Origin of the sequence: Micromonospora deserti (genome assembly GCF_003236335.1) — a bacterium.
Classification (GTDB): Bacteria; Actinomycetota; Actinomycetes; order Mycobacteriales; family Micromonosporaceae; genus Micromonospora; species Micromonospora deserti.
Genome location: NZ_POUB01000012.1, coordinates 1 through 56,615, shown reverse-complemented (window position 1 = coordinate 56,615; position 56,615 = coordinate 1). Strand labels below are relative to the sequence as shown.

The 56,615-nt window shown below is 68.9% G+C and carries 50 protein-coding genes and 8 pseudogenes; 22 read left to right on the top strand and 36 right to left on the bottom strand.

The features are described 5' to 3' along the window. Positions 1-179 precede the first annotated feature (179 nt). A complete protein-coding gene (locus C1I99_RS03770; protein ID WP_111132745.1) occupies positions 180-2,015 on the top strand; it encodes a sialidase family protein in 1,836 nt (611 codons plus the stop codon). 446 nt (positions 2,016-2,461) lie between these two features. Here C1I99_RS03770 and C1I99_RS03765 read toward each other — a convergent pair whose 3' ends face one another. After that, entirely contained in the window at positions 2,462-3,604 is a 1,143-nt protein-coding gene (locus C1I99_RS03765; RefSeq protein WP_146603879.1) for a hypothetical protein, read from the bottom strand. 306 nt (positions 3,605-3,910) lie between these two features. Here C1I99_RS03765 and C1I99_RS03760 point away from each other — a divergent pair, with 306 nt between their 5' ends. The 4 genes from C1I99_RS03760 to C1I99_RS03740 all read left to right on the top strand — a co-directional run bounded on the left by C1I99_RS03760 (position 3,911) and on the right by C1I99_RS03740 (position 6,421). After that, on the top strand, positions 3,911-4,621 hold the full coding sequence (locus tag C1I99_RS03760) for a hypothetical protein (RefSeq protein WP_111132743.1): 711 nt from the start codon (positions 3,911-3,913) through the stop codon (positions 4,619-4,621). Between the two features lie 30 nt (positions 4,622-4,651). Next, positions 4,652-5,161, top strand: coding sequence for a hypothetical protein (locus tag C1I99_RS03755; protein WP_111132742.1), 510 nt, complete (start codon positions 4,652-4,654; stop codon positions 5,159-5,161). Position 5,162: 1 nt separating this feature from the next. After that, positions 5,163-5,666, top strand: coding sequence for a hypothetical protein (locus tag C1I99_RS03750; RefSeq protein WP_111132741.1), 504 nt, complete (start codon positions 5,163-5,165; stop codon positions 5,664-5,666). 365 nt (positions 5,667-6,031) lie between these two features. After that, on the top strand, positions 6,032-6,421 hold the full coding sequence (locus C1I99_RS03740; RefSeq protein ID WP_233512309.1) for a hypothetical protein: 390 nt from the start codon (positions 6,032-6,034) through the stop codon (positions 6,419-6,421). Positions 6,422-6,521: 100 nt separating this feature from the next. On the opposite strand, the gene C1I99_RS03735 is transcribed toward C1I99_RS03740, so the two are convergent. The 3 genes from C1I99_RS03735 to C1I99_RS03730 all read right to left on the bottom strand — a co-directional run bounded on the left by C1I99_RS03735 (position 6,522) and on the right by C1I99_RS03730 (position 7,394). Beyond that, positions 6,522-6,935: a hypothetical protein gene (locus C1I99_RS03735; RefSeq protein WP_199561926.1), complete on the bottom strand. Its 414-nt coding sequence runs from the start codon at positions 6,933-6,935 to the stop codon at positions 6,522-6,524. A gap of 163 nt (positions 6,936-7,098) precedes the next feature. Beyond that, a complete protein-coding gene (locus C1I99_RS34940; RefSeq protein WP_369122437.1) occupies positions 7,099-7,209 on the bottom strand; it encodes a SelB domain-containing protein in 111 nt (36 codons plus the stop codon). Then, positions 7,185-7,394: a hypothetical protein gene (locus C1I99_RS03730; RefSeq protein WP_111132738.1), complete on the bottom strand. Its 210-nt coding sequence runs from the start codon at positions 7,392-7,394 to the stop codon at positions 7,185-7,187. The genes C1I99_RS34940 and C1I99_RS03730 overlap by 25 nt, the downstream gene beginning before the upstream one ends. Positions 7,395-8,168: 774 nt before the next feature. Here C1I99_RS03730 and C1I99_RS33700 point away from each other — a divergent pair. Continuing rightward, positions 8,169-8,285 (top strand): annotated as a pseudogene (locus C1I99_RS33700) (selenide, water dikinase SelD); the annotation flags it as partial. On the opposite strand, the gene C1I99_RS03720 reads toward C1I99_RS33700, so the two are convergent. The 3 genes from C1I99_RS03720 to C1I99_RS33695 form a co-directional block, all read right to left on the bottom strand. Beyond that, positions 8,272-8,808 (bottom strand): MauE/DoxX family redox-associated membrane protein, encoded by a 537-nt coding sequence (locus tag C1I99_RS03720; RefSeq protein WP_111132737.1) that lies wholly within the window; start codon positions 8,806-8,808, stop codon positions 8,272-8,274. The pseudogene C1I99_RS33700 and the gene C1I99_RS03720 overlap by 14 nt on opposite strands. Positions 8,809-8,865: 57 nt before the next feature. Next, positions 8,866-9,282: a spore-associated protein gene (locus C1I99_RS03715; protein ID WP_199561924.1), complete on the bottom strand. Its 417-nt coding sequence runs from the start codon at positions 9,280-9,282 to the stop codon at positions 8,866-8,868. Between the two features lie 658 nt (positions 9,283-9,940). Next, entirely contained in the window at positions 9,941-10,237 is a 297-nt protein-coding gene (locus C1I99_RS33695; RefSeq protein ID WP_233512308.1) for a DEAD/DEAH box helicase family protein, read from the bottom strand. Positions 10,238-10,509: 272 nt separating this feature from the next. Between C1I99_RS33695 and C1I99_RS34935 the strand changes: the two genes are divergently transcribed. Further along, entirely contained in the window at positions 10,510-10,821 is a 312-nt protein-coding gene (locus tag C1I99_RS34935) for a hypothetical protein (RefSeq protein WP_369122436.1), read from the top strand. Here the strand turns inward: C1I99_RS34935 and C1I99_RS03700 are convergent. Continuing rightward, on the bottom strand, positions 10,793-11,437 hold the full coding sequence (locus tag C1I99_RS03700) for a dihydrofolate reductase family protein (protein ID WP_111132734.1): 645 nt from the start codon (positions 11,435-11,437) through the stop codon (positions 10,793-10,795). The genes C1I99_RS34935 and C1I99_RS03700 overlap by 29 nt on opposite strands. A 74-nt stretch (positions 11,438-11,511) precedes the next feature. On the opposite strand from C1I99_RS03700, the gene C1I99_RS03695 reads away from it, so the two are divergent. The 3 genes and pseudogenes from C1I99_RS03695 (at position 11,512) to C1I99_RS03685 (ending at position 13,417) form a co-directional block, all read left to right on the top strand. Then, positions 11,512-12,033, top strand: a complete 522-nt coding sequence (locus C1I99_RS03695) for a winged helix-turn-helix transcriptional regulator (RefSeq protein ID WP_111132733.1) — start codon at positions 11,512-11,514, stop codon at positions 12,031-12,033. 88 nt (positions 12,034-12,121) lie between these two features. After that, positions 12,122-12,244 (top strand): annotated as a pseudogene (locus C1I99_RS33690) (metallophosphoesterase); the annotation flags it as partial. Between the two features lie 366 nt (positions 12,245-12,610). Continuing rightward, complete coding sequence (locus C1I99_RS03685) at positions 12,611-13,417, top strand: GH12 family glycosyl hydrolase domain-containing protein (protein ID WP_158553948.1); 807 nt, start codon at positions 12,611-12,613, stop codon at positions 13,415-13,417. A 23-nt stretch (positions 13,418-13,440) separates the two neighbouring features. Here C1I99_RS03685 and C1I99_RS33120 read toward each other — a convergent pair whose 3' ends face one another. Next, on the bottom strand, positions 13,441-13,635 hold the full coding sequence (locus tag C1I99_RS33120; protein ID WP_111132731.1) for a hypothetical protein: 195 nt from the start codon (positions 13,633-13,635) through the stop codon (positions 13,441-13,443). 232 nt (positions 13,636-13,867) lie between these two features. Next, positions 13,868-14,449, bottom strand: a complete 582-nt coding sequence (locus C1I99_RS03670) for a transposase (RefSeq protein WP_233512307.1) — start codon at positions 14,447-14,449, stop codon at positions 13,868-13,870. Between the two features lie 183 nt (positions 14,450-14,632). Here C1I99_RS03670 and C1I99_RS03665 point away from each other — a divergent pair, with 183 nt between their 5' ends. Next, the gene (locus C1I99_RS03665; RefSeq protein WP_111132730.1) at positions 14,633-17,641 is read left to right on the top strand and encodes a glycosyl hydrolase; all 3,009 of its coding nucleotides are present in this window, start codon (positions 14,633-14,635) and stop codon (positions 17,639-17,641) included. A 168-nt stretch (positions 17,642-17,809) separates the two neighbouring features. On the opposite strand, the pseudogene C1I99_RS33685 reads toward C1I99_RS03665, so the two are convergent. The 6 genes and pseudogenes from C1I99_RS33685 to C1I99_RS03635 form a co-directional block, all read right to left on the bottom strand. Next, positions 17,810-17,884 (bottom strand): annotated as a pseudogene (locus C1I99_RS33685) (lactate utilization protein C); the annotation flags it as partial. 172 nt (positions 17,885-18,056) lie between these two features. After that, positions 18,057-18,472: pseudogene (locus C1I99_RS03655) on the bottom strand (LUD domain-containing protein); the annotation flags it as partial. 698 nt (positions 18,473-19,170) lie between these two features. Next, positions 19,171-21,642, bottom strand: coding sequence for an ATP-binding protein (locus C1I99_RS03650; RefSeq protein WP_199561923.1), 2,472 nt, complete (start codon positions 21,640-21,642; stop codon positions 19,171-19,173). Between the two features lie 222 nt (positions 21,643-21,864). Continuing rightward, positions 21,865-22,776, bottom strand: a complete 912-nt coding sequence (locus C1I99_RS03645; RefSeq protein WP_111132729.1) for an AfsR/SARP family transcriptional regulator — start codon at positions 22,774-22,776, stop codon at positions 21,865-21,867. A 190-nt stretch (positions 22,777-22,966) separates the two neighbouring features. Then, positions 22,967-23,278 carry a hypothetical protein gene (locus tag C1I99_RS03640; RefSeq protein ID WP_146603878.1) on the bottom strand — a complete coding sequence of 104 codons (312 nt, stop codon included), beginning with the start codon at positions 23,276-23,278 and terminating at the stop codon, positions 22,967-22,969. A 62-nt stretch (positions 23,279-23,340) separates the two neighbouring features. Further along, a complete protein-coding gene (locus C1I99_RS03635; RefSeq protein WP_111132727.1) occupies positions 23,341-23,859 on the bottom strand; it encodes a tetratricopeptide repeat protein in 519 nt (172 codons plus the stop codon). Between the two features lie 2 nt (positions 23,860-23,861). On the opposite strand from C1I99_RS03635, the pseudogene C1I99_RS33680 reads away from it, so the two are divergent. Beyond that, positions 23,862-24,084, top strand: a pseudogene (locus C1I99_RS33680) (D-alanyl-D-alanine carboxypeptidase); the annotation flags it as partial. 438 nt (positions 24,085-24,522) lie between these two features. On the opposite strand, the gene C1I99_RS03625 reads toward C1I99_RS33680, so the two are convergent. Next, complete coding sequence (locus tag C1I99_RS03625) at positions 24,523-24,990, bottom strand: MarR family winged helix-turn-helix transcriptional regulator (protein WP_111132725.1); 468 nt, start codon at positions 24,988-24,990, stop codon at positions 24,523-24,525. A 75-nt stretch (positions 24,991-25,065) separates the two neighbouring features. On the opposite strand from C1I99_RS03625, the gene C1I99_RS03620 reads away from it, so the two are divergent. Genes C1I99_RS03620 through C1I99_RS03610 form a run of 3 tightly spaced genes read left to right on the top strand, consistent with a single transcriptional unit; the run spans position 25,066 to position 27,524 of the window. Continuing rightward, positions 25,066-26,088, top strand: coding sequence for an NmrA/HSCARG family protein (locus C1I99_RS03620; protein ID WP_233512306.1), 1,023 nt, complete (start codon positions 25,066-25,068; stop codon positions 26,086-26,088). A 51-nt stretch (positions 26,089-26,139) separates the two neighbouring features. Next, positions 26,140-26,520 carry a DoxX family protein gene (locus tag C1I99_RS03615; protein ID WP_111132724.1) on the top strand — a complete coding sequence of 127 codons (381 nt, stop codon included), beginning with the start codon at positions 26,140-26,142 and terminating at the stop codon, positions 26,518-26,520. A 32-nt stretch (positions 26,521-26,552) separates the two neighbouring features. After that, positions 26,553-27,524, top strand: a complete 972-nt coding sequence (locus C1I99_RS03610; RefSeq protein ID WP_111132723.1) for a pirin family protein — start codon at positions 26,553-26,555, stop codon at positions 27,522-27,524. Between the two features lie 325 nt (positions 27,525-27,849). On the opposite strand, the pseudogene C1I99_RS03605 reads toward C1I99_RS03610, so the two are convergent. Together C1I99_RS03605 and C1I99_RS03600 are read right to left on the bottom strand one after the other, a co-directional pair. Continuing rightward, positions 27,850-28,122: pseudogene (locus tag C1I99_RS03605) on the bottom strand (transposase); the annotation flags it as partial. A 127-nt stretch (positions 28,123-28,249) separates the two neighbouring features. Continuing rightward, positions 28,250-28,990 carry an SDR family oxidoreductase gene (locus C1I99_RS03600; protein ID WP_111132721.1) on the bottom strand — a complete coding sequence of 247 codons (741 nt, stop codon included), beginning with the start codon at positions 28,988-28,990 and terminating at the stop codon, positions 28,250-28,252. A 133-nt stretch (positions 28,991-29,123) separates the two neighbouring features. Between C1I99_RS03600 and C1I99_RS03595 the strand changes: the two genes are divergently transcribed. The 3 genes from C1I99_RS03595 to C1I99_RS03585 all read left to right on the top strand — a co-directional run bounded on the left by C1I99_RS03595 (position 29,124) and on the right by C1I99_RS03585 (position 34,200). Next, positions 29,124-29,633, top strand: a complete 510-nt coding sequence (locus C1I99_RS03595; RefSeq protein WP_111132720.1) for an RrF2 family transcriptional regulator — start codon at positions 29,124-29,126, stop codon at positions 29,631-29,633. 420 nt (positions 29,634-30,053) lie between these two features. Next, entirely contained in the window at positions 30,054-32,318 is a 2,265-nt protein-coding gene (locus tag C1I99_RS03590; RefSeq protein WP_111132719.1) for a hypothetical protein, read from the top strand. 340 nt (positions 32,319-32,658) lie between these two features. Further along, on the top strand, positions 32,659-34,200 hold the full coding sequence (locus C1I99_RS03585) for a hypothetical protein (protein ID WP_111132718.1): 1,542 nt from the start codon (positions 32,659-32,661) through the stop codon (positions 34,198-34,200). 24 nt (positions 34,201-34,224) lie between these two features. On the opposite strand, the gene C1I99_RS03580 is transcribed toward C1I99_RS03585, so the two are convergent. The 14 genes from C1I99_RS03580 to C1I99_RS03515 all read right to left on the bottom strand — a co-directional run bounded on the left by C1I99_RS03580 (position 34,225) and on the right by C1I99_RS03515 (position 48,312). Further along, on the bottom strand, positions 34,225-34,401 hold the full coding sequence (locus C1I99_RS03580) for a hypothetical protein (RefSeq protein WP_111132717.1): 177 nt from the start codon (positions 34,399-34,401) through the stop codon (positions 34,225-34,227). Positions 34,402-34,483: 82 nt separating this feature from the next. Further along, on the bottom strand, positions 34,484-34,789 hold the full coding sequence (locus tag C1I99_RS32560) for a transposase (protein WP_267897465.1): 306 nt from the start codon (positions 34,787-34,789) through the stop codon (positions 34,484-34,486). 323 nt (positions 34,790-35,112) lie between these two features. Beyond that, positions 35,113-36,615 (bottom strand): CoA-acylating methylmalonate-semialdehyde dehydrogenase, encoded by a 1,503-nt coding sequence (locus C1I99_RS03570; protein WP_111132715.1) that lies wholly within the window; start codon positions 36,613-36,615, stop codon positions 35,113-35,115. 48 nt (positions 36,616-36,663) lie between these two features. Beyond that, positions 36,664-37,548, bottom strand: coding sequence for a sugar phosphate isomerase/epimerase family protein (locus C1I99_RS03565; protein ID WP_111132714.1), 885 nt, complete (start codon positions 37,546-37,548; stop codon positions 36,664-36,666). Next, complete coding sequence (locus C1I99_RS03560) at positions 37,545-38,567, bottom strand: Gfo/Idh/MocA family protein (protein WP_111132713.1); 1,023 nt, start codon at positions 38,565-38,567, stop codon at positions 37,545-37,547. Before C1I99_RS03560 ends, C1I99_RS03565 begins: the two co-directional genes overlap by 4 nt. Before the next feature lie 2 nt (positions 38,568-38,569). Next, positions 38,570-39,445 carry an ATP-binding cassette domain-containing protein gene (locus tag C1I99_RS03555; RefSeq protein ID WP_111132712.1) on the bottom strand — a complete coding sequence of 292 codons (876 nt, stop codon included), beginning with the start codon at positions 39,443-39,445 and terminating at the stop codon, positions 38,570-38,572. Then, entirely contained in the window at positions 39,442-40,497 is a 1,056-nt protein-coding gene (locus C1I99_RS03550; RefSeq protein WP_233512305.1) for an ABC transporter permease, read from the bottom strand. The genes C1I99_RS03555 and C1I99_RS03550 overlap by 4 nt, the downstream gene beginning before the upstream one ends. Positions 40,498-40,502: 5 nt before the next feature. Next, on the bottom strand, positions 40,503-41,495 hold the full coding sequence (locus C1I99_RS03545) for a sugar ABC transporter substrate-binding protein (protein WP_111132710.1): 993 nt from the start codon (positions 41,493-41,495) through the stop codon (positions 40,503-40,505). A 121-nt stretch (positions 41,496-41,616) separates the two neighbouring features. Then, positions 41,617-42,513 (bottom strand): TIM barrel protein, encoded by an 897-nt coding sequence (locus C1I99_RS03540; protein ID WP_111132709.1) that lies wholly within the window; start codon positions 42,511-42,513, stop codon positions 41,617-41,619. Next, entirely contained in the window at positions 42,510-44,456 is a 1,947-nt protein-coding gene (iolD, locus tag C1I99_RS03535; protein ID WP_111132708.1) for a 3D-(3,5/4)-trihydroxycyclohexane-1,2-dione acylhydrolase (decyclizing), read from the bottom strand. The genes C1I99_RS03540 and iolD overlap by 4 nt, the downstream gene beginning before the upstream one ends. After that, entirely contained in the window at positions 44,453-45,379 is a 927-nt protein-coding gene (gene iolB, locus C1I99_RS03530) for a 5-deoxy-glucuronate isomerase (RefSeq protein WP_111132707.1), read from the bottom strand. The genes iolD and iolB overlap by 4 nt, the downstream gene beginning before the upstream one ends. Beyond that, a complete protein-coding gene (locus C1I99_RS03525; protein WP_233512304.1) occupies positions 45,376-46,275 on the bottom strand; it encodes a Cgl0159 family (beta/alpha)8-fold protein in 900 nt (299 codons plus the stop codon). Before C1I99_RS03525 ends, iolB begins: the two co-directional genes overlap by 4 nt. Then, positions 46,272-47,252: a 5-dehydro-2-deoxygluconokinase gene (iolC, locus tag C1I99_RS03520; RefSeq protein ID WP_111132705.1), complete on the bottom strand. Its 981-nt coding sequence runs from the start codon at positions 47,250-47,252 to the stop codon at positions 46,272-46,274. Before iolC ends, C1I99_RS03525 begins: the two co-directional genes overlap by 4 nt. A 55-nt stretch (positions 47,253-47,307) precedes the next feature. Beyond that, entirely contained in the window at positions 47,308-48,312 is a 1,005-nt protein-coding gene (locus C1I99_RS03515) for a Gfo/Idh/MocA family protein (RefSeq protein WP_111132704.1), read from the bottom strand. A 163-nt stretch (positions 48,313-48,475) separates the two neighbouring features. Here C1I99_RS03515 and C1I99_RS03510 point away from each other — a divergent pair, with 163 nt between their 5' ends. Further along, a complete protein-coding gene (locus C1I99_RS03510; RefSeq protein WP_111132703.1) occupies positions 48,476-49,213 on the top strand; it encodes a GntR family transcriptional regulator in 738 nt (245 codons plus the stop codon). A 142-nt stretch (positions 49,214-49,355) separates the two neighbouring features. After that, positions 49,356-49,595: pseudogene (locus C1I99_RS03505) on the top strand (DoxX family protein); the annotation flags it as partial. Positions 49,596-50,020: 425 nt separating this feature from the next. Here C1I99_RS03505 and C1I99_RS03495 read toward each other — a convergent pair. Beyond that, positions 50,021-51,352, bottom strand: coding sequence for a cytochrome P450 (locus C1I99_RS03495; RefSeq protein WP_158553945.1), 1,332 nt, complete (start codon positions 51,350-51,352; stop codon positions 50,021-50,023). A 356-nt stretch (positions 51,353-51,708) separates the two neighbouring features. On the opposite strand from C1I99_RS03495, the gene C1I99_RS03490 reads away from it, so the two are divergent. After that, positions 51,709-51,939, top strand: a complete 231-nt coding sequence (locus C1I99_RS03490; protein ID WP_111132700.1) for a hypothetical protein — start codon at positions 51,709-51,711, stop codon at positions 51,937-51,939. 216 nt (positions 51,940-52,155) lie between these two features. On the opposite strand, the gene C1I99_RS03480 is transcribed toward C1I99_RS03490, so the two are convergent. Beyond that, entirely contained in the window at positions 52,156-53,598 is a 1,443-nt protein-coding gene (locus C1I99_RS03480) for a glycoside hydrolase family 43 protein (protein WP_111132698.1), read from the bottom strand. Positions 53,599-54,367: 769 nt separating this feature from the next. Between C1I99_RS03480 and C1I99_RS03475 the strand changes: the two genes are divergently transcribed. Then, on the top strand, positions 54,368-55,690 hold the full coding sequence (locus C1I99_RS03475) for an RICIN domain-containing protein (protein ID WP_233512303.1): 1,323 nt from the start codon (positions 54,368-54,370) through the stop codon (positions 55,688-55,690). Between the two features lie 808 nt (positions 55,691-56,498). On the opposite strand, the pseudogene C1I99_RS03465 reads toward C1I99_RS03475, so the two are convergent. Then, positions 56,499-56,615: pseudogene (locus tag C1I99_RS03465) on the bottom strand (IS5/IS1182 family transposase); the annotation flags it as partial.

Sequence of the window (56,615 nt, the reverse complement as noted above, 5' to 3'; positions counted from 1 at the left end):
ACGGGCAGAGCTGCGGACGATCCGCGAGCGCAACAGGTGCGACAAGCGCAGCTCGGGCTACGCCTGCCGTTCGCCACGAGCCGCCCCAGCGGTGACCAGTGGAGGTATCGCTTTCCATGACGAGACAAAAGCACAGCCAAAGATTCCGTCGACTGTTGTGCACTGTGGTGATCGCGGCTATGGCTGCCGCTCCGCTCACCAGCGGCACCGCCCACGCCGCCGAGCCGTATCACGAGGAACAGGCGGTCTACACGGCGAACACGGACGGGTATTTTTGCTTCCGGATCCCGGCGATCGTGAAAGCCACCAACGGAGACCTGCTGGCGTTTGCCGAAGGCCGCATCAACAACTGTGGCGACAGGGGCGACATCGACCTGGTGCTGAAGCGGTCCCACGACGGCGGCCGTACGTGGGGGCCGCTGCAGGTCGTGTCGCGCGGCAACGGCGATACGCACGGCAACCCGATGCCTATCGTGGACGAACGGACCGGTCGAGTCGTGCTGTTCACGACCCACAACCCGGGCACCGGAAGCGGTGGCCGCGATCCGTACCTGCAGATCAGCGACGACCACGGAGCGACCTGGAGCGCGCCGCGGGAAATGACCGAGCTGATACTGCCGGAGTGGACCCACTGGTACGCCACCGGTCCGGTGCACGCCATCCAGCTCAAACGCGGCCCGCACGCCGGGCGGCTGGTGATGAGCGCCAACCATGAGTCCGTCGGCCCCGACGGGCAGCCCATCGCCGGCATCCACCTGGCGTACAGCGACGACGGCGGCGACACGTGGCGGCTCGGCACCAGCGCCGGTGGCGCCGACGACACCATCTTCGTCAACGAGTCGACGCTGGTGGAGCTGACCGACGGCCGGATCTACGTCAACGTGCGGGAAGCCGGGACGGCTGAGGGCACACGGGCGTACGCGATCTCCAGCGACGGCGGCGAAAGCTTCGACGCGCCGTTCCGGATGGTGCCCGAGCTGACGATGCCTGTCGTGCAGGGAGCGTTGCTGCGCCTGACCGCCACCGACGAAGGTGACGCGCGGGACCGCATCTTGTTTTCCGGGCCCGCGAACCCCGGCAAGCGCGAGGCCCTGACGATCCGGTCCTCGTACGACGAGGCCCAAACCTGGGAGACCTGGCAGGAAGGCAAGGTCATCAGTTGGGGTCCGGGTGGGTATTCCGACATGGTCAAGATCGAGACCGACCCGGTCGCGGGCCCCGTGGCCGGGGTGCTCTACGAAGGCGGCGTGGCCGCCCTGTACGAGGTGATCCGGTTCGTCAAGTTCAACGAGGCGTACCTCGACACCCCGAACGGTTCGCCGCCCGGCCTGCCGCCGCCACCGGAGCCGGGACCGACGACCGCGGACGCGTCACCGCGCTACGACAACACCGCCTACGTGCGCGGCGGCGCGACGCTGACCGATGGGCGGTACGGCGACGGGATTGCGCTCGACGGCGTCGACGACCACATAGAGGTGCCGTACAATCCGGACGTCGACCTTGGGGACGGCGAGTTCACGATCACGACGTGGTTCCGGTACAGCGAAACCACCGGCAGCCACGTGATCTGGTGGTTCTACCAGTGGGGTACGGGAGCCGCGCAGATCTGGCTGCGGGCCGAACCGGCGAGCAAGCGCATCCGGGGTGTCGTCGGCACCGGCCAGGGCGACGCGAACATCACCATCCCGGGCGCGTACAACGACGGGCTCTGGCACCACGTCGCCATGCGACGCACGGCGGCGCGGGTCACGGTCCTCATCGACGGCGCCACCGTCGCCGATCTGGCCGCTCCCCGCGGCTCGGTGACCACCGGCAAGGAGTTCGGCATCCGCAGCATTTACCTCGGCCGACGGATCGACGGCGTCAACCCGTTCCGCGGCGCCCTCGACGAGTTCCGCATCTACGCCCGTGCCCTTACCGCCGAGGAGTTGCGGGATGTCCGGGAACACAACGTCCCGATCGCCGGCCAGCTCCGGCTCCGCCTCCCGTTCACGACCATCAACCCCCAGCAGTAGCCGCAGTGTCGGTGCCCCGCCAGCGGTCGTCTGGCGGGGCACCGCCACCTGCGCCGAATGTATCCACAGATGACGCGTCGACGGCCGTGTTCGTCGAGGGCCGCCAGGTACTCGCAGAGAGCCGCGGAGCCGGTGAGCATCCCCAGGGCGCCTGCTGGTCGCCGCGGTCGCCGTCACCTGGTACGGCCCGGCGGCGATCAGCCCGCAGCTACAGGTCGTCGTTGGCGGTGAGACCGTCTGCGGGAGCGTCGTGCGCACCGACGGCGGGCGCCTGACGATTGAGAGTGACCACGGAAAGCGGACCGTCGACCTGACCCAGGCGATCGGCCCCAAGCCGGTCGACGCCTGCGGGAGATGACGCGCCGGGGATAAGGCCGAGCGCCGCGCGGATACGGGCCGCCTGAGCCGGTGACCAGGGTTGTCGTCCCGGTGGCCGAGTGATGCGGCTACTCGATGGTGGAGAGCGCGCCTTCGGCGAGCACGTGCGCCGCCTTGATCTCGTCGGGCACACCGGGAGCCTCCAGCCACTCCGGCTCCAGCCGATCGGCCCAGCCGACGATTTCCGTCGCGAGTGCAAGCGCCCGCCCGCCGCGGCCGTGCACGAGCTCTAGGGCGAGCCGCAGGTACGCGCCTTGCTGCGTCCCGTCGAGTTCGGCGGCCAGGGCGGCGATCCGGTCGGCGGCCCGCACTCCGTGACCGGGATGTTGCGCGGCGAGGACGGCGAGCAGGAACCGGATACCCTGCGGTTCGGCGTCCCACCGGTGCAGCAGCACCGGAACCTGGTCGCCGACGGTCCGGAAGACCTCCTCCGTCCAGGCGCCCGGCTGGAGCGGCTCCCCCTTGTCCCGGGCGAACTCGGCGAACCCGACCAGGTTGTCGTTACGGCGGCCACCGGCGACCATCAGCCACAGGTAGAGATCGCGACGCTGCCGCGCCGGCACCACGTCCGCGACGATCAGCTCAGTCAGGAACGGCAGCGCCGGGGCCGTGGCCTCGTAGCAGTCGCCCTGGTGCAGCAGGTTGTCGCCGAACAGCTCGTCGAGGACCCCGTTCCATTCCTGCGTCCCGCCCGCCAGCTCGCGCAGCAGGTCGGGCACGTCGTCGGCGGAGCCGTGCGCGTGCTTCAGATCGGCCCACGGCACGTCGTCGAGCCCGGTCAGCTTCACCGTCGCGGGCCCGGAGAAGTCCGGCGTGAGCGCCAAGGGCTCCAGGGGCGGCGCCGGGACGACGGTGACCTCCGGGACCGGTGGACGCGCCTTAGTGCCGGTCACCTCGATCGGGGCGGTCCAGGTGCGATGCTCGGCGATCCGACTGACGTCGAACCGGCTGCCACCGCTGGGCCGTCCGCCGTGTGCCCGCGCGATCGCCGCCGCTTCGCGGCTCACCGCCTCGATCTGCCGGTGGCCCACGGTGTCGACCGGATAGGGGCCCTCGTCGAGCGCCATCACCAGCCAGCCGCCGTCTGGGTGCGGCCGGGCGAGGACGCGCGGGAAGCCGTACGCCACGAGTTCCTCAGCGGACGCCTGTGCGGCTACCTCGTCCGGCACGACGAAGTCGTGCATTCCCGCCATCGCGCTCCAGCCCGCCACGTGCACGTCTCCGTCCCTGCCGCCGACGCTTCCCCCCGCCAGCCTGCCAGATCGGCCGTCCCGGCACGCCCGGCGGCCCCCGGCGCCTCGAAATCCTGGCCGGCCACCGGTCGCCGCCACCGGCGGCCGTTGCCGGTTCGTTCCAGCGGTGCGCGCCTGCGCGGGACCCAATCGGAGCGCATCCGTACCAGCAGCTTCACTGTGGATGGTCCTTCCCAGGCAAAGTGATCTAGCCATCGACCAAGTTGACCATGACGTGATAGCTTGGCCCTCGATCACCATTCAGGCATAGGGAGGCGCCAACATATGGCTCAGACGCTTCAGCTGCGCGCGCCGAGCGGCAACCGAGTGCGGGTGTCCCTTCCGGACAGCCCGACGGTGTCGGCGATCGGAACTCACTCCCGGTTTTTCGGCCCGAACTTCTCGCAGGCGATCCAGACTGGCGGCCGCGGCTACCACGCAGAGGTGTGCGAGCTCGTCGTCCCGGCAACGGTCAAAGACCGGTTTCTGTACCAGGGACGGGAGGTGGCGGTCGCCGTCAGCGATGACGGGCATGACACCGTCGCGGGATGGATCGGCCCGCACCACGAGGCGGTCATCTTCTTCACCGGCCCGGTAGGTGGTCGGGCGGCCATCCTGAAGGCGTTCGAGTACTTCGTGTTCGATGACGCACCCGAAGGGCTGAAGATCCAACCAGTCAGACTCACCGGCGTTGAGCTTGAGAGCGACTCGATCTGTGTCCTGGTTGATCGGAACCGGCGGGTTGTGATCCCGAGCCTCGAATCGGCGCGGACCATGGTTCCGTCCCAGCGCGGTGCGCAGGCGCAGCACGGCGAGGTGTGGCGCATATCGAAGCACCCGGAAGGACTCGCCAAGGACCGGGAGGGCGTCCGCGACTCTCTCTTCCTCCTCGGTACGCAGCGCGGCCTCGCCGAAGTCAGCTTCGAGGAGAGCGTCACCGGGGACGACGACGCGCTCCTGAGCTGGCTCGAGGCTCTGGATGTGAGTTGGGAGTGACGGTGTCGAGCTTGTCGGAGGGAGTGCGCCGTGTCGGCTGAGGCTGCCATCGCAGGCGTGACGTGGGTCGCGCTCATCGTCCTCTACCTCGGCCTGGCCGCGACGCTACGGGACGTACGTCTGCTGCGAAACGAATTGGCCGAGCTCAAGTCTGGCGCTGTCCGTCCGCAAGCGATCGACATCACTCTTCCCGGCTTCGCCCCGGCCACCGGTGCGGAACGCGTCGTCCTTGTCGCCGATGCCGGCTGCCCGGCATGCCAGGACGCCGCGGAGACGCTGGCGGAGGCGGCAAGCTCACTTTCAGTAAGGCCGGCATTGCTAACCTACGAGCCGGCGGACGAGTGGGCGCACGTCGGTGATCGCGTCGACGTCGCCCGGGATGGCGACGCCTGGGCGCAACTGTCCCATTTGAACCCACCGATCCTGCTGCTTGTCGGGCCGGGCGGTGCGGTGCGGGAAATGGCGCTGCTTGTTAACGGACAGAACGTGCCGACCACCCTGTCCGCATGGGGTGTACGGCAAGTGTCGGAAAGGATCTGATGTGACGCTCAAACTGCATGCCATCCCGACCAGCAACGACCCCGCGGCGAGTGGCGGGCAGCCATCCCTGGCGCTGGCCGGGATCCCGACGACGCCGTCCAGGCGCGGCTTCATGCGTACGGTCGTCTTCGCCGGGCTGACCCTCGGCGCCTCGGCCCTCCTGCTCGGCGTATCGCGGCGGGGCTCCGCCGAGACCAGCCCAACAGGGCTCACCGAGTGGTCGAGGAACGACTGCGCGGATGCGTATCCGGGTGGCTACACCCAGGTGGCCGATCAGAGCAACAGCGCGTACACCTATGACGCCGCGGCTTGTTTCGGCGCCCCGATCAGCAACAAGAACTGCCGCTTGGGGTGGCACTTCAACCCGACCACGGGTCGCTGCCAGTCTGGCAGCCCGTACAACGCCTGGCGCTGGACCGTCAACGGCCGGACTTACCGCTGTTCGGACGGGTTCGCCTCGGGCACGACGACGCTGACAATCTGCCGGCAGCGAGTCACCGCCTGACCATGGTGGCATCGGTTCGAGTCGTACCGCGACGGGTGCTGTGGCATCCGTTGACGCTCACCGCGGCCGTCGCGATCGCCTCGGCGACCGCCGCTGCGACGTATGTGAGCGCGGCGGGAGCCGGGACTGTCGGGTCGCTTTGGCTGGTGATGGCAGTGACGGCCGGCTTCGCGACCAGTGGTTCAGTTTGAAGCCGCAATTCGGCGTACCTGCTGAACTCGCCGGTCTGGCGGGGTAGACCATCTCAGATCACATTCTGTCTAGGACTGCTCAGCGGCGGCGTGACGTCCGCCTTCGGGTTCCTGTTGGTGGGATCAGTCGTCCGGGCTTTTACGCCAGGATCAGTCTGGCCGTGGGCGCTTGCCTTGTTCCTGGCGGCCGTAGTTCTTCGTGAATTCGACGTCGTAAAGTTCTGGCTGCCGGAAAACAGGCGTCTGGTTCCCGAGGGCGTGCATCGGCACGGGCGATCCTTCGGGCCGCTTCAGTTCGGTTTTGAACTAGGTACCGGGATGCGGACCTACGTACCCAGCGGGCTCCCCTACGTGCTGGCGTTGTCAGTCGCGTTCGTCGCCTCCCCGGTGCTCGCCCTGGTCGCCGGGATCGGGTTCGGTTGCGGTCGTGCAATGATGGCCTTGGCCAACCTCCGGTTCAGTACCGACAATTCCTGGGATCTGGCCTGGATCAGCGCACATCGGGTGATCAAGATCGTCCTGGTGCTCGCTTTTCTGATTCCGTTCGTAATAGCCATCTTGTGATTGATCGTGGAGCGGCACCGACGGACATCGGCCGCGACCAAAGGCAGCAGGCCCGGCAACCCAGATGGGGTGCCGGGCCTGCTGCGGTGCCGGGAGCGCGTCAGCCGCCGCAATGATCCCAACTGAGATCTTCGCCGCCGTAGACGCCCGAACCGTACTTGGTGTAGCCGCCAAACATCACACAGGTCCCAGCGGCATAGAACCGGACCGGACCCGCATACCACGTGTAGTTGGCATCGTCCTTCTGGAACGCACCACCTCTTGCCTCCAACCAGACTGCGGTACGGGTCGACGAGCCTGCGGCGGCACCAGATTTCAGGGTGACGACGCAGTTGTGCCCGTTGGAGCCGTTCCACATGAGGTAAACGGTGGCGTAGGTTGACGATTTGGTCTCGATTGTCGAATAACCGGAACCGCAGACTCCGGCGGCCGTGTACGGGTTGGTTGCCGCACTGGCGGAAGACGACATCGATACCGCCGATACCACCGCCATGGTTGTGAGAGCGGCACCCACCCGGAGTGACCTCGTCAATCTGCCTCCTTCCGTTGAGCGGGCCGCATCCGCCGCCCACCTGCTCACCCGTAGCGAATAGTCGGTGAGCGAAAGGATGTCAGGGCGGGCGAAAGTGAGACCACTGGATTCCAACATGATCTCGTACGACGCTCGCCGTTGTCAATCAGTTGGGCTCGGTTCCGAATTTCGCGACAGGCAATCCACCCACTGAGATCTGCTCGGTAACTCCACGTGCATCCAGGTACTCTATTAGCGGAACCGCGACCCGTCGAATCGTGCCGAGCGCTGTCGCGCCTGGCTGACGCTGAACGGTTGTGGCAGCGCCCGGACGACGCTGACCGACTCCTCGACTGCCGTCGGGGCAAGAAACACCTCCGGCGCGACCCGCACCAGCACGCCGAGTCTTGCCAATGCGACAAGCGCCGCAGCCGTCGCGCCGAGTTCCTGCCAGCGCGCCATCGTTGGAGTATTCAGCCCTTGCGCCGCGCACTCCCCGCGTACCACCTCGGCTACCCGCCGCAGACCCGCGGGAATGCCCTCGTCCGCGGGAATGCCCTCGTCCGCGCGACCGATCCGCCCGTCCGAGCGGTAGTGGCGCCACCACGAGGTCGCCCACCACGGTGGGACTGGGCAGGTTGAGCACCCGCGCTACCGCCTCTACCGTCAGTCCGGCGACGCGGGATGCTGGCGGAGGTGGTCCGCTACCAGCTCCCGTAGGCGCGAAACGGCAGCTCGGCGCCAGCTGCGGCAAGTAGCCAGTCGGCGGCGTGCCGGTCGGCCGGCACCGACAGACCCATCCGACGCGGTTCTCCCACCCGAGCGTGACCATGCCAAGACAAATAGGTCTGGACGTCCGGAGTTTCGCGTACCCCGGCCAGGTCCTGCGCCCGTGCCCGCGCCACGCCACGCCTCGTCAGGGCCGGCGGCGCCGGGTCGAGCACCGCAGCCGCCACAACCGCCCGGCTGCTCGGATCGCGCCTCGATCATGGACGTGTACGGGCACCGGCTCGATGAGCATCAACCGGGCGATGTCGCCGCCGAGACTAACCGGCCGGTCCGCCGGGCCGTGCCGATGAGGCATTGCACCTGAACGGGGAGAAGGTTGGTCGACCCCGGCGTCTCGACTCACACGTCCAGATTCGTCGCCGGCCACCAGAGCTCCGGCTCAACCAGGACACTCCCGCGTCCGAGCGCATTGCGGTCGACGGATTCAGGTTGACCGCGACCCGGGCGCTTCTCCTGGCCGACGCGCAGACCTCCGGCGGCCTGCTCATCGCCGGTGAGGTGCCCGGGCTCCCGGTCGTCGGTGAACCGGTACCAGCGCGGGAGCATTCAGTCATCGTGCGCTGACCGGCGTCCGGGCCAGCGGTTTGAGCCCGACCAGCAGGACCGCCGCGACCAGCGCGGCGCCACCACCAACGATGATCCATGCCTGCCCGGAATCGACACGAGGCGGTGCGAGCGGACCGTCGAGCGCGCCTGCGATGCCGATCGCGGTCAGCAGGGCCGACCGCAGCACGGTATCCGCACCGAACATGTCGTCGGCGCCCATGCACCCACAACGAACGGCCCGGCCGGTGGAAAGCTGGCGGACTCCGTACGCCGCAAATGCCAGCCCTGCCGAGGCGAGCGCGAGGTGGGCGACAAAGTGCACAGTAGCTACCGCCAGCGAGGCGAGCAGCCCGGCGCCAATGCCGAACTCGACGGCTGGAACCCCGATCGCCAGCAATCGAGCGAGTCGCGCGACGAGCGTGCCATGGCTCTGGATAATCTGCCGGAACACCCGGGGATGGGCCATCTTCCACACCGCACTATGCAGCAGGACAATAGCCGCACCCCCGGACAGCATCGCGACCAGCAGTGAGACACCCACGCCGGCAGTCTAGTCGACGCTCGAATCGGTGATCACCGTCGACGAGACCATAGCCGATCAGCCACAGTGCTCCCACCCGCTCCAGATGCTGAACGACTGTCCCGCGCGGTCGGAGGCGACGCCGCCCCACCGTACGCACTTACCGGCGGCGTACCGCCGGACGGGGCCGGCGTAGTAGCTGTAGCTGCCGCCATCGCGGTACACCGTCGAGGAACCCTCAATCTGGAGCTTGGCTTCGGTGTACGTCGCCGTGCCGATGTCCGCCTGCTTGATCGTGACGACGCAGTTGTTGCCATTGCCGCTGTTGTAGAGCAGGTAAACGGTAGCCCAGAGCTTGCTCGTGGAGATCGGCGCAGAGTCAATGACCGAGTATCCGGAGCCGCAGACGCCCTGTGGGCTGTAGGGATTTGCGGCCTGAGCCGGCGCGGGTACGGCCAACAGGGCCAGTACGGCGACGATGGCAGCAGCTGCCACGCGAGCAGCGAGCCTGATCGGCATGTGGATCCCCCAATGAGTGCGTTGGTCAGTGTCGCTCGAACACGCTGATCTCTGGACGCAGTCATCATCGCGTCAGTGATCTCGATCATCGTACCAACGATCATCGATCACTCCATAATGGATGCCACGCGTCTGCTGCCCTCGGGCCAGGTGCCGACCTCTTGGCGCGCCCGTCTCCCACGAGAGACGGAGTAGGCGTAGCGTCCGGTACGCCAAGAGCGATGACGCCGGCGCCCAACACCGCCTCCACTACAGGCACCAACAGGGGCAGGAAGCAACCCGTGGGCTGGACCACATCGCGGTCGGCCATCTGGGCGACATCCGTGCCCCCCGGACCGGCATCCGCAGGACAGGTCCGCGTCTTGCTACCCGCGAGCGTCAGCCGGGCGCGACTGCGCATTGTGTGCGGCATGTGCTGGCACCATTCGTTGGGCCCGGGCGCACTACGCTAGGAGGCCGGCCTGCCCAACGCGCGGCGCCGGTACGGCAGTGCCACTGAACCCAGGGGGGCAGCACCGTTCGAGTCGGGCCAGGCTCCGGGGAGCCCGCCCGTGATGGGCGGGCTCCCGAAGACGGCCCAGCCCGGCCCCAACCGTTCAACTGCAAGCGCGGACCGCGGCATGACCGTACGCCTTCATGGCAGGCGGCTCAGCCGATCGACATACTGCTGGACCGCGGCCACGCGGACCGGAAGCGGGGCTGCCGGAACTTCGAAGAGATCGAATCCGACCTCGTGGTAGGTCAGTTCATGGACCTTCTCGAAGGCGAGCGAGTCCTCGAAGCTGATACGGCGAGCGGCGGTGGCCTGGATGAAGCCCTGATGTCGTACGAAGAAGGCCGTCTGCTCATACCAGCGCTCAGCCACCATGCGTTCGATCTCTTCGAACAGGTGGCGCGGTGCTGTCAGGTCGAGGTAGCGGCACAGGGCCAACGTGCAGACCGGTGAACGGTTGAAGAACCGACGCCACGGCGGTCCGCCTCGCCCGTGAGCTGTCTCTTCCGCTGAAGATTCAGCACTCGGTCGGCGAAGCCGGGCTCTCGCCACGGCTCCGGCTGGCCGAGCGCCTGCTGGAGCGCGATGACGTCGTCCAGCAGGCGCTCCACCGCCGAGGCGACGGACCGGGTTACGAGCACAAGCAGCACCGCAGCCGCCACCTGTACGTGCTCAAGGGCCTCGTCTACTGCGCGTTGTGCAAGCGCCGGATGCAGGGCCAGCGCTCCAACGACGAGGCGTACTACCGGTGCCGCTATGCCCAGGAGTACGCCCTAGCCAACAAGATCGACCAAACACGCAACATCTACTACGCGAACGCGACCTCGTGCCACCGCTTGACGCGGTCTTCGCCTCCGCCTTCGCCCCGCACCGATCCGCGACACCATCGCGCTGGCGCCTTACGTCTGACCAGGAAGAACGATCGACGAAATCTTGCGGATCTCGATCCGCTCGATTACCAGGAGAGCCGAATGAAGTGTGCGGGTCGGGTGGTCATCGTCTCCAGAACAGGAGGTGAGTGACCCCGCTAGGACTCGGCACTGACTCAAGGTGGAAGCGGTCGAGAAGATCAGTGTGGCTCTCCCACAGCCGCTCACCTCGACCGAGGTCGACAGGCGCGACGGCGATGTGCATCGTGTCGACCAGGTCGGCCTCGATGAACTCGCGGATAGTGGTAACTCCACCACCGAGGCGCACGTCCCGACCAGCGGCGGCCTGCTTCGCGCGTGCCAGCGCCTCGGCCGGGCTCGCATTGAGGAAATGAAAGGTGGTGTCGGCCAGGGTGAACGACGGGCGTTCGTGATGGGTGAGCACGAAGACCGGCGTGTGGAACGGTGGATTGTCCCCCCACCATCCCTGCCACTCGTGGTTCTCCCAGGGGCCATGCTGGGGGCCGAACTTGTTACGACCCATGATCTCCGCCCCGATGTTGTAGTCGTAGTCGCGGGTCATGTAGTCGTCCAGGCCGCGAGTACCGCCGGGTTCGGTGCGGTACACAAAGCTGGCGGTAGCGGCGCGCCAGGAGAACAGGGGGGTGGGGTCTGCGTGGCCGAAGGGCCGCTCCAAGCTTTGCCCCTCCCCGGTACCGAACCCGTCACGCGACACGTTGAAGCACTGCACCCTTAACAACTGCGGCACGCACTCTCCTCGGGACCTGATGAGCAACTTCCGATTGCAACTTACAACCGGTGGTACCGTACTACCCTGGTGGCATGCCGCAACCAGTGGGGGTCCGTCGCCTGCCCGTGCCCGAGGGAAAATCGGGGTGCCCGATCAATCTGACAGTCGAGTTGCTGGGCGACCGATGGAGCTTGGTCGTGCTGCGGGACGTCATGTTTGGCGGCCACAGGCACTTCCGCGAACTGCTCACGAACTCGGTCGAAGGCATCGCGTCGAACATCCTCGCCAGCCGCCTGTCGAAGCTCGTGGACGCGGGCCTGCTCAGTCGGCACGATGACCCGAGCCACCAACAGAAGATCGACTACCGGCTCACCGAGGCGGCGATCGAACTCGTTCCGCTCATGGCGCATCTCGGCGCCTGGGGCTCCCGATGGCTCCCAACATCACCCGAGCTGTCGATCCGCGCCCAACTTCTCGCTCGCGGCGGTCCTGAGATGTGGGAGAGGTTCATGGACGAACTCCGCGCCGCGCACCTCGAAGGCCGTCCGCACCCTGCCGACGGCGTCCTCGCCGAACTCACCCTGGCCTACGAACGGGCCGCTTCCACAAGCTAGTGCAGCACCGCGTTAGTTCTTCGGGGGTGTGAGCCAGGCGGTGGGGTCGTTGAGGTAGAGGCCGCAGGCGCAGTCGAGGGCCTCTTCGGGGCTGAGCCAGCACGGCGACCAGACCCAGCTCTACACGAGTCGGGGAACCGGTTTCTGGGGGCCGCCATTGAGGATCTTCGCACCGAGCGAGATCAGCATCCTCACCCTGCGCACGGGATGATCGAGGGCGGGCCCGGTAAGAGTTGGGCCCACCCCGGTGCGCCCGGCTAGGGATGGCAGCCCAGTTTTGTACGTCGATCTGACTGCCGCCGTAGCGAGGCGTGAAGATACTCAGCATTCCGTGGATCCGCAGTCGCTCGTGGTCGAGTAGCGGATCGGATTAGTAGATCGGGTTGGAGGGGTAACGCAGCGTCCAATCCGACCAACCGGAAGCCCTTCGAAGCGATCTGGATGTGCAGTTTCCTGGTGGTCGAGTCACGTTGACGTGCGGCGGCCATATCCCCACCGCTGACATATTGACGCATCTGCATGAATCCACATAGTTTGTATGATAGCCCAACTATGTAGTGCTCAGAGAGGAGCTTCCATGCAGCTCACCCGCAAGACCCTCATCCGCAGGTTTGCCGTGTATCTCGCGACGGCCGCCCTCGCCGTCACCGGCGCGACGGTCCAAGCGGCCCCCGCCAAAGCCGCCGGCACCTGCGAGCACTTCGCGGCGATCGACATGGGGAAGTACTGGATCAACAACAACGTGTGGGGCCGGAACTCGGGCTCGGGCTGGCAGTGCATCTGGGACAACTGGCTGTCGGGCAACAGCATCGGCTGGGGCACGTCTTATGGCTGGTCGGGATCGTCCTACTCGGTCAAGTCCTATTCCGCCGCCATCCTCGGCTGGCACTGGGGCTGGCGCCGATCTGGAACCGGACTGCCGGTGCAGCTGTCCGCCAACCGTAGCGTCAACACTGGCTGGAACTACAGCGTCCGGCACAGCGGCGGCGCCATGAACGTCGCCTATGACCTGTGGTTGCACCCGATGTCCAACCCGTCCTACAACAACAACCCCAGCGACGAGGTGATGATCTGGCCGTACCGGCTCAACGGCGCGGGTCCGGCCGGGACCAGGCAGGCGACGGTCAGCCTCGCCGGCGCCAATTGGGATCTGTATCGCGGCTGGATCGACGCCGGCAACGGTACGGGTTGGAACGTCTTCTCCTTCGTGCGCACGTCGAACACGACATCCGTGACGCTGAACCTGCGCGACTTCTTGAACCACCTGCGCTCGCGCGGCTGGGTGAGCGGCTCCAAGTACCTCACGAGCGTCCAAGCTGGCGCGGAGGTGTTTACCGGCAACGGCCAGGTTGACACCAACTCCTTCTACGCGAACGTGTCGTAACCCTGGCTGCCTGGAGGCGAGCCTCAATCGGCGTTGAATGTCGCGTCGAAGACCGTCCGCAGGTGGATCTTGACGCGTTGCCAGCTCGCCTCCAGGCGTGGGCCGGGATTGTCGTAGGCGAATGATGTGAGCAGGATGCCGCGGATGGTGTCCATCGCGGTGTAGATCCAGTGGGCGGCATCACCACCTGGCTGCTGTCGCGAGAAGGCGCACCGCATGGCGTGACGGTCGCCAAGCTTCGGGGTTAGCGGTGCTGCACTATTACGGCAGCCGCCGTTCGGGATCATGGCTGAAGTTCGGCGTTGAGGCGTCGTTTGTAGTGGGCTCGTCGGGCTCGGGCTTGATGGCGGCGCCGCCACTGTGACCAGCGCAGACGGTGGGCGAGTTGGTGGATCGGCTGGATGATGAAGGCGTTGATCGAACGACGGACTTCGTTGAGGGTCAGCTTGATCAATCCGCTCTGCGGGGGTTCGTCGGCAGCGTCGGCGGCGTAGATCGCCAGGACGGCGAGGGCGGCCAGGGCCAGGGTGGTGAGCGGTGCCAGGAGTCCCAGCGACGGACCTGGTGCTGGTCGAGGCCGACCTGGCCTGTGGTTTGGCCTGGTGCACGCGCAGGTCGGTGATGGCGTACACGGTCTCGGTGGTGAAGCGTCTCGGCTGGTCGAGTCGCCGACGACGGCGTCGGATCTGCAACGCCTGCGCGGCGGGGGGAAGTCGATGCCGGCGGAGACGGACAGGATCTTGACGCTGCGGATTTCCCGGCGGCCGTGGCCCCGGTCGGTGCGATCGGCGTGCGGAACGGCTCGCCAGGGCAGGGCAGCGAGTTGGGCGTACAGGTGGGCCGGAGGCCCTTGACGGTCAGGATCCAGTTGGTGCCGCACTGCGCGAGGTAGGCGATGTGCTCGCGCTGGCAGTGCAACGCGTCCGCGGTCACGACGACACCGGTGAGGTCGTCGATCTGGTCGAGCAACGACGCGAAGCAGGTGATCTCGTTGGTCTTGCCATCGACGTCGATGCTGGCGTCAGCCGTCACTCCACGAACGGCCGGATGTGGCCACGCTATTGCCTGACCATTGCGGCTTGGTTACGCTTGCGCCCGCTCAGGTTGAAACGATTCATCACTCGCTCCCCGATTCGAATCCCCATCCCTGGCGGGAAGTCCGGACGTCCGCCGCCGCGGCCGGCACTCGCCGACGTCTGGACGTGGAGGTCCCCTATGACGGAACAACCGCTCGCCGGCGAGGACCAGCCGAGCCACCTCTCCCGCCGCAAGCTCCTTGGCCTGGGGGCCGCCCTCGGGCTTGGCGCGGCACTGCCCTGGAAACCGGCCGTCGCCGGTGCCGCGCCGGGTCAGCCGTCGGGCGTACCGATGGCGTTCGCGCAGCGATTCGCCAACCCGGGCACCGACGTGGCCGCCAAGTTCCGCTGGTGGTGGCCGCACGGCCTGGTCGACCCCGCCGAGATCGCCCGCGAGATCGACCAGATCGCGGACGCCGGTTTCGGTGGCGTGGAGATCCAGGACGTGCACCACAGCGTGCGGACGCCGATGGATCCGGCCGGCTCCGGCTGGGGCACCCGGCCGTGGCTCGACGGCGTCGAGGCCGCTCTGCGCCAGGCCAGGAAGCGCGGCGTCCGCGTCGACCTGGCGCTCGGCCCGTGCTGGCCCACCGCTGTCCCGACCATCACCCCAGACGACGACGCCGCGTGCAAGGAGCTGGTGCACGGGGTGGTCACCCTGGGCGGCGGCGAGGTCTTCGACGGCCCGCTGCCCGCGCCGATCGTCCCGGCGGAGGCGGGCGTCCACCGGCAGGAGCTACGGTTCGTCCAGGTCGCCAGGGTCGTCGGCTCGCCGACGGCGGCCGTGGTGGCACTCGACCCGGCGACCGTCCAGACCATCACCGACCAGGTCCGCGACGGCGCCGTCCGGTGGACCGCGCCGGAGGGCAGCTGGGTGCTGTTGGCCTACTGGGAGCGGGGCTCGGCCCAGGAGCCGGAGGCCGGCCCGCACACCGACCCGCACTCCTACGTGGTGGACCACTTCAGCAGGGCCGGCACCCAGGTCGTCGTCGACCTGTGGGAGTCGAGGATCCTCACCCCGGCGATCCGCGACCTGCTGCGCGAGGTCGGTGACAACCTGTTCGAGGACTCGCTGGAGATCGAGACGAAGGCGACCATCTGGACGCCGGACATGGTCTCCGAGTTCCAGCGGCGGAACGGGTATGATCTGCTGCCCTACCTGCCGGTGATCGTCGAGCGGTCGGAGAGGTACGTCTTCACGTACGACAGCGACACCACCAACCACGTCCGCGACGACTACAACCAGGTGCTCAGCGACCTGTACCACGAGAACCACCTGATCCCGCTGCGGGAGTTCGCGTACAGCCTGGGGATGACGCTGCGGGTGCAGCCGTACGGGCTGGAGACCGACGCGATCTACAGCGCCGCCGTGCTCGACGTGCCCGAATCGGAGTCGCTCGGCTTCAAGAACCTGGACGACTACCGGGTGCTCGCCTCCGGCCGGGACATGGGCGGTCGTTCCATCCTGTCCTGCGAGACCGCGGCGTACGCCAACGGCGCCTACAACACCACCTGGAACAAGGTGCTGCAGACCGTCGGCAGCATCTTCGTGGGCGGCGTCAACCAGTGCGTCCTGCACGGCTTCTCGTACGCCACCGCGCCGGACGCCCAGTGGCCCGGGTTCGCCGCCTTCTCGCCGTACGGCAACAACGGCATCGGTTACGCGGAATCCTGGGGCCCACGCCAGCCGACCTGGGGACACGTCCGCGGCATTGCCGGCTACCTCGCCCGTACCCAGCTCGCGCTGCGCACCGGTGTTCACAAGGTGGACATCGCCTTCTTCCGGCAGAAGGGCTGGACCGCGACCGGAATCGGCGCGGCGTACTTCACCAACGAGGGCATCCCGATTGGCTGGACGCACGGATTCCTCTCGGAGTCGATGCTGGAGCTGCCGAGCGCCGTGGTCGGCGACGGCCGACTGGCCCCCGACGGCCCCGCATACAAGGCGCTGGTCGTGGAGGGCGACGTCTTCCGGGGCCGGGAGTTCACCCTCTCCGTCCGGGCCGCCGAGCGGTTCGTCGATCTGGCCCGGGCCGGCCTGCCGTTCGTGTTCATCGGCGCCTGGTCGAACCCGCACGTGATCGGCATCGCCCAGCCGGGCGAGGACGCCCGGCTGCGGGAACTGCTCGATGCGCTGTTCGCCCTGCCCAACGTCCGGGTCGTCGCCGTCGCGTCCGGCGTTCCGGGTGCCCTGGCAGAGCTGGGCGTCAAGCGTGACGTGGAGTACACCTCGTCGACCCTGATGACCGAGCACCGGTCGGCCGACAACGTCGACCTGTACTACCTCGCCAACGCCCGGCACGCCGAGAACCGCCGGATCAACGCCATCGACCAGGACGTCTGGCTCACCAGCCGAGTCCGGAACGCGGTGCCGTACGTCCTCGACGCGTGGACCGGCCGGATCGAGCGGATCGCGCAGTACGAGCGGAACGGCGACCGGATCCGGGTGCACGTCTCGCTCAAGCCGGGACAGTCCACGATCATCGCCTTCGCCGACGCGACCTGGATGAACGACCCGACGGGGAGCGCGGTGCACGCGGTCACCAGCGAAGTCCCGGTCTTCTTCCGGAACGGCGAGCTGATGGTCCGCTCCACCGCCGCCGGGACCTTCCAGACGGCACTGTCCACCGGGCGGACCGTGCGGACCGCGGTGCCGGCGCTGCCCGAGCCGCTGGCGCTGACCTCTTGGGACCTGGAGGTCGAGGACTGGCAGCCGGGTGCCACCCCGACCGAGACGATCAAGCCGATCCGCCGGCTCACCCTCGACGGGCTGCGGGCCTGGCCGGAGATCCCCGAATTGCAGGACACCTCCGGTATCGGCCGCTACCACACGACGGTCGACCTCGGGTCGTCCTGGACCGGTGGCCTCGGCGCCTACCTCGACCTGGGTAGAGTGTTCGACACGTACACAGTGACCGTGAACGGTCGGGCGTTGCCGCCGTGCGACGTCCTCGACCCGCGGGTCGACGTCGGCCCGTACCTACGGGCCGGCCGCAACACCATCGAGGTGGAGGTGGCCACCACCCTGTCGAACCGGCTGCGGGTGACCCGGCCCGAGGTGTTCGCGATCGCCGCGCGGCAGGCGTACGGCCTGATCGGGCCGGTGCGGTTGGTCCCCCACCGCGAGGTCGCGCTGCGCTCCGCGTGACCCGCGATCGCAGTACACGGAACAGCCCTCCGCCCACCTGCGGGGGGCTGTTCCGCATCCGAACCGTGCGCGAGGCCACCGCATAGCGCCCCACGCGGCTGCGCGGGCGGGGCGGGGCGGGGCCAGCCGGGCGAGCGCCTCCGGCACGGTAGCCACCACCTGCTCGGCCCGCACCACGCAGACGTGCAGATCAGGCAGGACACTGAAGAGCCGACGCCCCTGGTCGGGCGAGCCGTCGAGGACGACCATACCGGTCGCCACGACAGCGATCGCGGCGCCGGTGACAACGCCGTCCGCGGCGCCGATCCGGGCGTTGTCTAGACCGTTGTCGGCCAGCGCGCTCACCGCCGGCGGCAGCCACGCCGGTGGCAGTCCCGGCGGTACGACCACGGTGGCCCCCGCCGGCAGAATGCCGGCGACGTGTCGGCGACGGCCGACTCGGGAACGCGGTGCACGTGTGCCCGGTAGTCGGCGGCAGGCCCCGGCCGCGCCGGCAGGCGAGCCGGCTGAGCCGGGCGGCGCGCTGCGCGGCCCCGTACAGCTTCGGCCGGTCCATAGTGTACGCCTCGGCGGCGGGCCGGCGGCGGGACTCATAGCCTCGGCGCGCAGGTACACGAGCAGCTCCGGAATGTTGATCTTCACCGGGCAGGCGTCGACGCAGGCACCGCAGATGGTCTCCGGCAGGGTGAGGCACATCCGCCCGTTGCCCTCGGACTCGACGACGGCGAGGGTGCCGGCCTCCGCGACGGCGAAGTTGGCCCCGGAGACCGCCACTTTCGTGGTGAGGAACGCCTGCCGCAGGTAACGCCGGGCCACGGCGGCGAGCGCCGCCTCACAGGGACTGCAAAACCTTGTCAGAGACTGGTAAATAGGGGTTTCGGGCGACCGCCGGGTCGGGTGCGGAGATCGATGATCGGCCCGTGTGTGGCGTGGTGGCGTGACATGGGGAAGGGCCTTCGGATACGAGCGAAGGTGACTGAACCAGCACGACCGAAGGCCAACCCTGTCTGTATACCTTGTCGCCGGCGTCGCCACACCCGCCACCCCGGCCACCGTCCCAGTGCCAGACGCGCCGGACGACAAGGGTTCGTGTCCGGAAGGTCGCGCACCAACGCGATCAAGGCCCTGGTCCTCGGCGACACAACCTGAAGAACTGGCGCATTTGACCCGCCACCTCGGCCACCGCGACAGCCTCGACACCACCATCCGCGCCGTCGCTGGCCTACTGTCCGACCACCAACACGTCGACCGCGGCAAACCCATCGCCGCTATCACCGCCGGCCCCACGTAGCTCGCGAGTTGGACCTCTAGCCTCTGGCCAACCCCACAACGGACATAATCCCACGAACCATCCTTTCAGCGAGGCCACTCAGCAGGCGCTACTGGGTGAGGACTTCTCAATCCCCCAAGCGGCACTCGTCATCGCCACGCCGCGGAGCTCTTGCGGGCGCACTTCTATCCGCTGTCGCGGATCGCTCGCGTGGCGGCGGCCTCGTCCCGAGCCCGGGCCGCGGCGGTGCGGTCGCCCGCTAACCGATGTGCTTCGGCCAGGGTGTCGAGACCGGTAGCCAGCCAGGTCCGGGAGCCGACCTGCCGCCACAGGCTGACGGCGGATTCAGCGCGGCGGCGGGCCAGCATCGGTCGGCCGGCCATGAGCTGGGCCTCCGCGAGCGCGTACAGGGTGGCCGCTTCCCCCAGACGTTGCCGAACTCGCGGTAGGTCCACAGGCTCCGGGCCAGCAACCGGCGCCCCTCGCCGTGCATGCCCTGGCGCACCAGAGCGTCGCCGAGCCAGCAGTTGGCGTGTGTGGCGGTCAGCCGGTCGCCGAGGTCTTCGCTGATCGCAGCGGCCTGCCGGAAGCAGTCGGCGGCGGCCGCGTAGGCGCCGCGGGCCCGGTGGGTCTGTCCCAGGCAGCGCAACGCCTGGGCCCCACCGGGTCGGTAGCCGGCGGCTCGGCTCATCTGGAGACACTCCTCGAACCGTTTCCTGGCGGCCTCCACCCGCCCCTGCTCTAGGTCGATGACCCCGATGCCGTTGGTGGCGTAGACGAGGCAGTTGATGTTCCCGGCGGCTCGGGCCAGGTCGGCGGCCTGCGTGAAGTGCCGCACCGCCGTGCTGTACTGGCCGAGCAGCCGATGCACGTACGCCAACCCGGCCGTGGCGCTGGCCCGGTAGGCCGGATCCCGATTGTTGGCGAGCTGTAGGGCCTGCTCGAAGTGATGGATCGCCTCCGGGTAACGGTCCAGGATGGTGGTGAGTTCACCGAGGCAGCGGTGCAGCTTGGCGGCGCTGGGGTGGTCGCCGGTGTGCAGCGCGACCTTGAGCGCCCGGCTCTGGAGCCGCTCCCAGTCGTCGAAGTGGCTGCCGACCTGGAAGAACGTCGTCAGCGCGGTGGCCAGCCCGGCGGCGGATGCGACCTCGCCGTCCGCCAGCGCCTGCTCGACGAGGGCGATGAGGAACTGACGCTCGGCGCCGAACCAGGCCACCGGGTCGGCGACGAGCTGGTCGGTGTCCGGCGGCGGGAGCCGCCAGGACACCAGTTCCGTGTGCAGGATGCCCTGGAAGTCGGCGCTGAGGAGGTCCGCGGCAAGGCCGGTGAGGTGCAGGCTCGCGCCGAGCACCCGGCCGTCCGCAACCGCCCTGGTCGGCGGCGAGAGTTCCCGTGCGGCTCGTTCCCGGCCGAGCAGCCGCACCAGGTCGTGCAGCCGGTAGCGGAATCCGGTGGCGTCGACCGGCCCGATCTCCACCAGGTGCACCTCGACCAGGTCGTCGATGACCACTTCCGCGTCGGACAGGCTGACGTCCAGCAGGGCGGCCAGCGCCCACGCGGCGAAGTCCGGTCCGGGCAACAGGCTGAGCATCCGCAGGGCCTGCTGAGCAGTCGGGGTCAAGGCCCGGTAGGTCAGTTCGAGGCTGGCCCGTACGGCGACGTCGCCCACCACCAGTTCGTCCAGCTTGCGCTGCTCGTCGGCGAGCGCCCGGGCGACCTTGGCCAACGGCCAGTGTGGTCGCGCGGCGAGTCGGGCGCCGGCCACCCACACAGCGAGAGGAAGCCCACCGCAGGCAGCCACGATGAACCGGGCGGCGTCGGACTCGGCGGCGGTGCGGTCCCAGCCCAGCATCTCGCAGAGCAGCGCCAATCCCGCGGCGGTGTCCAGGATGCCCAGGGGCAGACGACGAGCGCCCAGGTCCGCCAAGGTGGTCCGGCTGGTGACGATCGCGGCGCACCGTCCGCCGCTGGGCAGCAGGTCGCTGACCTGGCGCGTTGTCGCGGCGTTGTCCAGGATGATGAGCACCGCCCGCTGTGCCAGCAGGGAGCGGTAGAGGTAGATCCGGCTAGTCAGATCGGGGGGCACCGCGCCGCCGCGTACGCCGAGCGCGCGCAGGAACGCGCCCAGGACCGAGCCGGGCTCGGCGGGCTCGTCGCCGAAGCCCTGGAGGTCGACGTAGAGCTGGCCGTCCGGGAACCGGGCGGCGAGCCGGTGCCCGACATGGACCGCCAGGGCCGTCTTGCCGACCCCCGCCGGGCCGCTGATCAGCAACGCCACCGGCCCGGCGGAATCGCCGTCGAGCAGCCGGCGGGCCTCGGCCACTTCGGCATCCCGGCCCACGAACAGAGGCTGGTCCGGTGGCAGCAGACGCGGTGGGACCTGCCGTCCGCGCGGCCCGGCCGGATGCTCGCCGCCAGCCGGAAGGCCCGCCACTGTAGACCCGGCCGGTGGCTCGATGTCCGGTCCGATGGCCGCATCCGGAGCCTGCTCGAACAGGCCCGCGAGCGAGGCGAGGTGGTCGAGCGATGCCAGCGCACGGCGTGCCTCCACCCATTCCCCTACCGCCACCGGGTCACCACCGCATGCCCGGACCAGGGCGGCCACGACCTCCTCGGACGGCAGCGAGGCCCGATTGAGCGCACTCGCGACGGTGCTCGCCGGCAGCTGATCGCCGGCCTTCCGGGCCCGTCGTTCCAAGGCCCGGTACGACAGGCCGGACAAGGATTTCACGGCACGCAGTTGAGCGACGAACTCCACCGCGTTCCGCGTCGCTCTCGGGCGTGGCGGATTCGTCACGTAGAGAATCCTAGCAACGCGGGTACGCCGAATTCCTGCCCGAGTGTGCGGGCGAAGGCAACCTGCGGGCCGCCTCGTATCAGGCTTGACTCGGCCCTATCCGCTCGCCATCGTCTGGCCCGCCGCCAACGGTCTCACCCGCTCCGCAGCCTCACCTCACCGCGCTGTCGGTCTCCCTGCGCCCATCCCGACCAGCACGATCAGGTGGAAGCGGCTCCTTGTGTGACAAAGCCCCATCCTTTGCGCATCTCCTGGCGTACGCGATCCAGTGTCCAGGAATGGGCCGAAATGGCTGCGCGGTTTTGGGCCGCATCCGAGCCGGACCTGCGGATCCCCGCGCAGGATGGCCTCGTACAGCGACATCAGTAGCGGGCTGGGCCGCACGTTGAGATCGCCGGCCAGGTACCCACAGGCGCGCTGGTACGCGTCGATGGCGGCCGCGACGTCACCGCTGCTGCTGCACGCCACCATGAGGAGGCCCCAGGCACGCTCGCGGTACGGCTGGCGGCCGAGGAAGGAATACAGCAGCAGGCAGGCGCGATCCGGCTCGCCGGCCTCGATCAGCAGTTCGGCGCACTCCTCCACAGCGGACTGCCACCGGACCAGCAAAACCTGTGCGTATCCGTACAGGAGCGGACCCTGCGGCACGTCGAGCATCGGCGAATCGCGGTACAGGGCAACGGCGCTCGCCAGGCATTTGATCGCCGTGGCCCGGTCACCACGGCCCCGCGCCCGACGGCCCTCGTCGATTGCGGTCTGAAACTGAAGGGCGTCGAGGCTGCCGCCAATGGCCAGCGACCAACCATCGTGGCCCTGGACGAGATGAGCGCCCAGCTCCATCGCCCACACCCGCAACTCAGACAGATAGTTGCGGAGGTTCGCGGCGGCCGAGGCCGGAGCGGCGTCACCCCACAGTTCGGAATAGACCGTCGCCCGCCGTAGGGTGCGATCTTGTTCGAGCAGCAGCATAGCCAGCAGGGTGCGCACCTTCCCAGTGGGAATGGGCACCATACGTCCCAGCTGCCGCACTTCCATCGGGCCCAGCAAGTTCACCGCCAACTGCTCCACGTGGAGATTGTCGGCGTGCCGGACCCGGATGATCCATTGTCTCGAACGTTCTCGAACAAGCTCGAACAGCGGGGACTCGTGCCCTCGCCCCGCGTACCACACAGTCCGCCGCAGGTACGGTCGATCAGACGTTAGCTCGGGCGGGTGAAGTGACCCCTATCGGCCGGACGCCGATCCAACCGGGCAGCGTTCAGTTCAGCGCGGTTGAAGGCTCCGGCAGGTACATCGCGTCCTTCTGCTTGATGAGGGAGTCGTAGGCGTAGCCCCCCAGCCGGGTACCGCGGAAGGTCCGCACCTTGCCTGCCGACAGGTGTGCGGTGAGAGTCGCCGCCGGGTTCGGCGGCGGGTCCGGGAAACGGACCTGGAGCAATCCAGGCACCGCGCCCGGACCCGAGCCAACAGCCTGGCCTGGCTGACCGCGCACCGCCGGCTGGCCCGCGACTACGAACGCCACCCCCGCCACCTCCGAAGCAATGATCCGCTGGATCGCGATCAACGGCATGGTCCGCCGCCTCACCCGTGGTGGACCCGCACGCCGTCAACAAGCCTGGACCCTCGACGACCTCAAGGCCTGTCCCTTCTCAAATGCCCTCTGAGTGCGGCGAGATATGCTCGGACATCCTCGGCCTCGGGCATGCCGAGTTCGGTGTAGGTGGCGTGGGCCTGTTCGTAGTGGATCCGGGCCAGATCGGGGTCGTCCAGGGCCCGGTAGGTGTGACCGAGGCCGGCATGTGCACGGGCTTGCTGGTGCCGGGCGTCGGACGCGGCGGCGATGGCGAGTGCGTCGGTGTGGTGGGCGAGGGCCTCGGCGGGGCGGCCGATGGCCCGGGCAGCTTCGCCGAGGCCGTTGATCGACAATGCCTGGCCGGTTCGCTCGCTGGTCCTGATGAAGCGGGTGAGCGCTTCCCGGAAGTAGGTGGGGGCCTGTTCCGGCTCGCCGAGGTGGAGGTGGAGGATGCCAAGTGTGTCCAGGGCGTGGGCTTCAGTGATGGGACTGCCCAGTCGTTGGAGGATGGTCAGAGAATGCCGCAGGTGGTCGGCGGCTGGCGCGTAGTGACCCTGCCGCAGCTCGATGTTGCCCACGCGGGGCGCGGGCGATGAACGAGCACGCCCGCCACCTCGGCGCCCTCCAGACGCGCGCGGTGACCCCGTCCGGGCTGGCCGATCCGCGCCAGTTCAACAGCGCGTACGACCTGACGCGGATCGCCCGCGCCTGCTTCGCCGACCCGGCCTTCCGCCGGTACGCGCTCACCGAACGCTCCCCGGATCCCGGCCCAGCGGGCCCTACGCGGCAAGGTCTTCCAGATCCACCCGAACTGCCAGGTCGCCTCGTCGAGCTTGTGGATGGCGAGATGCGCGATGCTGCCCTCGTCTAGCAGTGCGGGGCAGCCGACCCAGTTCTGCGAATCCAGGTGCGGTACACGGTCGCGGTCGGCGGCGAGCAGGGCGTCGGGGTGGGGTTGGCTGGCCAGCCACAGGTGCAGCGAGTCGAACCGGGTCGCGGGTGGTGGGGTGGTGGCCGGCGACCAGGCGTCGACCCGCGGCCCATTCAGGGAGTTGACCAGGGCGGTGAAGTTGAGGCTCGCGGTGACGGGGTCGTCGATGCGCAGGACCACGGCACCAACGCCGGTCGCTGCCGCTGCAAGCCGATCAACACGCGTGCGGCGGCAGCGACCGGCCGTTTGCGCGCGGCTTACCCCGCTGCGTCCCGCCAATCGCCGGGAGCTTGGGACCCGCGCCTGAACGTCATGGTGGCGCCTCGTCCAGTTGTTCGAGGATGCGGTTGGAGATCCGTGCGAGGGTGGCGAGTTCGTCTGGGCTGAGGGCGTCGATGACCAGGCGCCGGACCGTGGCCACATGGTGGGGTGCGGCGGCTTCGATGGTCTTGCGGCCGGCGGGGGTGATGACGACGAAGGCCCGGCGGGCGTCCTCGGCGCACTCTTCCCGGACTACCAGGCCGCGTTTGATCATCCTGGCGATCTGGTGAGACAGGCGGCTTTGCTCCCAGTCCACCGCCCTGCCGAGGTCCTGGAAGCGCAGCCGCCCGGCTGGGACGTCGGTGAGCGCGACGAGGATCTCGAAGTCGGCGCCGGACAGCTTGGCGTGCGCCTGTAGGTCACGCTCCATCCTGGCCCGGAGCTTCTGGTGCAGGCGGACGAAGTTGCGCCAGGCGTGCTGCTCCGCCGGGCTCAGCCACTGAGGTGTCTCGTTCATATGCGACGAGTCTATCAAGTCTCTTGACATGTCATGTACTTCGGTTAGAGTACATGACACATCAACTGACACGTCATGCATCCTCCGGGCAAGGTGCATGACACGCCATCTATCTGGTGTTTGGTCGCCCGGATCAACGAGAAGGAGAAGGCCGTGGCCGAGAAGAAAGTGATCGCGGTGGTCGGCGCCACGGGTGCCCAAGGCGGCGGGCTGGCGAGGGCCATCCTGGCGGATGCCGGTGGCGGGTTCGCGGTCCGTGCGCTGACCCGTCATCCCGACTCGGACGCCGCACGCCAGCTCGCCGCCCTCGGCGCCGAGGTGATCGAGGCCGACATGACAGACCAGTGGAGCATGACGAAGGCGTTTGACGGGGCGTACGGGGCGTTCCTGGTGACCAACTTCTGGAAGCACATGTCACCGGAGCAGGAGAAGCGGGATGCGGCGACGATGGCGCGGGCGGCCAGGACAGCCGGCTTGAGCCATGTGATTTGGTCGACGCTGGATGACACCCGTGAGCACATCCCGCTCGACGACGAGCGCATGCCGACGCTGGAGGGGCGCTACAAGGTGCCGCACTTCGACGCCAAGGCCGAGGCCAACCAGTACTTCACGGATGCCGGGGTGCCGACCACCTTCCTGCAAACCACGTTCTACTGGGAGAACCTCCTCGGCCCGATGGCGCCGAAACGGGCCGAAGACGGCCGGCTCGTGCTGGCCCTGCCGATGGCCGACAGCCGGCTCGCCGGCATCGCGGCCGAAGACATCGGCAAGACCGCCTACGGCATCTTCCGACGCGGCCGTGACCTCGTCGGCCGGACCGTGCCCATCGCCGGTGAGCACCTAACCGGCACGCAGATGGCCGAGCAGCTTGGCGCGGCCCTGGGCGAAGAGGTGAGCTACGTGCCGGTGCCCTTCGACGCGGTACGGGCGCAACCGTTCCCCGGCGCGGTGGAAACGGGCAACATGTTCCAGTTCTACGCACAGGTGCCGCGGTTCACCGCGGTTCGTGACCTCAACGTCGTCCGCGACCTGAACGCGGAACTGCAGACGTTCGCGCAGTGGCTGGCCGCGCACCAGGACGCGTTCGCCAACGCCTGACCGTGGCCCAGCGCCTTATTCCACGTACCTGACCCCTGATTGGTGACACTCATGAACGTCGCTCTATGGACTGTGGCTGCACTGCTTGCCGTGGTCTTCCTGGCCGCTGGCGGCGCGAAGCTGGCCCAGCCGAAGGCGAAGCTCGCCGCTTCGCCGAACATGGCGTGGACCGAGGACTTCTCCCCGGGCATGCTCAAGACGATCGGCGCCCTGGAGGTGCTGGCCGCGGTCGGGTTGATCCTGCCCGCCGCCCTGGACATCGTCCCCATCCTCGTGCCGCTGGCCGCCGTGGGCCTAGTGCTGCTGATGGTCGGTGCGGCGACAACCCACGCCAAACGCAACGAGTCCCGCGCGATCGTGACGAACGTCGTGCTGATCATCCTAGCTGGCGTGGTGGCCTGGGGCCGCTTCGGCCCATACCCCTTCAGCTAATCACCAGCAGCGCCCGGACAAGGAGGAACGCCATGCCCGCCATCACCGTGGAGGACGTCCTCGTCCTGCCCCGCCTGCCCACGCTCGACCCGACCGCGACCCGGTTCCGCGCGGTGCACCGGCTGACCACCGCACCGCGCGGCCACGAGGGCGAGGGATTCCCCGTGCGCCGCGGCTTCGCCGGCGTGCCAATCTCCGAACTGGACCCGTTCGTCCATTTCGACCACATCGGTGAAGTCGACCTGGGTCCGGGTGAGCCGAAGGGCACACCGTGGCATCCGCACCGCGGCTTCGAGACCGTCACCTACGTCATCGACGGCATCGTGGACCACCAGGACTCCAACGGCGGCGGTGGGCGGATCACCAACGGCGACACCCAGTGGATGACCGCCGGCGCGGGGATCCTGCACATCGAGACGCCGCCGGAGAGCCTGGTGATGAGCGGCGGCGTGGTCCACGGCACCCAACTGTGGGTCAACCTGCCCCGGGCAAAGAAGCTGACCCCGCCCCGGTATCAGGACATCCGCGGCACGCAGGCGACGCTGCTGACCACCCCGGACGGCGGCGCACTGATCCGGGCCATCGCCGGCGACGTCGCCGGGCACGCCGGGCCAGGCGTTACGCACACGCCGATCACCCTCGCACATATCACGGTCGAGCCCGGCGCCCAGGTCGACCTGCCCTGGCACCCTAGATACAACGCGCTGGTCTACGCCCTGGCCGGCGCCGGCACCGTCGGCACCGAAACCAGGACCATCCAGCTCGGTCAACTCGCCGTGTTCGGTGACGGCGACGCGCTGCGCGTGGCCGCCAACCCGCGCCAGGACCCGCGTACCCCGAAGCTGGAACTGTTCGTCATGGGCGGGCAGCCGATCCGCGAACCCGTCGCCCACTACGGTCCGTTCGTCATGAACACCCGCGACGAACTGATCCAAGCCTTCGAGGACTACCAGGCCGGCCGGCTCGGCGTCATCCCCGCCACCCGGCTGCCGCACACCGGATAGCCGGCCACCCGCAAGCCCGCACACCAACCATCACCGCGGGCAACCTCCGCACCACCCGGTCGAGGCACCTCGCTTGCGGTGGCAGGGAAAGAAAGGAAAGCGCCATGAGCACAAGAAGACCGGACTCGACGCGCTGTTGACGCCGAAGGACAGCAACTGCTCAACACCCCCGCCCCCACCACCCCTGGCGCCGGCGCATGACCGCGCCAGCCCAGTCCACCACTACGAGGCGGATCAGCAGCCAGTGGCTGTGCCCGGCGATGGCAGCAGGCAGGGAGGCTATCGCCCAGTCGTAGAGTCACGGCCCTTTGGCACCGTCGCCGCAGCGGAACTTGGAGTCCTGCCCGTATGCCTCGTCCGCGGTGGCCCACCTCGCCGGCAGACCCGCAGTGATGGCGCGTTCGACCATCCGCAGACCAAGCGTGGGCTTCGTGGCGAACCCGACGCTCGCCGCGATGCCGGCCTCCTCTCGGCGGGCGGGCTCGTCGCACCACCCGCGAGGCAGATACCACTCCCGGTCGATCAGGGTGCGCCCCGCCGGGTTGGCGTAGGCCAGGAACACCCCGAGCTGGCAGTTCTCCGTCCGCCCGGCCGCGCCGACACGTGTTCACCGCACGCAGGCCGCATGGTGTCCGACACGGGGACTTTCGCCAGGCTGTGCGCAGCAACTCCGCGGCCGGCTACCACCCGATGGACGTCATCCACCGGAGGGCCGAGCACCCAGGTCAGCGGGCCGACTGGACCCAGTCCTGGTAGTGCGTGGGTGCCAGGTGTGCGTCCGGGCCCGCAATGAGTACGTCGCCGGTGACGGCTGCGAACAAGCCGGCCCCGTCGTCGGTGACGACGGCCCGGTCGTCATGCTGCGCGGCCAGGGTGATTCTGCCGAGCTCGTCGAGGGCGAACACGTCCGGGCCGGCGACGTTGTGGATGCCGTTCAGCGGCGCTGCGGTGGAGACCTCGACGACCGCGTTGACGACGTCCGCGGCGGCCATCGGCTGAACACGGGTAGCGGGCAGGCGAACCGTCTTGTCGTCGGAGGTCCAGGAGATGATCGCGTTCACGAACTCGAAAAACTGGGTGGCACGCACGATGGAGTACGGCGTGGGCCCCTGCCGGAGCAGGTCTTCCTGCAGGGTCTTGGCCCGGTAGTAGTCGAGCTGGGGCACCTGGTCCACACCGACGATCGAGAGGATCACCTGGTGACGGACGCCGGCACGCTCCCCCGCGGCCAGCAGGTTGGTCATGGTGGTGCGGAAGAAGTCCAGGGAGGCCTCGTCGAAGGTCGGCGAGTTCGCCACGTTGACGACGACGTCGGCGCCCGCCAGCGCCTGGTCCAGGCCATCTCCCGTGAGCAGGTCGACGCCGGTCGACGGCGCGGCGGGGACGGCTTCGTGTCCGGCTGCGGTCAGCTTCTGGACCACCTGCGAGCCGATCAGTCCGGTACCACCGATGACTGTGAGCTTCATGGCTCTCACCTTTCCACGGCGCGCCGCGCGGCACGCCAACTCTGTCGAGGACACGGCCCCGAACTCGGATACTCTCTGTCCGAGATAGTAACCGGATAGACTTTGTCCGAGTCAAGCGGGGGGGGGAGGTCGTATGAAGCTCTCAGGTGGGGTCGAGTGGGCACTGCACTGCTGCGTGGTGCTGACCACGGCGACGGAACCGGTGCCGGCTGCCCGGCTCGCGGAGCTGCATGACGTCTCCGGCAGTTATCTGGCCAAACAGCTGCAGGCACTCTCCCGCGCCGGCCTCGTGACCTCTGTCCAAGGCAAGGCGGGCGGATATGTCCTGACCAGGGCGCCCGAGCTGATCACCGTCCTCGACGTCGTCGCAGCCGTCGGCGGCGCTCAGCCCGCGTTCGTGTGCACCGAGATCCGTCAGCGCGGCCCCCTGGCGACACCGCAGGAGGCCTGCACACGGCCGTGCCCCATCGCTCGCGCTATGGCCGGCGCCGATGCCGCCTGGCGTGCCGCCCTGCAAGCGATATCCATCGCGGACCTCGCCAGGAGTGTCGATGAGGACTACGGCCCGACTGCGCTCGCCGGCATCCGCGGCTGGCTGAGCGGGCCGAACGACGGCGATACCGTGATTGTCGATCGAGGATAGACGCGCGAGGCGATGTCGGCCTCCGCCTGAGACCGACGGCGAGCACGAACGGCTGCGGGCAGCCGCCGGGAGGCGCAGAAGCGGACGTCGGGCACCTACCCGTCCGGGGTAGAGCAACTAAGGCCTCGTCAGGCAGCCTTGAACGGGTATCCGGGTGGCGGATCTTGGAGGAGGCAGAGGCGCTGGTCGGGCCAGCGGCGGTGCAGGGTCTTGAAGAAGGCCGGGAACTCGCGCCGCGGGCAAGGCAAGCGCCAGGGTTACCGTCGCCGGCGGGCACGGTGGTCGTGCCGGGCGGCACCGGTCCCGCCTCCCAGGGTTGGACCCGGTCGGGTGGGGTAGACCCGTCTGCCACGCGGGTGGCGGGGACCGTCCTCGGCCACGCCACGCGCGGTGGGGCTACCGAGATGTCTCGGAGGATCCATGTCGGCTGGATCAGCGGGAGTACGCGGGCCGGCGACGCCGGACGACGTGGTGGAGTTGCGGGTGCACGGGGTCTCCGCCGCAGGCGCCAGCCAGGTGCTGGACCGGCCACACGTGCAGCAGGTCGCGGGGGATCGCAGCGCGGGCTTCTACCGGCCCCGACCCGACTGTCCGCACGCCAGCCGCGCGGGCGGGGTGACCCTGGAGGCGTACCGGTGGAGTGACCTGCCCTCCGGCACCGCGGTTCGGACCCTGTCGCTGGTGTTCCTGCTACCGTTCATGCTGCTGAACGTGGCGGTCTGGATGCGCCCGGGAGACCCGGCCTCCGATGCGGTGGTCAGATCTCTGTGCCGGGTGCTGGGCCTCACCTTGACCGTGCTGTACGTGCTCGCCGCCGTCGGGGTCGCGCTGGACCTGGTCGCCTGGCAGTGCATGTCGTCCTCGGCCTGTCTGTCGGGCCGTAGCTGGCTGTCCTGGCTGGGTGAACGCCCCACCGGGTTCCGGCTGACGGTGCTCGCGCTGGTCCCGGCCGCCGCCATCTGCCTGATCTGGTGGGCCAGCACGCGCCCGGGACGGGCGTTCACCGCGTTTCGCCCGCCGGAAAGCACAATGTCCGGGCACCCGCTCAGCACGGTCGGCCAGTGGGACGCCGAGCCGCTGGTGGGACGGCTGCGCTCGATCCACGTCGCCACGGCGTTCGCGACACTGGACGGCAGCCTGCTCGCCGCCCGGGCCGCGCAGGGCGCCCCGGCCACCACCATCGTGTTGGCGGTGGCAACGGGGGCGGTCCTGGCCACCTGTGTGACCCTGCTCTGCACTCCCCCGCTAATCGACCGGGCCCCCGCGAACCGGCGGCTCGACAGTGCCGCCCGCGCGCTGCGGACGATCGCCATCGGTCTCACCATCGTGGTCGCCGCCCACGTCCTGGCCACCCCTACGCGTTGGCACGAAGGGGGTGGCCTGCCCGGCTACGGCCCGACCCTTACCTGCCTGTTCGTCGCTCACGCCGGGCTGCTGGCCGCCCTGGCATTCGTACTGCTGTGGCGCCGCAGCCGACAGCCGGACCACCCGCCGCTACACGGGCTGGGCGCGCTGGCGGCCGCAGCCGCGGCCGCAGGTATCGCGGTGGCGTTCTCCGCCGAACTCGTCCGCCGGGTGGCCGACTTCCTGGACCGCACCGCATCAACCGGGCTGGTCCCCCGACCACCGGGGGCGTACACCTGGGCGATCTACGGCTTTTTCCGGGCGGTGCTGATCACGCTGGTCGTCGCCGGCCTGGTGACCCTGATCTCCCGACGCGGCCGCTCCCGCGCGGCGGCCGCGATCGTCGCGCGCGACTTCCCGGACCCGCCGACGGAGGCCGCGCCCCGGCTGCGGCAGGTGCAGCAGGCGATTGTCCGGGCCCGGTTCACCGAACGGCTGTTACCGCTGGCCGTGCTCTACGCCAGCCTCGCCGGAGTCGGCGCGGCAAACACCGCACTGGACCTGCTGGGACTGTATCCAGGCGACGCCATCGAGCGGTACGCGCGGGTGCCGGCCGACCTGGTCAACTTCGGCATCGGGATGGGCAGCTACCTGATCGCGGCGACCATTCTCGGTCTGGTCGTCGGCGGTATCTTCGCCTACCGGACCGCCGGGTTCCGACGCCGCATCGGCGTTCTCTGGGACCTGGCCACCTTCTGGCCTCGCGCCGCTCACCCCTTCGCGCCGCCCTGCTACGCCGAACGGGCCGTGCCGGAGCTGGCACGGCGCATCACCTACCTGGTCGAAAGCGGCAACGCCGTCCTGATCGCCGGGTACAGCCACGGCTCGGTCCTGGTCGCCGCCACCGTCCTCCAACTGCCACCCCAGGTCAGCGGCCGGGTCGCCCTGCTCACCTACGGCTCACCCCTGCGCCGGCTCTACGCCCGACTCTTCCCCGCCTACATCGACGACGACATGCTGCACGAGGTGGGTGGCCGGGTCGGCTGGCGATGGTTGAACCTGTGGCGCGACACCGACCCCATCGGCGGATGGATCTTCTCCGCCCACCGGCCAGACGCGCCACCCACCGTCACCGGCCCGACGGCAACGGTGGACCGCCGGCTCCGAGACCCCGACGACGTGGTCACGCCACCCAGCGACAGCGTCCCGCCACCGATCAAGGGACACTGGCCCTGCGAGTCCGGCGAGCCGTACACCGAGGCGGCGCGGAATCTGGTCGAGCGCCTCTGCAAGCCAATGGACCCACGGCCTCGTCCGGCCGACCCACCGGCCGGACATTAAATTCGACGCCTCGGCCTCCCCGATCAGGCCCGGCTCCTGACGCCGTTCCGGCCGCCGCACCCATTTTCCTCGCTCCAGGACGGCCGCGCCGGCCACGGGGATTCTTCAGGTCACCGGTCTCGTCCACGATCAGGCGTTCGGCGCCGACGGCACCGTGCCGCACCGGGTCCGGGAGGTGGTCCGCGAGTCCTGGGAGCGGTCGGTCACCGACGACGGCACTCCGTGTTCGCCGGTCGGGCGGCTGCTCAGTAGAGGGGAAATTCCGAGTTTTATCCGCTTAATGACCGTTTGTACGGTCTGATGTCCTCTGCGGCTCTTCCTATAGCAACAGGGGTGATCCATGCTGTCTACTCGTTCCCGGCTGCAGCTCGTCCTGGCGGGTGTGGCGCTGGTCGGCACGAGCGCCGTCGCCGCTGGCTGCGGCGCTCCCGCCGGCCCGTCGGCCACGCCAACCGCGCTGGCGACCGGGGCCCGTCCGGCCATCGAAGCGGACCCGCCGACCGATTTCCTGACCCGCCTCCGCGAGCAGCGAGGGCTGCCGCCGCTCCCCGACTCCGCGCCGCGCACCTCGGCCGACCCGTACGACCAGGCGCCGCTGCTCCCCTCCGCCGGGCCGGGGCAACTCGACCCCACCTTCGGTACGAGGGGAGTAACCATCATCGCGTTCCCGGGGCGGTCGTACGGTGTGCACGGACTGACCGTGCTCCGCGACGGCGCGATCGTGGCCGCCGGCGGCGACCAGACCTTCCAGTCCGGTGAATTCGTGCTGGTCAAGTACCGCTGCGACGGCACGCTCGACCCGGACTTCGGGGACCGTGGCCGGGTGGTCACCCCGATCCCGCTGGGCGCCGGCGGCGGCGCCCAGGCGATCGCGACCGCACCGAAGGGGAAGCTGGTGGTGGTCGGCACCGCAGGTCTCGGGGGCGAGAACGAACTCGGCTTCGCGGTGGCCCGATACCTACCGAACGGAGAACTGGACGCGAGTTTCGGCACCGGCGGAATCGTGGTGGCCCCGGTCGGGCCGGCCCGCAGCGCCGGCGCCAGCGACGTCGTCGTACTGCCCGACGGGCGGATCCTGGTCGCCGGCGGCGGGAACGACGCCGACGGTAACCCGGGTTTCGCCGCCGCACGGTTCCTGCACGACGGCCGCCTGGATCCCAGTTTCGGCGACGGCGGCTCAATCGTGGTGCCGATGCCCGGCGGCGACGCGGCCGGGTTCGCCCTCGCCGTCCAGCGGGACGGGCGGATCGTGTTGGGTGGCACGGCCGAGGACCAGGGCATCACCTCGTTCGCGCTGGCCCAGCTCACCGCCGACGGTCAGCTCGACCGGAGCTTCGGCACCGACGGGGTGGTGGTCGAGGCATTCCCGGACGCGGGGATCAACGGCGCCAACGACCTGGTCGTCGATGGGAAGGGGCGGATCGTCGCCGCCGGCGTGACCGGCAACCCGCAGGAGCCAGGGGCCTTCGGCCTCATGCGGTTCCGTCCGGACGGCTCGCTGGACCCGACGTTCGGTGGGGGCACGGGCATGGTGCGGACGGAGTTCGAGGGCAGTGCCGGTACGCTCGGCGTCGTGGTGCGTCCGGACGGCGGGCTCGTCGCGGCCGGTCAGGCATGGCCGAACATCGCCCTGGCCGGCTACCAGGCCGACGGCGACCTCGACGAGGGCTTCGGCGACGGCGGCCGGACGGTGACCTCGGTCGGGCCGGTCTCCGCTGCCACGGGCGTGGCGCTCCAGTTCGGACGGCGGATCGTGATCCCCGGTCTGACCGGCAACGACACGCTAAGCGACGCCTCGTTCCTGGTGGCCCGGTACGGGCTGCTCCCCGGCCCGCTACCGGAATGCTGCGAGCGAACCCCATCGGTCAACGGACTGGGCTAAGAGTGCGTGTTTGAGATGCGTTGATCAGGTCCAGGTGAAGGTGCGGCGGGCTTGACGGCGTGCGGGTCGGCCGTGGGTGATGCGGCGGGTGATGCCGGCGATAGCGGCCCAGCGGATGAGGGCTTCGGAGACGGCGGGGTGGCGTTCGTAGTCGCGGGCCAACCGGCGGCAGACGGTGAGCCAGGCCAGGGTGCGTTCCACGACCCAGCGGCGTGGGTGGACGAAGCCGCGCTGGTGGGCGGGTTGCGGACGATCTCCAGCGTGGTGCGTAGGGTGTGGCGGGTCAGTCGATCAGGCGGCCGGTGAAGCCCTGGTCGGCGAAGACGTACCGGATCGGGGTGACCATGTAGGCGCTGAGCAGGGCGGTCTTGGCGCCGTCGCGGTCCTGCCAGCTCGCGGCGAGCACGGTCACGGTGACCAGCAGGCCCAGGGTGTCGGTGATGATGGACCGCTTGCGGCCGTTGATCTTCTTGCCCGCGTCGTAGCCTCGGCTGTCCCGGCCGACGGTATCGGCGCTCTTCACGCTCTGGGAGTCGATGACGGAGAAAGAAGCCCATATCGGTCGAGAGCGGGCCGTGGCCGGTGGCATACGAAGGCAATTGTGGACATCCCACTGATGGACCGAACCCAGGAGCAGCGCTTCGCCCTTGTACGCCACGCCCTCTACTCGCTGGCCAGTCCATCCGCGCACGGAGACGCACATGCCGATCCGTTTACCTGGGACCGGGAGACGGCGGTCGCGGTCATCGCCGCCGTCGCCGCGCTAGGGAGCGCGGCGGCCGTTGGTCAGCCACGTCCGCTCGGCCGCGGTTGCGATCTCCTCGGCCCGGCTCGCAGGGACTGGGTGGGCCGGCCTCCTCCGCTTGGATACGGCGAATGCCGCCGCGACGGCGAGCCGCTACGCGGCGCATGTCAGACGTTTTGGGGGAATCCCAGGTTGAGGCCGCCGTGGCTCGGGTCGAGCCAGCGCGAGGTGACGACCTTGCCGCGGGTGAAGAAGTGCACGCCTTCGATGCCGTGGGCGTGCGTGTCGCCGAAGAGGCTGTTCTTCCAACCGCCGAACGAGTAGTAGGCCACTGGCACCGGGACGGGTACGTTGATCCCGACCATGCCGACCTCCACCTCGCGCTGGAAACGGCGGGCCGCGCCACCGTCGTTGGTGAAGATGGCGGTGCCGTTGCCGTACGGGTTGGCGTTGATCAGGGCGAGCCCCTCCGCGTAGGACGTGACCCGCAGCACCGACAGCACCGGCCCGAAGATCTCGTCGCGGTAGATGGACATGTCGGGTGTGACGTTGTCGAAGAGGGTCGGTCCGAGCCAGAAGCCGTCCGGACCGCCGTCGAACTCGCCGTCCCGCCCGTCGAGGACGAGTGTCGCGCCCTCGCTGATCCCGGCCGCGACGTAGCTGGCGACCCTGTCCCGGTGCTGGCGGGTGACGAGTGGGCCCATGTCGCAGCCACGGGTGCCGTCGCCGGTGCGCAGCTTGTGCATCCGGTCCGTGATCTTCTGGACGAGTTCGTCGGCGATGCTGTCGATGGCGACGAGAGCCGAGATTGCCATGCATCGCTCGCCGGCGGACCCGAAGCCGGCGTTGATCGCGGCGTCGGCGGCGAGGTCGAGGTCCGCGTCGGGCAAGACGAGCATGTGGTTCTTGGCGCCGCCGAGCGCCTGGACCCGCTTGCCGTGCGCGGTGGCCGTCTCGTAGACGTACCGGGCGATAGGGGTCGAGCCGACGAACGAGACCGCCTTGACGTCGGGGTGGGTCAGCAGCGCGTCAACGGTCTCTTTGTCGCCGTGTACGACGTTCATGATCCCGTCGGGCAAGCCGGCCTCGGTCCACAGCCGGGCCACGGCGAGCGCCGCGGAGGGGTCCTTTTCGCTGGGCTTGAGAACCACGGCATTGCCGCAGGCGATGGCGATCGGGATGAACCACAGCGGGACCATCGCGGGGAAGTTGAACGGTGAGATCACCGCGACGACACCGAGCGGCTGCCGGATCGAGTACACGTCGACCGACGTGGAGGCGTTCTCGGTGAACCCGCCCTTCAACAGGTGCGGGATGCCGCAGGCGAACTCGGCGACCTCAAGCCCCCGGGTGACCTCACCGAGCGCGTCGCTGAGCACCTTACCGTGCTCGGCGGTGATGAGCGCCGCGATCTCTTCCTTGCGCTGGTTTAGAAGTTCGCGGAAGGCGAAAAGCACCCGCGCCCGCTTGGCGAGAGAGGCGTCGGCCCAGCCGGCCCAGGCCGCGTTGGCCGTGGCAACGGCCTCCCCGACGAGGTCGGCGGAGGCGAGATCGAGGCGGCCCGTGACCACCCCGGTCGCGGGGTTGAAGACCTCGCTGGTACGTGTGGAGGCGCCGTCCCAGGGGCGGCCGCCGATGAAATGGGTGATGCGATCAGGTGACGCGCTCACGGTGCTCTGGTCCTTTTCTGCCGGGTGTGCAGGTCGGTGGCGGGCCGATCAGCCGGGTGACTCGAAGGTGGGCGGGGTCGCCCAGCGGCCCAGGTAGTCGCGGATGGTCTGGCGCATGAAGGTGCTGGACTCGCGGGCCCGGTCCTCCCAGGCGAAGACGCAGGTGGTGACGATGCCGCCGAAGCCGATCGACTCCAGGGTGGTGAAAACCTCGTCGAAGTCGACCTCGCCCTGCCCGATGTCGAGGTGCTGGTGCACGGTCACCTGCGCTCCCGGGGGGTTGACGATGTAGCGCAGCCCCGACGAGGCGGTGTGGTTGAACGAGTCGGCGACGTGGACCATCGTCAGCAGGTCACCGGCCTGCTCCATGATCCCCTTGCAGTCGTCGCCCTGGTGGAACGTGTGCGGGGTGCAGTAGAGGAACGACACCTGGGACGAGTTGATGCCACGGATGATGTTGACCGCCCGCTTGCCGTCCTCCTCCCAGTCGTCCGGATGCGGCTCGATGACCAGCCGGATGCCCTCCCGCTCGAAGAGGGGCAGCAGTTCCTCCATAGACCGCCAGAACTGGCGCTCGCAGACGGCCGCCTGGCGCGGGTTTCCGTTGAACTCCGAGTTCATCGTGTCGACCCCGAGGTCGACGGCGATCTGGATCGCTCGCCGCCAGTAGCGGACCGCGGCCTGCCGATCGTCCTCGTCCGGGCCCGACCACCGATAGAGCGGCAGCACCGACGAGACGCCCACGCCGGCGTCCCGCAACGCCTGCTTGAAGCGGCGCACGGTGGCGTCGTCGGCGCGCGGGTGGGTGAAGAATGGCGTGAAGTCGTCCCGCGGGGACAGCTCGATCCATTCGTAGTCCAGCTCCGCCACCAACGCCGGCAACTTTTGCAGCGGCACGTGCCGGAACATGTACGGGTCAAGTGCCAGCTTCATCCGGCCGCGCCCCCGAGGACCTCGGCGCGATCGGCCAGGTTGACCCGGATGGGCCGGCCGGTCGCGAGCGCCGCGACGCCCGCTGCGCTGACCGCCGTAGCGGCGTAGCCATCCCAGCTGGTCGGCCCGACGACCGCACCGCGACGCGACGCGTCGACCCAGGCCTGGACTTCCAGGTCGTACGCGCGGCCGAAGCGGTCCCGGAAGTCGTCCGGGATGTGGCCGCCGTAATGATTGTCGCGCCGGAGGTGGGGCCCTTGCCCGAGCCCGATCGTGATGTTGCCGCGCTCGGCCACCGCCTCGCACCGGACCTCGTAGCCGATTCGTGAGTTGACGAAGACCTCGGTCGTGGCCAGGCCACCACCGGCCATCTGGAAGATCGCCACCTGCGGGTCGCGAACACCGTCGGCCGCCTCGCTGGTCGACCTGGGCACCAGGATGGTGACCATGTCGATCTCGTCATCGAACAGCCAGCGGCACACGTCGACCTCGTGCACCAGCGAGTCCTGGACGATCATCTCGGAGCGGAACGAGTCCGGGACGACCTTGTTGCGGTGGATGTTGTGCACCAGCAGGGTGCGCCCCAGCTCGCCCGAGTCGAGCAGGCGCTTCATCGCGGCGTACTCGGGATCGAACCGCCGCATGAAGCCGACCTGGACCAGCGGCCGGCCGCCCTTCCGCTCAGCCTCAACGACCCGCAACGCGGACGCGGCGTCCATCGTCAAGGGCTTCTCGCACAACGTGTACTTGCCGTTCTCGACGCAGGCGAGGACCTGCTCCTCGTGAGCGAACCCGGGCGACGCGATGAGGACCGCGTCGACGTGCTCGTCGGCGATGAGCGCGATGGGGTCCTCGACGGCGCGTACGCCGGGGAAGCGAGCGGCCAGTTCGGCGGCTAGGTCGGTGTCCGGATCGGAAACGGCGACCAAGTCCGCGCCGCTGATCCGGTGGACGAGCCGGTCGGCGTGATCGGTACCCATCATGCCGACGCCGACGACTCCGACGCGCAGCGGTGCCATGCTCAACCTTCCTCCTGTTCGCTGCGCGCCCCGGTCCGCGTATCGGAACCGTCGCGCTGTCCTGTCTCGCCGCGCAGTTCGGCGCTGAGTTCTTCGAGTTCCTGGCCGCCGGCCATCTCGGTGGTCAACCGCGCGAGTGTGAGCTCGGCGCGCCGGGCATCGAGTGCCACCTGACCGAGCTTGAGGATGACGAAGTGGTCGCCGACCAGGTAGGCGTGCTGCGGGTTGTGCGTGATGAAGATGACGCCGAGGCCGGCGTCGCGGGCGCGGAGGATGTACCTCAGGACGACGCCGGACTGCTTGACGCCGAGGGCGGCCGTGGGCTCGTCGAGGATGATGACCTTGGCGCCGAAGTGGATGGCCCGGGCGATGGCGATGCACTGGCGCTGGCCGCCGGAGAGCGAGGCCACCGGGCGGTCGAGGTCAGGGATGACGATCCCCATCCGCCGCAGTTCCTCGTCACAGATGCGCTTCATCCGCTTGATGTCCAAGGTGCGCAGCAACCCTTTGCGGATCTCGTTGCCGAGGAAGAAGTTCCGCCACACCGACATCAGGGGCACGAGTGCGAGGTTCTGGTAGACGGTGGCGATCCCGCTGCTCTGGGCGACCCGGGGCGAGGCGAACCGGCACGGCTGGCCGTCCAGCTGCATCGCCCCTTCCGTGTAGTCGTGCAGGCCGGAGATGATGCCGATCAGAGTGGATTTGCCCGCGCCGTTGTCGCCCAGCACACAGGTGACCTCGCCTTGCCGGACGTTGAGTGTCACGCCGCGCAGGGCATGCACGTTGCCGTAGCTCTTGCCGACGTTGTCGAGCTGCAGCAGCGGCGGCGGTTCCGGGTGGTCGGTGGCGGGTTTTGATCCGATGATCGCGGTCGTCATCGCAGATCCGCCTTTCGCTTGACGTACAGGTTGACGATCGTCGCGAGCAGCAGCATCAGGCCGAGGAAGGCGCGGAACCAGTCGGGGTTCCACCCGGCATAGTTGATGCCGAGCTGGGTCATCCCGAAGATCAGCGCGCCGATCGAGGCACCGACGACCGAGCCGTAGCCGCCGGTGAGCAGGCACCCGCCGATCACCGCGGCGATGATGAAGATGAACTCCTTGCCGACCCCCTCACCGGACTGGACAGTGTTGAACTGGAACAGCAGGTGCATGCCGGAGAGCCAGGCGCAGAAACCCACGGCCATGAACAGACCGATCTTCGTCGCCCGGACCGGCACGCCGACGGCTCGGGCAGCATCGGCGTCACCGCCGACGGCGAAGATCCAGTTTCCCAGCTGGGTGCGCAGCAGGAGGTACGCCGCGATGCTGGTCAGGATGACCCAGTAGAGGACGGTGACCTTCAGGTTCACCGGCCCGAGGGTGACCTCCGACCCGAAGATCTCCTTCGCGCTGTCGAAGCCGTCCATGTCGCTGATGGTGGAGCTGGCGACGTTGCCGGTGAGCATCCGGGTGACGCCGAGGTTGACGCCCTGCAGGATGAAGAACGTGCCCAGCGTGACGAGAAAGCTCGGCAGGCCGGTCTTGAGCAGCAACCACCCGTTGAACGCGCCGATGGCCAGGGACAGAGCCAGCGCCAGGAGGACACCTACCCAGACGTTGAGGCCGAAGTTCCAGGCGAACAGGGAGGCGGCCAGGCCGGACGTGGTGACCGCGACGCCGGTGGACAGGTCGAACTCGCCGCCGACCATGAGCAGTGCCACGGGCACCGCCATGATGCCGATGGTCGAGGCCCCGTAGAGAATGGTTCCGACGTTGGCGACGTTGCGGAACGGCTCCGCCACCGCCATGAACAGCAGGAAGATCACTATCGCGCCGACGAGCGACCCGACCTCGGGGCGACTGATCAGCCGGGCCGGCAGGGGGCGGGTGGCGACCCGGTCGTCCCGGGCCGCCGCCAACCTGTTCGGCTCCATTGCCGTGGCAGTCACGTCGATCACCTCGTACCGTTCGCGGCGAACTTTTCGACCGACGCGACGTTGGAGCTGTCGATAAAGGCCGGACCGGTCAACGTCGCCTGCCCACCGCCGATGGTGTTGCCGTTGGTCTGGTAGAGCCACAGGCTGTCGATCGCCAGGTAGCCCTGCAGGTAGGGCTGCTGGTCGACGGCCCATTCGACCTGGCCGCTCTTGATGGCGCCCACCAACTCCTTGTTGGTGTCGAAGGTGACCACCTTGGCGGAGCTACTGGCATCCTGGACCGCCTTGACGGCGGTCAGCGCGAACGGGGCACCGAGGGTGAGCACCCGGTCGATGCTCTTGTCCTGCTGCAGCTTCGCGGTGATGGCCGCCTGGACGCTCGGCATGTCGGTGCCGGTGACGTAGATCTTCTCGGTGTTCGGGAAGGTGGACTTGGTGCCGTCGCAGCGTGCCTCGAGCCCGACATGGCCCTGCTCCTGGATGACGCAGAGCGCCTTCTTGGCGCCGTCACGGGTGAGGCGCTCGCCGGCCGCCTGTCCGGCGATCTTCTCGTCCTGACCGAAGTAGCCGAGGACCCTCATGCTCTTCCAGTCGTCGATGCCCCCGTTCAGCGCGACGACGGGGATGCCGCTCTGGACCGCCTTGGTGACGACGGCTCGCAGGGCATCGGGCTTGGCGAGGGTCACCGCGATGCCGTCGACCTTCTTGTCGATCGCCGACTGGACCAGGTTGGCCTGGTTGGCGCCGTCCGGGTCCGCCTGGTATTGCAGGTCGACGTTGTCCTTCTGCGCTGCGCCCTCGGCCCCCTTACGGACCAGATCCCAGAAGGTGTCACCGGGAGCCGCGTGAGTGATCAGGGCGATGGTCATCCGCGGGGTGCTGGCGGCCCCGCTGGTGCCGCCGCCACCTTCCTCGGTGGACTTCCTGCCGCCGGTGGAACTGCAGGCGGCGACGGTGAGCGCCAGGACGGCGCTGGTTGCGATCAGGCAGAGGCGGGATGTGCGAGTCATTGTGGCATAACCACCTTTCGCGATCCGTCGCGCGGACGCGGACTGGGACGGGTTGGTGTGGTGCAGTGATGACCGCTGGGTATGGGTGGTGCGCTGGGGGTGGGGTGGTGTTGCGGGTCGGTCAGCGCAGCAGGCCACAGGACCGGAGGTAGGCCAGGGTCCGCGTGGCGATGGGCAGGGGCTGGTCGGGCGGGCAGGGGTACATGTCCTGTTCGACGATTGCAAATATCTCGACGTCGAGCTTCGACAGGGCGTCGAGGATGGGAGGCATCTCGGGAATTCCGTTGGGAGGCTCGCACATGACACCCATCCGCACGGCCTCGCCGAACCCCGCGCCCTCGGTCTGCGCCTTGGCGAGGATCGCCGGGTCGACCTGCTTGAGGTGCACATAGCCGATCCGCTCGGGATAGTCGTGGATCAGCTTGAGGCTGTCACCGCCGCAGTACGCGATGTGCCCGGTGTCGAGGCACAGGCTCACCAGGTCAGGGTCCGTGGCGTGGAGGAACCGCTCGACGTTGGCGTGGGTGTCCACATGCGTGTCGGCGTGCGGGTGGAACTGGATCCGTAGGCCGAACTCCTCCCGGACCTGGCGCGCGAGCCGGTTCATCCGCGCGGCGTACGCGGGCCACTGCTCGTCGGTGAGCTGCGGGTCCTCGATGACCGCTCCGGTCTGCGGATCCCGCCAGAAGTCGGGGATGACCACCAGATGCTCGGCGCCCATGGCCGCGGTCAGCGACGCCGCCGCGGAGACGTCCCGCCACGTGGTGTCCCACGAGTCCGCCCGGTGCAGATGCTCGAAGATCGTCCCGGCGGTCATGGCCAAGCCGCGCTGGTCAAGCTCGTCCCGCAGCCGGACCGGGTCGGTCGGCAGATAGCCGTACGGGCCCAGCTCGATCCGGGTGTAGCCGGCTGCCGCGACCTCGTCGAGAAAGCGCCCCCAGGGCGTCTGCTGGGAGTCGTCGGAAAACCACACCCCCCAGCTGTCGGGGGCGCTGCCGATCATCACCGGCTTGGTCATCGGGGTGTCCTCTCCGTCGGCGCCACGTGTGGGCGCTGGCTGGCCTTGTGCGCGGCGTAGGTCTGGTACGCCCGTCGGGTGCTGTCGAGTTCGCTGACCTGGCTGACCGGTACGTCCCACCACGACTCGCTGTCGGGGGCGTGGACCGTGGGGTCGGTCTCGACGTGGATGACGACGGGCCCGCCGGCGGCGGGAGCGGCTTTGGCGTTCTTGATCGCATGGTCGAGTTCGTCCGGGCTGCGTACCTCGATGACGGTGGCCCCGAGGCTGCGGGCGTTGGCGGCGAGGTCGATCGGCAGCTTCCCGCCGTCGAGTCGGCCGGTGGCGTCGTCGCGGTAGCGGTACCTGGTACCGAACCGCTGCGAGCCGAGCGATTCCGACAGCGAACCGATGGAGTGGAAGCCGTGGTTCTGGACCAGAACGATGATGACCTTGGTGTGTTCCTGGACCGCGGTGACCAGCTCGGTCGGCATCATCAGGTACGAGCCGTCGCCCACCAGGATGAAGACGTCCCGGTCGGGGTCGGCCAGCCGCACCCCGATGCCGCCGGGTATCTCGTAGCCCATGCAGGAGTAGCCGTACTCGACGTGGTACGCCTTGCGGTCCCGGACCCGCCACAGCTTGTGCAGGTCGCCCGGCATGGAGCCGGCGGCACACACCACCACGTCCCGGGGGTCGGACAGCTCGTTGACCCGGCCCAGCACCATGCCCTGGGTGAGCACGCCGCCGGCGAGCGTGTCCACGACCTCCGGACCGGGGTGGTAGGTCGCCTCCACCCGCGCGTCCCAGTCCCGCCACAAGCTCGCCTGCCGCTGCCGGTACTCGGGGGCCACCGCGTACCCATCGAGGGCCGCGCCGAGCGCGGCCAGCGCCTCCCGGGCGTCGGCCACCACCGACAGTCCGGCGTGCTTGCCGGTGTCGAAGCGGGCGACGTTGATGTTGATGAAGCGGACGTCCGGGTTCTGGAAGGCCGTACGCGAGGCGGTGGTGAAGTCGCTGTAGCGGGTGCCGATCCCGATGACGACATCCGCGTCGCGGGCGAGCGCGTTGGCGGCGGTCGTACCGGTCGATCCGACGGCACCCATCGCCTGCGGGTGGCCGTGTGGCAGCGAACCCTTGCCCGCCTGGCTCTCGCCGACCGGGATACCGGTCGCCTCGCAGAACGCGCGTAGCGCCGCCTCCGCACCCGAGTAGTGCACCCCGCCACCGGCTACGACGAACGGCCGGCGGGCCGACCGGATGATCGCGGCGGCGTCGGCGATGTCGGCCGCCTCGGCCGGGGGCCGGGCGATCCGCCAGACCCGCTCGGCGAACAGCTCCGCCGGCCAGTCGTAGGCCTCCGCCTGCACGTCCTGCGGCAGCGCGATCGTCACCGCCCCGGTTTCCACCGGGTCGGTCAGCACCCGCATGGCACCGAGCAGGGCCGAGGGCAGTTGCTCCGGCCGGTTGACCCGGTCGAAGAAGCGGGACAGCGGACGGAAGGCGTCGTTGACGGTGAGGTCGGCGGCGTACGGCACCTCGAGCTCTTGGAGCACCGGCTCGGACACCCGGGTGGCGAAGGTGTCAGCGGGCAGCAACAGCACCGGGAGCCGGTTGACGGTGGCCAGCGCGGCGCCGGTGAGCATGTTGGTCGAGCCGGGGCCGATGGACGCGGTGCAGGCCCAGGTCTGGAGGCGGTCCTTCTGCCGCGCGTAGGCGACCGCCAGGTGAACCATCGCCTGCTCGTTGCGGGCCAGCACGTACGGTAGGTGTTCGGCGCCGCCGGCTCGTTCGTTCTGCAGCAGGGCCTGGCCCACCCCCGCCACGTTGCCGTGGCCGAAGATGCCGAGACAGCCGGCGAACAGCTTCTGACGCTCGCCGTCGCGTTCGCTCCACTGGTTGGCGAGGAACCGTACGACGGCCTGGCCGACGGTCAGGCGGATCGTCGGGGCGCTCACGGTCATCGAGACCCTCCCATCGGCAGTCTTGGATCAACGGCCTGCCCCGACCACGACTCGCGCACCCACCCGTGGGCCGGGTCGTCACAGATCAGCCAGGCCCGGGTGGCGCCGGGGCCGGCCATCACATTGAGGTAGTAGAGGTCGTAGCCAGGCGGGGCCATCGCCGGGCCGTGCCAACCGTGCGGTACAAGGACCACGTCACCGGAACGGACCTCGGCGAGGACATCGATCGGGCGCTGCGGCGTGCCGTAGACCCGGTGGTAGGCAATCGGGTCGGCACCGTCGACCGGCGTGTCCCCGCTCGCGGCCCGGACCTCGAAGTAGTAGATCTCCTCGAGCTCGGTCTCCACACCGTCGCGCTCCTCGTCGTGCTTGTGCGGCGGGTAGGAGCTCCAGTTGCCAGCCGGTGTGACGACCTCGCAGGCGATGATCGAATCGGCGTCCAGTACCTGCGGGATGCCGAAGTTGCGCACCTCGCGCGAGGCCATGCCGGCACCGCGGAGTTCGACCGGCACGTCGGCGGCGGTCACGTGACACACCGGCAGCGGGACGGCCCGCTTCGTCGCCTTCGCGCCGGCCAGGGCGACCACGGCCGGGGCGTCGCCAGGGTTGCGCACGGTGAGACGCGCCTCCCGTGGTACGTAGCACACGTCGGTCGGACCGGCGAAGACACTCCGCCGGCCGCTGAGCCGGACCTCGTGCCGTGCGCCGGTGTGATCGACGACCTCGACGTCCGGACCGCCGCGCAGCGGTACAACGATGATCTCGCTGTCACCGGTGGGAAGGTCGACCTGACCGGCTGGTGGCAGCGCGGCCACGCGGAGGCTGGTGTGCTCCCACCCGTTCAGGGCGTCAGTGATCGCCACCTGGAAGTCGCCCGCGCCGGCGGTGCCGTACGGATGCCACCAGCGGCCGGTCCCGGTCATGACCGCCGCCCGTGGACGAGGCCAGCGGCGATGTCGACGGCCGCCGCCACGTTGCCGTCCGGAGGAAAGAGCAGCGCGCGCCCGACGACCAGGCCTCGTACGGCGGGCAGGTCGAGCGCCGCGGCCCACGCGGCGTACGTCTCGTCGGGGTGGCCGCTCGGATCGCCGCCGAGCAGGAGGGTCGGCAGGGTGGTGGCGTCCATGACCCGAACCAGGTCATCGACGACCGGCAGCTTCAGCCAGGTGTGCTGGCTGGTCGCACCGAGCCCGGAGGCTATGTGGATCGACGCGATGGTCGAGTCGGGATCGAGCAGGTTGCGGACCCGGCCATCGACGCGGACCGAAAGGAAGGGCTCCACCATCGCCATCAGGCCCAGCCCGGCCAGTTCGGTGACCGCGCGCCCACTCGACTCAAGGGTGGCCACGGTCGCCGGATCGTCGAGACAGATCCGGGTGAGCATCTTCCCCCCGTCGAGACCTCGGGCGGCGATCTCGGCCGGGGTGTAGGCCGTGAAGCGGTCGTCGAACTCGAAGACCGAGCCCTGCAGACCGCCCCGGTTCATCGAGCCGATGGCGAGCTTGTCGTCGAGTGCGCCGAGCAGCAGCAGGTCGTCAAGGATGTCGGGAGTGCCGAGCACGCCGTCGACACCTGGGCGGGACAGCGCGGTGACGAGGCGTTCCAGCAGCTCGCTGCGGGATGCCATGGCCTGGCGGTCGTCCTGGACGCCGAGGGCACCACGGGCGGGATGATCCGCGGCCACGATGAGCAACCGGCCGTCCGGGCCCACCCGATCACGGCGCTTGCGGCTGGCCCACCCGGCCGCGATCCGCTCCGGCTCACGCACCCGGACCTCGGTCAGATCACGGATACCCGGTCGGTTCGAGGTTGTCATCATCGTGGCACCTCCTCTTCCCGCTCGCCGAGTAGGACCTCGACCTCGGCTGTTGTCGGCATGGCGCTGGAGCATTCGAACCGGGATGCGACGATGGCCCCCGCCGCGTTGGCGAACGACAGGATGCGACGCAGCTCCCAACCGCTGAGCAGCCCGTGGACGAGGGCACCGCCGAACGCGTCGCCGGCGCCGAGGCCGTTCACGACCGTCACGGGAACCGGCGGCACCTCGACGCGCTCGGTGGCGGTCGCGGCGAGGACACCCTTGGGGCCCTGCTTGACGATGGCCAACTCGACTCCCATGGCGAGCAGGGCGTCGGCCGCGCGGTGCGGCTCGGTCTCACCGACCGCGACGGCGCACTCCTCGCGGTTGCCGACCGCGACCGTGACCTGCTTCAGAGCTTCACTCACCTGAGCGGTGGCCGCACCCGGGCTTGGCCAGAACATGGGCCGGTAGTCGAGGTCGAGAATCGAGTGCGCGCGCCGGCCGCGGGCCTGCCAGGCGGCGAAATGCGCCGAGCGGGACGGCTCCTGCGACAGGCCAGTAACCGTGCTCCAGTACACGGCCGCATCGCGGATCACGTCGGCCGGGATCTCGTCCGGTTCGATCAGCAGGTCGGGGGCCGTCGGATAGCGGTAGAAGTACAGCGGGAAGTCGTCCGGGGGAAAGATCTCGCAGAAGGTCACCGGAGTCGGCGGGCCGTCGACCGCGGTGACAAAGGTGTCATCGACGTTGAACTCGCGCAGCGCGCGGTGGACGTACCGGCCGAAGGGGTCGTGGCCGGTACGGGTGACGAGGGCGGTGCGGCGCCCGTACCGGGCCGCGGCCACCGCGACGTTGGTCGCGCTGCCGCCGAGGAACTTCTCGAACCGCTTGACGTCCTCAAGCCCCACACCGTGGTCGACCGGATAGATGTCGACTCCCGTCCGGCCCATCGCCACCAGGTCGTATGCTGCTGTGCCAAGGTCACCTGTCCGCATCGGTCCGCCTTCCCTCCACGCGGCCACGATGGGCGCGCGGGCAGTAGTCATGGCCTCAGTTCCCCTTGATCTCGGCGAGGGCGACGGGCCGGCGCTCGGCCCGGGACAGTTCGCACGCCTCAGCGACCCGGAATGCTTCGAGCGCGTCCTGGACGGAGCACGGCGAGGCGCGAACGCCACGGGCGACCTCCGCGAAGGCGGTGAGCTCGGCTTGGTACGCCGGCAGGAAGCGCTCCATGAACGACCACCTCCGGGGACCTCGCGGGAAGTCGACGTCCGCCTCGACGGAGTCCATCGCGAGCGAGTGGTCCAGCCCGACCCCGATCGTGCCCCGCTCGCCGAAGATCTCCATCCGCACGTCGTGGCCGCCGCCGTTGTACCGGGTCGAGGAGACCAGCACGATGCTGCCATCGTCCATGGTCAGCAGCGCGCCGCCGGTGTCGACGTCGCCGGCTGCCGAGAAGAAGTCGGCGCCCTTGTTGCCGCCCGTCGCGTAGACAGTGGCCACCTCCCGTCCGGTGACGAACCGCAGGATGTCGAAGTCGTGGACGTTGCAGTCGCGGAAGATCCCGCCGGAGGCCGGGATGTAGGACTCGTGCGGCGGCGATTGATCATGGGTGTTGGCCCGGATGGTGTGGATGAAACCGAGTTCGCCCGCCTGTACCACCTGCCGGGCACGTTGGTAGCCGGCATCGAAGCGCCGCTGGAAGCCGACATGCACCGGAACCTCGCTGGCCGCGACGAGGTGGGCCAGATCGATCGTCTCCTCGAGGGTCGCCGCCAAGGGCTTCTCGCAGAACGTGGACACGCCTGCGGCGATACCCTGGCGCAGCAGGGGGGCATGGCCGGGGGTGGCCGTCGCGATCACGAAGCCGTCGAGGCCCGAGGCGAGCAGCGCCTCGACGTCGCGGGCGACGCCCGCCCGAAGCTCGTCGGCAAGGGCCCGGGCGGTCTCGACGTCAGCGTCCGTGATCAAGAGGTCGTCAACGAAGTCGAGTTTGGCCAGTGTTCTGGCGTGAAAGGCACCGATCCGTCCGGCACCCGCGAGCCCGATACGCATCCCGTGTCCCATCCAATCCGTGGAGGTACCCCGGCCCTACGTGAGCCCGGTAGGGCCGCCGACGTTGCACGAGAGCCTGCCCCGCAGGTAAAAGGCCTGTCAAGAGTTTGTTCTGACATAATTACGTGCTGCCTTACTGTCAAGGCAGGTGTAGAGTGCGGTCGTGGCAGTGAAAGTTGGCGTGACGATCGACCGCTCCTCTCCGGTGCCCCTCTACCACCAGCTCGCGGAGCAGCTCACCAACGCCATTGCCACGGGCCAGCTGCGACCCGGCGACCCCTTCGAGAACGAGATCGCGCTCGCGGAGCGCCTCAACCTGTCCCGCCCGACCGTGCGGCGCGCCATCCTGGAGTTGGTCAACCGCGGCTTCCTGGTGCGGCGACGGGGGCTGGGCACCACTGTCGCGAACCGCAAGGTGCACCGGCGCGCCGAACTCACCAGCCTCTACGACGACCTCAGACGCGACGGCGTCCAGCCCGAGACCGCCGTCCTGCAGCACGAGCTGAAGCGGGACGAGTACATCGCCGGCATGCTCGACCTGCCCGCCGACACCGAACTCCTCGCGATCGTCCGCCTGCGGCTGGCCGGCGGGCGGCCGCTGGCCATCCTGCGCAACTGGCTGCCACCGCCGTACACCGACATCAACAAGGCCGACCTCGAAGAAGCCGGCCTGTACGCCCTGCTGCGAAAGCGCGGTGTGCGCCCCGTCGTCGCGCATCAATCGATAGGCGCCCGCATGCCCGACGCAGCAGAGCGCCGCCACCTCGAACTGCGGCCCGCCGGGCCCGTCCTCACCATGACGCGCAGCGCGTTCGACGTGGTGGGCGCACCGGTCGAATACGGCGATCACTGCTACCGAGCACAGGATTACAGCATCGACGTCATGATCGACCAACGCTGACGGGGTGCGCTCCAACACCCGTCGGAAGAAGACGCCGGTCCACCACATCCTGTGACACCAGGCGCTTGTGAAGGACATCACCTAGCCGAGCTGTCACAGGAGCCGCGTCGGTTGCACCGAACACGCCAGTGTCGGCTTCGTCAAGACCCTTGAGGTCATCGAACTCCTGGCTGCGGTTGGCCTGATCCTGCCTGCCGCGCTCGACATCGCACCGGTGATGGTGCCGGTGACCGCCCTCTGCTGGGTCTTGCTGATGGTCGGCGCGATGATCACCCATCTCCGCAATGGCGAAGCCAAGTTCATTGTGCTGAACCTGGTCTACCTCGCCCTGGCCACCTACGTGGCCTGGGGCCGATTTGGACCCGGGTCCTTCACCGGCTGACCTGTGAGGCCGAGCGGGCCGCACCTGGCACTCGCCGAGGCGGGTACCCGGCTCGCCGACGCCTCACCACGGCGTATCCGACGAGACCCGAGCTCAGGTGCGCACGCACCACGACGACGACGACCAGATCGTCGCGCTTCGCGCTCGCTATCGGCGCCTGGCGAGCAGCTACCCGAGCAGTACACCACCGACCAGTCGGACCGAGATGAGGACCTGAACCCGATCCCGCACACCCACCAATGCCCGCTGTTCGGCACGGCCGGGGTTCGCTGCAGGGGGCGATCGTGACGGGCCGTGACGCCCGGTCGTCGACCCGCCACCGCTCGACCCGGGCGAGATCGGCTACCTCTGCTACCTCACGGTCGTCTTCGGGTTTCTCGCGGCGCCGGTCGTGACGCGGCTGCCCGCCAAGCTGGCGCCCCGGCTCACCGCGCTCCGCGCCTACCTGTTCCCGACCCACTGGCGGCCGTTAGGCTGTCACGGCGGGTGAAGGTCGCTTGTAGGCCGGCCGGGATCAGGAGCGCTTCCGGCCGCATGACGACCCCATCCGGGTCGGCCACCGTGACCTCGTATTCGCGCACCAGTGTGGCCAGCGCGACCACCAGTTGCAGCATGCCGATCTGGTTGCCGAGGCAGATCCTCGGTCCGGCGCCGAACGGCAGGTACGCGAACCGCGCGTGCGGCGGCCGCTCCCCCAGCCAACGGTCGGGGTCGAACCGCTCGGGCTCCTCCCACCACCGCGGATCGCGATGGATCAGGAAGACCGGCATCATGACCTGCTGGCCGGGGCGGAACGCCCACCGACCGAGCGTCGTGTGCGTGCGTACCTCGCGGCCCATGAGCCACGTCGGGATGTAGGCGCGGAGCAGCTCCTTCACGACCGCCTCGTTGTAGGGCAGGTCTTCGGCGGTGACCGCCCCGCCCGCCGGCAACGCTTCCGCCTCGGCCCGGATGCGGGCGGCGACGTCGGGCTCGCGCGCGAGGGTCAGCACCGCCCAGGCGAGCGTCGTGCCGGGTACGCCGTGCGAGGCCCGCAGCATCACCGACAGCGTCCGGTAGACGCCCTCGTCGTCGAGGTCGCCGCCGTCGCTCCGGAGCATGGTGTCGAGCAGGTCGCGCACGGTGTCGTGGGGCCGGGCGCGCCGCTGCCGGATGCGCTGGTGGAGCAGCTCGGAGAGCCTGCTGTTGGCGGCTTTCGCCGAGCGTACCGCGCGGACGGGCAGCCAGCGCGGCAGCGACAGGGAGCTGGACATCAGAGCGGTCGAGTATTCCGCAGCGTCGGCGACCGCGGTCGCGATCTCCTCGCTCCCCTCGCCGAGGCAGTAGTCCGCGGTCGCGTGGATGACAAACGACTTCATCACCGCCGCCACGTCGACCCGACCGTCGAGTACCGTGTCCAGCCGGGCGTGGAAGACGTCCACCAGGCGGCCGCTGTGTGCGTCGGCCGCCGCCCGGTTGACCCCCGGCCGACTCTTCCGACGCCCGGCCATCGCGGTCGGCGTCTCCCGCGCGATCACCTCCGACGGCGTGTCATCGAAGAGATCAACCTCGATGCCGAAGTCTGTGTTGGTGCGCACGAGGATCTCGTGGACGAGGACGGGATCGGTCACGACGCTCGCCCGCGCGCTAAAGGCAAAGACGTCGCCGTACTCGCGCTGGCACCGCCGCAGGAACGCGATCCGGTCCCGCTCGTAGTCGTACCGGTTGCCGACCAGGCGCCGCCCGCGCGGCCCCGCCGGGTACTCACCCGTGGACATGCGTCTCTCCTTCGCGCCCGGCTTGCGGTGGCCGCACGCGGCGGCCACCGCCCTCATCGGATCAGGGAATCCAGGGGTACCGGCCGCCCATCCGCCCGCGGTCGAGCCGCACCAGACGAGCGAGACCCATCAGCGCGAGCTTCGCCATCACATTCACCTCCCCCACTACGACGTATTCGCCGGACTTTTTACGGTTCCATGCGGAGGGTGCACGAACACCGTCGCGCCCGTTCGGATTTGTACGAGTCTGTATGGAACAGGGCGAACGCTTGGTGTCGCGCGAGCACGCCGGTGACCCTGGGACATGACCGCAGCCGCTCCGGGCGTCCACCGATGAGCGTGGCACGTACCGGCGGGTGCTGGCCGAGCCCGTCTTCCGGCTGCTGCTCGTGACGAAGACGCTCGCGATCGCGGCGGCGTCGTTACGCATCCTCGCCCTCTCCACCCTGGTGTACGCGGCCCCGCGCTCGCCGCTATGGGCAGCGGTCGCGTTCGCGGCCGGCTTCCTGCCGCAGTTCGCCGGGGCGGCGCTCTTCGGGGCGGCGGCCGACCGGATACGTCCGCGGCCGCTGCTCATGGCGGGGTAGGCGATCGAGTGCGCGACGGCCGCCGTACTCGCCACCGCAGATCTGCGGGCTCGCCGCCGGGGTGCGTCACCCTCGCGGCGTTCGGCGGCCCGCGGCGTGCCCTGCTGGTGGTCGCCGCAGTGTACGGGCTGACCGCCCTGCTGGTCCGGGGACGGCTACCCGACCCTCCCGGCCCCGAGCCGGCCCGGCCGCGGCCCTGGTCCCTCACCCGCTCCGCTATGTCGTTATGCGGAAGGTGGCATCGTTTCGGCCCTGCGCGTCGGTGATCGGGTCGAGCCGGAGCAGGTACCCGCTGTGCCGGATGTAGCGGTCGGGGTAGTTGTAGGACTGGAACGATGCCCAGGAGGAGTTGGCGAGCCCGGAAACCTGACGGAACGTGGCGTCCTCGGCGAACGTGGCCGTGCCGTCGTTGGCCTCCAGCCGGAAGTCGAAGCCGTAGTGGCGCAGGTAGTAGCTGGGATAGTTGACAGACTGGATGGAAACGGTGCCAGAGCCGCCGGCCAGGCCGGGCACCAGTCGGAACTGGGCGTCTTGGGCGGGGCTGACGTTCGCGTCGATGCGTACGTCGAAGTCGGCGTGCCGGACGTACCGGTCCTGGTAGTTGTAGGACTGGATCCGGTTGACAGGCGTGCCGCGCCAGCGGCCGAGTACGCGGCTCTCCTCCGCGCTGGTCAGGTTGAGGACCGAGCCGTGGCGCTTACGGTTTCCGCCCATGTTGTATGAACCGGACGCTGGAGTCCGGTAGCTGCCGGGGCTCGACGGGTTGGTCGTCAGGACCGGCAGGTAGCCGCGTCCGGAGGCATACTGGTCGAGGTACAGCGCCCACTCGTTGCGGGTGTTGAATTTCATCCACATGGGACCTTCGACCTGGGATCCGGTCAGTCCGATGCCGGAGAGGTTGCCGAGGTTCGTCCAGGCCCCCAGGATCGAGTTGCTGCCTTCGATGGTGATCTGGCCGTCGCCTGATGCCCGGACGTAACGGTGGGTGCCGACGCCTGCCGGCATCTCGACAATCTGGGTGTCGATGATGCCCTGGGTGCCGGCCCGGTTGATGTACGACTGCGGTGTGGTGATGCTGCGGAAGTTCGTCGTCCGCGCGTAGTAGATGCGGTGTTTGAGCACACCGTTCAGGGTGGCGTTCGTTGCCCAGTAGAGGACGTAGTCGTTGGTGGCCGGGTTCCAGATTGCCTCCGGGGCCCATGCGTTGCGTCCGTCCGGGATGGCTCCGGCGACGTTGAGCAGCCATGGCGCGGACCAGTTGACCAGGTCGGTGGACTCCCACACGACGAGGTTGCGGCTGCCGTTGTTCTGGGCGTCGCTCCAGTTCTGGCCACAGCCGATGCAGAGGTCCGTGGCGATGATCCAGTAGCGATCGCCGGCGGGCGAGCGGACCAACGCGGGGTCGCGGACGCCGCGGGTGCCAACGGTGGAGCGCAGCACCAGCCCGCCGTTGTTCAGGTCGGTCCACCGCAGGCCGTCCGTGCTGTGAGCGAGGTAGATCTGCTGACCGGTCGACGACTCACCCGTGAAGTGCGCCATCAGGTAGCCGGTGAACGGGTCGAGCGCGGCCGCCTCCTTCGGCGTCGCCGCCGACCACGAGGTGAACAGTAGGCAGGCGGCGACGAGGACCGCGCTCAGCCGGGCGAGGGTTCTCGGCATGGGCTTTCCTCCTACGTAAGGGGCGACCGTTCTAGAGGGCGGGAACGATCGGGCGGATGATCTGACGAAGCGATGACTGTTAGCGCTAACAGACACGACCGGGCGACCGCGCCACGGAACCAGACGATGGTGAAGTACGGGATCCACCCGGACACCGAGGTCGCGGCGAGTGGCGGGGGCGGCACCGTCGCTTGGCGACACATCGGTTAAGGCCGTGTTACCGCTGAGTGTTAGCGCTAACACCACGCCTGTCAAGCCCTCGACAAGCATCGATCGGACTTACGCTGCCACCTGCACCAGGCGCCAGGCAGAAGGACCGGGACGGGCGCGCACGGGCGACTCGCGTGCCGACCACGATCAGGCGCGACGGCGCCTTGGTCACGGCGGGTCGGAGCCGTCGAGCCACCGAGCGATGTTCGAGTCTGAGCGTTCCTGAACTGGTCGGTTCGGGCTCTAGCGTCCCGCTGCCGCTTTCCGTTACCGATGTAACCCACACGACATCAGCCCGACGCAGGTGTCCGGAGGCGCGATGCAGACAGCTCCAGACTCCCAGGGGTCAGACGTTGCGGCCGCCCGACGCCGCCGCATCGACACGGCGTACGCAAATCGCTGGCGCAGGAGGGACGAGCCAATGAAATCGTCATACCGGGCCGCAGGGCGCGGAACGCTGTCTACCGCGCTCAGGCTGTTGGTGGCTGTCGCACTCGCCGCGGGCATCGTCACCGTCAGCCCCTATGAAGCACAGGCGTCCACCAGCCAGTTTAGGGGCGTGAACTGGGCGGACGCGCGAGACAACTTCGTCGACGGCGTGCTCTACGTGTCCGGGCTCAGCTCGTCCGACACCTACTCCTCGGCGGCCACGGTCGGGCACCAGGTGGTCGGCCAGCTCTACTCGATCACTGGTGCCAACACCGTTCGGATGCCGATCAACGAGCCGACCGTGTCCAGCTATTGGGGCACATACACCGGGGCGATCGACGCGGCGCTCAGCAGAGGCAAGGTGATCCTGGCGTACTGGGCCCACAGCGGCGGTAGGCCGGCGAACACGGCCGCGTTCAACCAGATGTGGGACACCGTCATCGCCAAGTACGGGAGCAACTCCAACGCCTACTTCGAGGTCATCAACGAGCCGTACGGCTACCCCACCACCGACCTGAACAATATGTACAGCGGCTGGTTGAACAGGTACTCCAGCGTCCCGCGCGGCCGGGTGATCCTCGACGGCGCCGGCTACGCCCAGAACGTCGCCGCGGTCGGCGGCGACAGCCGCCTGAACAACACGCTGCTCGCGGTGCACGACTACTCGTTCTTCGTCAACCCGCCCTACGAGGACGAGAACTCGTGGGCGAACCACATCGGAAACTACATCGGCTCGTACGCCAGCCGCACCATCGCCACCGAATGGGGTGGCCCGATGGGCCCCGGCAGCAAGAACGGCGTCTCCTACGACACCATCGACTACAACGTTCCCAGTGGGTCCTTCTTCGCCGACTACATCCGCGGCGTCAGCGGCAAACTGCGCAGCCTCGGCATGGGCAGCGTGTACTGGCCGGGCCTGCGCGACGGGGACTGGTACAGCTTGACGAGCAAGACCGGAAGCGGCTCGTCCATCACGCTGTCGCTGGTGAACACCTCTGGGCTGGACCGCCTGCACTACTCCTGGGGCCTTGGCAACGCGGGCGACACCTACGTGCAGATCCGCAACGCGGCCACCGGTCAAGTCCTCGACGGCATGGGCCGCACCAGTGCCGGGTCCAGCGCCGGCCAATGGGGTGACAACAACGGCAACAACCAGCAGTGGGTCATCGAGAACACCGGCGGCTACGTGCGGGTCAAGAACCGCGCCACCGGCCTCTACCTCGACGGTATGGGCCGCACGACCAACGGCGCCGCGGCGGCTCAGTACACCAGCAGCACCAGCACCAACCAGCAGTGGCACGTCGTCACCGACGCCAACAACGTACGCATCAGAAACCGCGCCACCGGCCTCTACCTGGACGGTATGGGCCGCACCGGCAACGGCTCCGACCTGGCCCAATACGCTGACTCCAGCAGCAGCAACCAGCGGTGGAAGATCGTCGCCGTCAGCTGAACCCCCGCCCACGCCGAACCCGCGTCAGCCCACCCGTGGTCAAACGAGCCATCTCCAAACACCACGTCAAAGGCACCATCGACCGCACCAACCACCAGGTCAAGGTCAGCATCCTCGGCGTGACCTGGAAGGGCCGACTCAGCCGACGCGTCCGCGCGCGGCGTGCCGGCCACCGACCTACTCGACAACCCGCACGCCGACGACCCGACGTGGGCCAACACCGGCACGGGCGCCGGCTTCCACGACCGGGGCGCGGTCGAGCGCGTCCAGGGGACTGGCTGGAACGCCGAGCCGCTCCACCGGACGATCGGCGCGGGCCCGCTCGACACCAAGCTCCGGGCCAACACGAAGTACCAGTGGACGACCGACGGACCGGGCGGCCAGTTCGCCTACCAATACGACGACTCCCCCCTCTGGCGGGTCAGCCGGTCGTCGCTCGACGTGGACCACCGGTCCGGCGGGCGGGAAGCGCCTGCGTACGGGTGCACGTCAGTTGGAGCGACTTCCGGTCCAGCGCCACACCGCAGTACTGACCGCCGCCTCGGGCCGTCCGCAGCGACATAGTTCGATCAGGAACGGGGCGGCCGGTTCGGCGGTGCGGAAGTACAGACCGGAGTGGCCGTGCATCAGGGCGCCCTTCAGCGCCTCGCCCCACTCTCGTGCATGATTGGTCGGGTCGCCTGGGTGTGGGGAACGCCTACTAACCCACAAGTAGCAAAAGGCATAAATCGAACGCCTCTGAGCTTCACCGCACGTAAACAGCGCACAGGTCAAGTATCAAATTCAGATGATCAACAATGAGCCATTTTCATCCTGGGTAGCGGTTGGTTTCGACGTGGTGCAGGACGAGGATGGCTTGGACGATCGGGGTGGCTCGGCGTGGGCAGCAGCGCAGCTTGGTCAGGATCTTCCAGGTTTTGAGCGT

Bases quoted from the DNA above. Each gene is read 5' to 3' on its own strand.
- C1I99_RS03525 (WP_233512304.1), bottom strand. From the start codon at position 46,275: ATGATGACAACCTCGAACCGACCGGGTATCCGTGATCTGACCGAGGTC.
- iolC (WP_111132705.1), bottom strand. From the start codon at position 47,252: ATGCGGACAGGTGACCTTGGCACAGCAGCATACGACCTGGTGGCGATG.
- C1I99_RS03545 (WP_111132710.1), bottom strand. From the start codon at position 41,495: ATGACTCGCACATCCCGCCTCTGCCTGATCGCAACCAGCGCCGTCCTG.
- C1I99_RS34935 (WP_369122436.1), top strand. From the start codon at position 10,510: ATGCAGGGCCAGCGCTCCAACGACGAGGCGTACTACCGGTGCCGCTAT.
- C1I99_RS03760 (WP_111132743.1), top strand. From the start codon at position 3,911: ATGGCTCAGACGCTTCAGCTGCGCGCGCCGAGCGGCAACCGAGTGCGG.
- C1I99_RS03595 (WP_111132720.1), top strand. From the start codon at position 29,124: ATGAAGCTCTCAGGTGGGGTCGAGTGGGCACTGCACTGCTGCGTGGTG.
- C1I99_RS03560 (WP_111132713.1), bottom strand. From the start codon at position 38,567: ATGGCACCGCTGCGCGTCGGAGTCGTCGGCGTCGGCATGATGGGTACC.
- C1I99_RS03685 (WP_158553948.1), top strand. From the start codon at position 12,611: ATGCAGCTCACCCGCAAGACCCTCATCCGCAGGTTTGCCGTGTATCTC.
- C1I99_RS03695 (WP_111132733.1), top strand. From the start codon at position 11,512: ATGCCGCAACCAGTGGGGGTCCGTCGCCTGCCCGTGCCCGAGGGAAAA.
- C1I99_RS03770 (WP_111132745.1), top strand. From the start codon at position 180: ATGGCTGCCGCTCCGCTCACCAGCGGCACCGCCCACGCCGCCGAGCCG.
- C1I99_RS03620 (WP_233512306.1), top strand. From the start codon at position 25,066: ATGCATCCTCCGGGCAAGGTGCATGACACGCCATCTATCTGGTGTTTG.
- C1I99_RS33120 (WP_111132731.1), bottom strand. From the start codon at position 13,635: ATGCGGTGCGCCTTCTCGCGACAGCAGCCAGGTGGTGATGCCGCCCAC.
- iolB (WP_111132707.1), bottom strand. From the start codon at position 45,379: ATGACCGGGACCGGCCGCTGGTGGCATCCGTACGGCACCGCCGGCGCG.
- C1I99_RS03515 (WP_111132704.1), bottom strand. From the start codon at position 48,312: ATGCGTATCGGGCTCGCGGGTGCCGGACGGATCGGTGCCTTTCACGCC.
- C1I99_RS03615 (WP_111132724.1), top strand. From the start codon at position 26,140: ATGAACGTCGCTCTATGGACTGTGGCTGCACTGCTTGCCGTGGTCTTC.
- C1I99_RS03555 (WP_111132712.1), bottom strand. From the start codon at position 39,445: ATGACGACCGCGATCATCGGATCAAAACCCGCCACCGACCACCCGGAA.
- C1I99_RS03565 (WP_111132714.1), bottom strand. From the start codon at position 37,548: ATGAAGCTGGCACTTGACCCGTACATGTTCCGGCACGTGCCGCTGCAA.
- C1I99_RS03665 (WP_111132730.1), top strand. From the start codon at position 14,633: ATGACGGAACAACCGCTCGCCGGCGAGGACCAGCCGAGCCACCTCTCC.
- C1I99_RS03640 (WP_146603878.1), bottom strand. From the start codon at position 23,278: ATGCCGTTGATCGCGATCCAGCGGATCATTGCTTCGGAGGTGGCGGGG.
- C1I99_RS03540 (WP_111132709.1), bottom strand. From the start codon at position 42,513: ATGACCAAGCCGGTGATGATCGGCAGCGCCCCCGACAGCTGGGGGGTG.
- C1I99_RS03480 (WP_111132698.1), bottom strand. From the start codon at position 53,598: ATGCCGAGAACCCTCGCCCGGCTGAGCGCGGTCCTCGTCGCCGCCTGC.
- iolD (WP_111132708.1), bottom strand. From the start codon at position 44,456: ATGACCGTGAGCGCCCCGACGATCCGCCTGACCGTCGGCCAGGCCGTC.
- C1I99_RS03495 (WP_158553945.1), bottom strand. From the start codon at position 51,352: ATGTCCACGGGTGAGTACCCGGCGGGGCCGCGCGGGCGGCGCCTGGTC.
- C1I99_RS03625 (WP_111132725.1), bottom strand. From the start codon at position 24,990: ATGAACGAGACACCTCAGTGGCTGAGCCCGGCGGAGCAGCACGCCTGG.
- C1I99_RS32560 (WP_267897465.1), bottom strand. From the start codon at position 34,789: ATGCCACCGGCCACGGCCCGCTCTCGACCGATATGGGCTTCTTTCTCC.
- C1I99_RS03730 (WP_111132738.1), bottom strand. From the start codon at position 7,394: ATGGCGCGCTGGCAGGAACTCGGCGCGACGGCTGCGGCGCTTGTCGCA.
- C1I99_RS03585 (WP_111132718.1), top strand. From the start codon at position 32,659: ATGCTGTCTACTCGTTCCCGGCTGCAGCTCGTCCTGGCGGGTGTGGCG.
- C1I99_RS03610 (WP_111132723.1), top strand. From the start codon at position 26,553: ATGCCCGCCATCACCGTGGAGGACGTCCTCGTCCTGCCCCGCCTGCCC.
- C1I99_RS03600 (WP_111132721.1), bottom strand. From the start codon at position 28,990: ATGAAGCTCACAGTCATCGGTGGTACCGGACTGATCGGCTCGCAGGTG.
- C1I99_RS03590 (WP_111132719.1), top strand. From the start codon at position 30,054: ATGTCGGCTGGATCAGCGGGAGTACGCGGGCCGGCGACGCCGGACGAC.